Source organism: Burkholderia arboris, from assembly GCF_038723655.1.
GTDB lineage: Bacteria > Pseudomonadota > Gammaproteobacteria > Burkholderiales > Burkholderiaceae > Burkholderia > Burkholderia arboris.
On sequence record NZ_CP109821.1, the window covers coordinates 3,513,138 to 3,568,581 of the forward strand.

The 55,444-nt window shown below is 68.0% G+C and carries 57 protein-coding genes (2 of these 57 only partly in view); 31 read left to right on the forward strand and 26 right to left on the reverse strand.

Annotated features, from left to right (window positions below):
• The 10 genes from OHZ10_RS16470 to OHZ10_RS16515 all read right to left on the reverse strand — a co-directional run.
• Positions 1-1,116 carry the 5' portion of a TraB/GumN family protein gene (locus OHZ10_RS16470; protein WP_174994166.1) on the reverse strand. 30 nt of this gene lie to the left of the window's left edge, so only the first 1,116 of its 1,146 coding nucleotides appear in the window; its start codon is at positions 1,114-1,116; its stop codon lies beyond the left edge, outside the window.
• Positions 1,109-2,125 carry a peptide ABC transporter ATP-binding protein gene (locus OHZ10_RS16475; RefSeq protein WP_059232966.1) on the reverse strand — a complete coding sequence of 339 codons (1,017 nt, stop codon included), beginning with the start codon at positions 2,123-2,125 and terminating at the stop codon, positions 1,109-1,111. The genes OHZ10_RS16470 and OHZ10_RS16475 overlap by 8 nt, the downstream gene beginning before the upstream one ends.
• A complete protein-coding gene (locus tag OHZ10_RS16480) occupies positions 2,122-3,117 on the reverse strand; it encodes an ABC transporter ATP-binding protein (protein WP_174994165.1) in 996 nt (331 codons plus the stop codon). The genes OHZ10_RS16475 and OHZ10_RS16480 overlap by 4 nt, the downstream gene beginning before the upstream one ends.
• Before the next feature lie 2 nt (positions 3,118-3,119).
• Positions 3,120-4,037, reverse strand: a complete 918-nt coding sequence (locus tag OHZ10_RS16485) for an ABC transporter permease subunit (protein ID WP_059232964.1) — start codon at positions 4,035-4,037, stop codon at positions 3,120-3,122.
• A 4-nt stretch (positions 4,038-4,041) separates the two neighbouring features.
• On the reverse strand, positions 4,042-5,052 hold the full coding sequence (locus OHZ10_RS16490; RefSeq protein ID WP_059232963.1) for an ABC transporter permease subunit: 1,011 nt from the start codon (positions 5,050-5,052) through the stop codon (positions 4,042-4,044).
• A gap of 110 nt (positions 5,053-5,162) precedes the next feature.
• Positions 5,163-6,791, reverse strand: coding sequence for an ABC transporter substrate-binding protein (locus tag OHZ10_RS16495; RefSeq protein ID WP_059232962.1), 1,629 nt, complete (start codon positions 6,789-6,791; stop codon positions 5,163-5,165).
• 322 nt (positions 6,792-7,113) lie between these two features.
• Positions 7,114-8,421 carry an MFS transporter gene (locus tag OHZ10_RS16500; RefSeq protein WP_059232961.1) on the reverse strand — a complete coding sequence of 436 codons (1,308 nt, stop codon included), beginning with the start codon at positions 8,419-8,421 and terminating at the stop codon, positions 7,114-7,116.
• A 191-nt stretch (positions 8,422-8,612) separates the two neighbouring features.
• Entirely contained in the window at positions 8,613-8,924 is a 312-nt protein-coding gene (locus OHZ10_RS16505; protein WP_021163765.1) for a high-potential iron-sulfur protein, read from the reverse strand.
• A 137-nt stretch (positions 8,925-9,061) separates the two neighbouring features.
• Positions 9,062-10,171, reverse strand: coding sequence for an NAD(P)/FAD-dependent oxidoreductase (locus OHZ10_RS16510; RefSeq protein WP_059232960.1), 1,110 nt, complete (start codon positions 10,169-10,171; stop codon positions 9,062-9,064).
• Between the two features lie 167 nt (positions 10,172-10,338).
• Positions 10,339-11,319, reverse strand: a complete 981-nt coding sequence (locus OHZ10_RS16515) for an AAA family ATPase (RefSeq protein WP_174994163.1) — start codon at positions 11,317-11,319, stop codon at positions 10,339-10,341.
• A 229-nt stretch (positions 11,320-11,548) separates the two neighbouring features.
• Here OHZ10_RS16515 and OHZ10_RS16520 point away from each other — a divergent pair, with 229 nt between their 5' ends.
• From OHZ10_RS16520 to OHZ10_RS16560, 9 genes are all read left to right on the forward strand, one after another.
• Positions 11,549-12,268 (forward strand): nitroreductase, encoded by a 720-nt coding sequence (locus OHZ10_RS16520; protein WP_059232958.1) that lies wholly within the window; start codon positions 11,549-11,551, stop codon positions 12,266-12,268.
• Between the two features lie 146 nt (positions 12,269-12,414).
• Positions 12,415-12,903, forward strand: a complete 489-nt coding sequence (locus OHZ10_RS16525; RefSeq protein ID WP_256085344.1) for a hypothetical protein — start codon at positions 12,415-12,417, stop codon at positions 12,901-12,903.
• A gap of 5 nt (positions 12,904-12,908) precedes the next feature.
• Positions 12,909-13,724 (forward strand): endonuclease/exonuclease/phosphatase family protein, encoded by an 816-nt coding sequence (locus tag OHZ10_RS16530; RefSeq protein WP_174994161.1) that lies wholly within the window; start codon positions 12,909-12,911, stop codon positions 13,722-13,724.
• A gap of 105 nt (positions 13,725-13,829) precedes the next feature.
• On the forward strand, positions 13,830-14,477 hold the full coding sequence (locus OHZ10_RS16535) for a LysE family translocator (RefSeq protein WP_059232956.1): 648 nt from the start codon (positions 13,830-13,832) through the stop codon (positions 14,475-14,477).
• Positions 14,478-14,704: 227 nt separating this feature from the next.
• Positions 14,705-15,475 carry a ferredoxin--NADP reductase gene (locus tag OHZ10_RS16540; RefSeq protein ID WP_059232955.1) on the forward strand — a complete coding sequence of 257 codons (771 nt, stop codon included), beginning with the start codon at positions 14,705-14,707 and terminating at the stop codon, positions 15,473-15,475.
• A 416-nt stretch (positions 15,476-15,891) separates the two neighbouring features.
• Positions 15,892-16,707: a quorum system sensor histidine kinase RqpS gene (gene rqpS / locus OHZ10_RS16545; RefSeq protein ID WP_059232954.1), complete on the forward strand. Its 816-nt coding sequence runs from the start codon at positions 15,892-15,894 to the stop codon at positions 16,705-16,707.
• Between the two features lie 7 nt (positions 16,708-16,714).
• Positions 16,715-17,371: a response regulator transcription factor RqpR gene (rqpR, locus tag OHZ10_RS16550; protein WP_059232953.1), complete on the forward strand. Its 657-nt coding sequence runs from the start codon at positions 16,715-16,717 to the stop codon at positions 17,369-17,371.
• Between the two features lie 245 nt (positions 17,372-17,616).
• Entirely contained in the window at positions 17,617-19,023 is a 1,407-nt protein-coding gene (locus OHZ10_RS16555) for an amino acid permease (RefSeq protein WP_059232952.1), read from the forward strand.
• Positions 19,024-19,288: 265 nt separating this feature from the next.
• On the forward strand, positions 19,289-20,314 hold the full coding sequence (locus tag OHZ10_RS16560) for an XdhC family protein (protein ID WP_059232951.1): 1,026 nt from the start codon (positions 19,289-19,291) through the stop codon (positions 20,312-20,314).
• Positions 20,315-20,378: 64 nt separating this feature from the next.
• On the opposite strand, the gene OHZ10_RS16565 is transcribed toward OHZ10_RS16560, so the two are convergent.
• The 6 genes from OHZ10_RS16565 to fliE form a co-directional block, all read right to left on the reverse strand.
• Positions 20,379-21,113 (reverse strand): PepSY-associated TM helix domain-containing protein, encoded by a 735-nt coding sequence (locus OHZ10_RS16565; RefSeq protein WP_059232950.1) that lies wholly within the window; start codon positions 21,111-21,113, stop codon positions 20,379-20,381.
• 269 nt (positions 21,114-21,382) lie between these two features.
• Positions 21,383-21,706, reverse strand: a complete 324-nt coding sequence (locus tag OHZ10_RS16570; RefSeq protein WP_059232949.1) for an EscU/YscU/HrcU family type III secretion system export apparatus switch protein — start codon at positions 21,704-21,706, stop codon at positions 21,383-21,385.
• Positions 21,703-23,061, reverse strand: a complete 1,359-nt coding sequence (locus tag OHZ10_RS16575) for a flagellar hook-length control protein FliK (protein WP_342703099.1) — start codon at positions 23,059-23,061, stop codon at positions 21,703-21,705. The genes OHZ10_RS16570 and OHZ10_RS16575 overlap by 4 nt, the downstream gene beginning before the upstream one ends.
• A 408-nt stretch (positions 23,062-23,469) precedes the next feature.
• A complete protein-coding gene (locus OHZ10_RS16580) occupies positions 23,470-23,802 on the reverse strand; it encodes a flagellar protein FliT (protein WP_048252007.1) in 333 nt (110 codons plus the stop codon).
• A complete protein-coding gene (gene fliS, locus OHZ10_RS16585) occupies positions 23,799-24,233 on the reverse strand; it encodes a flagellar export chaperone FliS (protein WP_342703103.1) in 435 nt (144 codons plus the stop codon). The genes OHZ10_RS16580 and fliS overlap by 4 nt, the downstream gene beginning before the upstream one ends.
• Positions 24,234-24,449: 216 nt before the next feature.
• Positions 24,450-24,794: a flagellar hook-basal body complex protein FliE gene (fliE, locus tag OHZ10_RS16590; protein ID WP_059232946.1), complete on the reverse strand. Its 345-nt coding sequence runs from the start codon at positions 24,792-24,794 to the stop codon at positions 24,450-24,452.
• Between the two features lie 248 nt (positions 24,795-25,042).
• On the opposite strand from fliE, the gene fliF reads away from it, so the two are divergent.
• The 6 genes from fliF to OHZ10_RS16620 are packed head-to-tail and all read left to right on the forward strand — an operon-like array spanning position 25,043 to position 31,868.
• Positions 25,043-26,806, forward strand: a complete 1,764-nt coding sequence (gene fliF / locus OHZ10_RS16595) for a flagellar basal-body MS-ring/collar protein FliF (protein WP_342703106.1) — start codon at positions 25,043-25,045, stop codon at positions 26,804-26,806.
• A complete protein-coding gene (gene fliG / locus OHZ10_RS16600) occupies positions 26,796-27,791 on the forward strand; it encodes a flagellar motor switch protein FliG (RefSeq protein ID WP_059232944.1) in 996 nt (331 codons plus the stop codon). Before fliF ends, fliG begins: the two co-directional genes overlap by 11 nt.
• Positions 27,784-28,467 (forward strand): flagellar assembly protein FliH, encoded by a 684-nt coding sequence (gene fliH / locus OHZ10_RS16605; RefSeq protein ID WP_059232943.1) that lies wholly within the window; start codon positions 27,784-27,786, stop codon positions 28,465-28,467. The genes fliG and fliH overlap by 8 nt, the downstream gene beginning before the upstream one ends.
• A 32-nt stretch (positions 28,468-28,499) precedes the next feature.
• The gene (gene fliI / locus OHZ10_RS16610) at positions 28,500-30,014 is read left to right on the forward strand and encodes a flagellar protein export ATPase FliI (RefSeq protein ID WP_264168540.1); all 1,515 of its coding nucleotides are present in this window, start codon (positions 28,500-28,502) and stop codon (positions 30,012-30,014) included.
• A gap of 5 nt (positions 30,015-30,019) precedes the next feature.
• Positions 30,020-30,478 carry a flagellar export protein FliJ gene (gene fliJ / locus OHZ10_RS16615; protein ID WP_059232941.1) on the forward strand — a complete coding sequence of 153 codons (459 nt, stop codon included), beginning with the start codon at positions 30,020-30,022 and terminating at the stop codon, positions 30,476-30,478.
• Between the two features lie 31 nt (positions 30,479-30,509).
• Positions 30,510-31,868, forward strand: a complete 1,359-nt coding sequence (locus OHZ10_RS16620; protein ID WP_174994155.1) for a flagellar hook-length control protein FliK — start codon at positions 30,510-30,512, stop codon at positions 31,866-31,868.
• Between the two features lie 29 nt (positions 31,869-31,897).
• Here the strand turns inward: OHZ10_RS16620 and OHZ10_RS16625 are convergent, their stop codons facing one another.
• Positions 31,898-33,538, reverse strand: a complete 1,641-nt coding sequence (locus OHZ10_RS16625; RefSeq protein WP_059232939.1) for a GMC family oxidoreductase — start codon at positions 33,536-33,538, stop codon at positions 31,898-31,900.
• Between the two features lie 225 nt (positions 33,539-33,763).
• Here OHZ10_RS16625 and OHZ10_RS16630 point away from each other — a divergent pair, with 225 nt between their 5' ends.
• Together OHZ10_RS16630 and OHZ10_RS16635 are read left to right on the forward strand one after the other, a co-directional pair.
• Positions 33,764-34,270, forward strand: a complete 507-nt coding sequence (locus OHZ10_RS16630) for a hypothetical protein (protein ID WP_155627107.1) — start codon at positions 33,764-33,766, stop codon at positions 34,268-34,270.
• Positions 34,267-35,709 carry a coniferyl aldehyde dehydrogenase gene (locus tag OHZ10_RS16635; protein WP_059232938.1) on the forward strand — a complete coding sequence of 481 codons (1,443 nt, stop codon included), beginning with the start codon at positions 34,267-34,269 and terminating at the stop codon, positions 35,707-35,709. The genes OHZ10_RS16630 and OHZ10_RS16635 overlap by 4 nt, the downstream gene beginning before the upstream one ends.
• 81 nt (positions 35,710-35,790) lie before the next feature.
• Here OHZ10_RS16635 and OHZ10_RS16640 read toward each other — a convergent pair whose 3' ends face one another.
• Both OHZ10_RS16640 and OHZ10_RS16645 read right to left on the reverse strand, forming a co-directional pair.
• Positions 35,791-36,813, reverse strand: a complete 1,023-nt coding sequence (locus tag OHZ10_RS16640; RefSeq protein ID WP_404823620.1) for a serine/threonine protein kinase — start codon at positions 36,811-36,813, stop codon at positions 35,791-35,793.
• A gap of 58 nt (positions 36,814-36,871) precedes the next feature.
• Positions 36,872-37,084 (reverse strand): hypothetical protein, encoded by a 213-nt coding sequence (locus tag OHZ10_RS16645; RefSeq protein ID WP_004198969.1) that lies wholly within the window; start codon positions 37,082-37,084, stop codon positions 36,872-36,874.
• An 807-nt stretch (positions 37,085-37,891) separates the two neighbouring features.
• On the opposite strand from OHZ10_RS16645, the gene OHZ10_RS16650 reads away from it, so the two are divergent.
• Both OHZ10_RS16650 and OHZ10_RS16655 read left to right on the forward strand, forming a co-directional pair.
• Positions 37,892-38,779 (forward strand): DMT family transporter, encoded by an 888-nt coding sequence (locus OHZ10_RS16650; protein WP_059236578.1) that lies wholly within the window; start codon positions 37,892-37,894, stop codon positions 38,777-38,779.
• Between the two features lie 302 nt (positions 38,780-39,081).
• Positions 39,082-39,267 carry a hypothetical protein gene (locus tag OHZ10_RS16655; RefSeq protein ID WP_011353526.1) on the forward strand — a complete coding sequence of 62 codons (186 nt, stop codon included), beginning with the start codon at positions 39,082-39,084 and terminating at the stop codon, positions 39,265-39,267.
• A 111-nt stretch (positions 39,268-39,378) separates the two neighbouring features.
• Here the strand turns inward: OHZ10_RS16655 and mgrA are convergent, their stop codons facing one another.
• Positions 39,379-40,422: an L-glyceraldehyde 3-phosphate reductase gene (mgrA, locus tag OHZ10_RS16660; protein ID WP_059232936.1), complete on the reverse strand. Its 1,044-nt coding sequence runs from the start codon at positions 40,420-40,422 to the stop codon at positions 39,379-39,381.
• Between the two features lie 185 nt (positions 40,423-40,607).
• Between mgrA and OHZ10_RS16665 the strand changes: the two genes are divergently transcribed.
• On the forward strand, positions 40,608-40,814 hold the full coding sequence (locus OHZ10_RS16665) for a DUF3185 family protein (protein ID WP_006477510.1): 207 nt from the start codon (positions 40,608-40,610) through the stop codon (positions 40,812-40,814).
• 150 nt (positions 40,815-40,964) lie between these two features.
• Here OHZ10_RS16665 and OHZ10_RS16670 read toward each other — a convergent pair whose 3' ends face one another.
• Positions 40,965-41,738 carry a phytanoyl-CoA dioxygenase family protein gene (locus tag OHZ10_RS16670; RefSeq protein ID WP_342703221.1) on the reverse strand — a complete coding sequence of 258 codons (774 nt, stop codon included), beginning with the start codon at positions 41,736-41,738 and terminating at the stop codon, positions 40,965-40,967.
• A gap of 352 nt (positions 41,739-42,090) precedes the next feature.
• Between OHZ10_RS16670 and OHZ10_RS16675 the strand changes: the two genes are divergently transcribed.
• Positions 42,091-42,432, forward strand: coding sequence for a hypothetical protein (locus OHZ10_RS16675; protein WP_059232934.1), 342 nt, complete (start codon positions 42,091-42,093; stop codon positions 42,430-42,432).
• Between the two features lie 109 nt (positions 42,433-42,541).
• Here OHZ10_RS16675 and metK read toward each other — a convergent pair whose 3' ends face one another.
• The gene (metK, locus tag OHZ10_RS16680) at positions 42,542-43,729 is read right to left on the reverse strand and encodes a methionine adenosyltransferase (RefSeq protein ID WP_006482984.1); all 1,188 of its coding nucleotides are present in this window, start codon (positions 43,727-43,729) and stop codon (positions 42,542-42,544) included.
• A 265-nt stretch (positions 43,730-43,994) separates the two neighbouring features.
• Here metK and OHZ10_RS16685 point away from each other — a divergent pair, with 265 nt between their 5' ends.
• The gene (locus OHZ10_RS16685; RefSeq protein ID WP_059232933.1) at positions 43,995-44,879 is read left to right on the forward strand and encodes a lipid A biosynthesis lauroyl acyltransferase; all 885 of its coding nucleotides are present in this window, start codon (positions 43,995-43,997) and stop codon (positions 44,877-44,879) included.
• Positions 44,880-44,909: 30 nt separating this feature from the next.
• On the opposite strand, the gene OHZ10_RS16690 is transcribed toward OHZ10_RS16685, so the two are convergent.
• Both OHZ10_RS16690 and OHZ10_RS16695 read right to left on the reverse strand, forming a co-directional pair.
• Positions 44,910-45,212: a HigA family addiction module antitoxin gene (locus tag OHZ10_RS16690; RefSeq protein ID WP_059232932.1), complete on the reverse strand. Its 303-nt coding sequence runs from the start codon at positions 45,210-45,212 to the stop codon at positions 44,910-44,912.
• 13 nt (positions 45,213-45,225) lie between these two features.
• Positions 45,226-45,477: a type II toxin-antitoxin system RelE/ParE family toxin gene (locus tag OHZ10_RS16695; protein WP_342704414.1), complete on the reverse strand. Its 252-nt coding sequence runs from the start codon at positions 45,475-45,477 to the stop codon at positions 45,226-45,228.
• Between the two features lie 445 nt (positions 45,478-45,922).
• On the opposite strand from OHZ10_RS16695, the gene dapF reads away from it, so the two are divergent.
• From dapF to OHZ10_RS16740, 9 genes are all read left to right on the forward strand, one after another.
• Positions 45,923-46,792, forward strand: coding sequence for a diaminopimelate epimerase (dapF, locus tag OHZ10_RS16700; RefSeq protein ID WP_342703224.1), 870 nt, complete (start codon positions 45,923-45,925; stop codon positions 46,790-46,792).
• Positions 46,793-46,829: 37 nt separating this feature from the next.
• Positions 46,830-47,555: a DUF484 family protein gene (locus OHZ10_RS16705; RefSeq protein WP_059232929.1), complete on the forward strand. Its 726-nt coding sequence runs from the start codon at positions 46,830-46,832 to the stop codon at positions 47,553-47,555.
• A 13-nt stretch (positions 47,556-47,568) separates the two neighbouring features.
• On the forward strand, positions 47,569-48,489 hold the full coding sequence (gene xerC / locus OHZ10_RS16710) for a tyrosine recombinase XerC (protein ID WP_059232928.1): 921 nt from the start codon (positions 47,569-47,571) through the stop codon (positions 48,487-48,489).
• A gap of 76 nt (positions 48,490-48,565) precedes the next feature.
• Complete coding sequence (locus OHZ10_RS16715) at positions 48,566-49,780, forward strand: class I SAM-dependent rRNA methyltransferase (protein ID WP_059236576.1); 1,215 nt, start codon at positions 48,566-48,568, stop codon at positions 49,778-49,780.
• A gap of 193 nt (positions 49,781-49,973) precedes the next feature.
• Positions 49,974-51,053, forward strand: coding sequence for a CobW family GTP-binding protein (locus OHZ10_RS16720; protein ID WP_059236574.1), 1,080 nt, complete (start codon positions 49,974-49,976; stop codon positions 51,051-51,053).
• Positions 51,054-51,550: 497 nt separating this feature from the next.
• The gene (gene dksA, locus OHZ10_RS16725; RefSeq protein ID WP_006477498.1) at positions 51,551-51,967 is read left to right on the forward strand and encodes an RNA polymerase-binding protein DksA; all 417 of its coding nucleotides are present in this window, start codon (positions 51,551-51,553) and stop codon (positions 51,965-51,967) included.
• 236 nt (positions 51,968-52,203) lie between these two features.
• Positions 52,204-52,740, forward strand: a complete 537-nt coding sequence (gene hslV / locus OHZ10_RS16730; RefSeq protein WP_006477497.1) for an ATP-dependent protease subunit HslV — start codon at positions 52,204-52,206, stop codon at positions 52,738-52,740.
• A 10-nt stretch (positions 52,741-52,750) separates the two neighbouring features.
• Complete coding sequence (gene hslU / locus OHZ10_RS16735) at positions 52,751-54,094, forward strand: ATP-dependent protease ATPase subunit HslU (RefSeq protein WP_342703227.1); 1,344 nt, start codon at positions 52,751-52,753, stop codon at positions 54,092-54,094.
• Between the two features lie 179 nt (positions 54,095-54,273).
• Positions 54,274-54,636, forward strand: coding sequence for a hypothetical protein (locus OHZ10_RS16740; protein ID WP_342703229.1), 363 nt, complete (start codon positions 54,274-54,276; stop codon positions 54,634-54,636).
• A gap of 11 nt (positions 54,637-54,647) precedes the next feature.
• Here OHZ10_RS16740 and OHZ10_RS16745 read toward each other — a convergent pair whose 3' ends face one another.
• Both OHZ10_RS16745 and OHZ10_RS16750 read right to left on the reverse strand, forming a co-directional pair.
• Positions 54,648-55,190, reverse strand: a complete 543-nt coding sequence (locus OHZ10_RS16745; protein ID WP_043184707.1) for a response regulator transcription factor — start codon at positions 55,188-55,190, stop codon at positions 54,648-54,650.
• Positions 55,191-55,203: 13 nt separating this feature from the next.
• Positions 55,204-55,444 carry the 3' portion of an ATP-binding protein gene (locus OHZ10_RS16750; protein ID WP_342703232.1) on the reverse strand. Its footprint extends 1,190 nt past the window's final position, so 241 of the gene's 1,431 nt are visible here — the last part of the coding sequence; the start codon falls outside the window, past its right edge — the gene reads right to left on this strand; the stop codon is at positions 55,204-55,206.

The window sequence follows — 55,444 nt, forward strand, 5'->3', positions numbered from 1 at the left end:
GCGCAACAATTCGAGCACGCCGCGCGGGCCGCCCAGATGCAGCGCGCCGATCGCGACGAACAGCGGCCGGTTCGGGGCGGCGATTGCGGTCATTCGTGCAACGAAGCGCCGGTTGCGCTCGTACACGATCTTGTTGTCGATCGACGCCGACAACGCCTTCGAACGCGCGAGCCGCTCGCTCTTCGCAACGGCCCACGCCGAGATCGCATCGGCGTCGCCAATTCGCCACAGACGGTGCAGCGCCTTGATGTCGTCGGCATTCTGCGCGGGGGTCTGCACCATGTCCTGCGCGAGCATCTCGCGCTGCTCGGCCAGCGTCAGCCCGGTGAACGCGCGCATCTGTTCGGCGAGCGTCTCGAGCCCGATCACGCGGCCGCCCTTCTTCTTCAGGAACACGTTCTGCAGTTGCGCTTCGGTGCCGTACTCGGTCTGCAGGCCGGCCGACAACGAATCGTAAGTCTCGACGACGAGCGCCGCGAGCCACGGCCGCATCTTGCGGATCTCGGCGAGCGCGGCCGGGTTGCCGCGCAGGCGCGCCGCGAGCCGCTGCCACAGCGGTTCGGGCAGCAGCCGCTGCAGGCACGGGTAGCGGCACACGCCGTACTTCGATACATCGTCCTGCGATTCGAGCAGGTCGTCCGGCGACAGCTCGAGCGCGAGCGTCGGCGACGCGGCGAGCGCCGCGAGGATGCGCGGCCGGAACGGCTGCGCGCTCGGGTAATCGGACGGATCGCCCGTGTGCAGCGTGCCGAGCACGTACAGCGTGACGTTGCCCTTGGTCGCGACGTAGAACGGCATGCGCGCGGGCTGCACGCGCACGGTGCCGCGCGACACGGTGCCGTCCGTTACGGACGGCGCGTGGAAGCCCGGCAGGCTCATGCCGGGCGGCGGGACTTGCGACGGATGGATCGGTGAAGTGGCCGGCGCGCGCCCTTCGGCGCGCGCGGATTCGACGGGAACCACGAGGCTGGCTGCCACGCACGCGCCGGCCAGCGCCGCGCCCGTGACGGTACGCACGCTCCAGCGCCGCGCGTAGCGGTACGCGCGCATCACGCGCGCCCCGCTGGCCCCCGCACGACGCGCGCCGGACACGCGCGCCGCCAACGCTTCAGGCATTCGCCTCCCCTACCTCCTCGGCGCGATGGCATGCCACCTGCCGGCCATCGACCTCGCGCAGCTGCGGCTCCTCCGCGCGGCACCGCTCGACCGCGTACGGGCAGCGCTGGTGGAACGCGCAGCCCGACGGCGGATTGAGCGGCGACGGCAGTTCGCCCTGCAGCTTGATCTGCACGCGGCGGTCTTCCTCGAAGATCGCCGGCGTCGCCGACATCAGCGCGCGCGTGTACGGATGGCGCGGCCGCGCGTAGATGGTCGCCTTGTCGCCGAGCTCGGCGACGCTGCCGAAGTACATCACCATCACGTCGTCCGCGACGTGCTCGACCACCGACAGGTTGTGCGAGATGAACACGTAGCTCGTCTTGAACTGCTCCTGCAGATCCATGAACAGGTTCAGGATCTGCGCCTGGATCGACACGTCGAGCGCGGACACCGGCTCGTCGGCGACGACGATGCGCGGATCGAGGATCATCGCGCGCGCGATCGCGACCCGCTGGCGCTGGCCGCCCGAGAACATGTGCGGATAGCGCTTCGCGTGCTCGGGCCGCAGGCCGACCGTGCGCATGATCTGCGCGATGCGCTGCGCGCGCTCGGCAGCCGTCAGGTTCGCGTTGATCTCGAGCGGCTCGGCGAGCGTCTGCTCGACGGTCTTGCGCGGGTTCAGCGACGCGAACGGGTTCTGGAACACCATCTGCACGCGGCGGCGCAGGTCGGCGACCGTCTCGCGGCTCGCGCCGGCCACGTTCTTGCCGTCGATCGTCAGGCTGCCCGACGTGGGCGTCTCGATCATCGTGAGCTGGCGCGCGAGCGTCGATTTCCCGCAGCCCGACTCGCCGACGACGGCGAGCGTCTTGCCGCGCTTCAGCGAGAACGACACGCCGTTCAGCGCCTTCACGGTGCCCTGGCCGAACATCCCGCGCTTCACCGAATAGTGCTTCGCGAGGCCGTCGGCCACCAGGACGGCTTCATCGTCGTGCGACGCGCGAGGCGTTTGATTGACTGCATTCATCGTGCGCCTCCCGTCAGGTCGAGGTTGGAAACATTGAGCGGCTTGATGCAGCGTGCGCGCATCGCATCGTTGCCGGACACCAGCGTGTCGAGCGCCGGCCGCGCCTTGCTGCAATCGTCGACGACGTACTTGCAGCGCGGCGCGAACAGGCACCCGGACGGGCGATCATCGCGGCCCGGCACCATGCCGGGCAATGCGGCAAGGCGACGCGCCCCCTTATTGTGCTCGGGAATCGCCGCGAGCAGCGCTTCGGTGTACGGATGATGCGGCGCACGGAAGATATCGGGCACGCTGTTGGTCTCGATGATCTCGCCCGCGTACATCACCGCGACGCGCTGCGCGACCTCCGACACCACGGCCAGGTCGTGCGAGATCAGCACGAGCGCCATCCCGCGTTCCTTCTGCAGCTTCACGAGCAGATCCATGATCTGCGCCTGGATCGTCACGTCGAGCGCGGTGGTCGGCTCGTCGGCGATCAGCAGCTTCGGGTTGCATGCGACGGCCATCGCGATCATCACGCGCTGGTTCATCCCGCCCGACATCTGGTGCGGGAACGACGTGATGCGGTTCTTCGCATCGGGAATGCCGACCTGGTCGAGCAGTTCGAGCGCGCGCCGGTTCAGCGCGTCGCCGCGCAGGCCTTCGTGCAGCTTCAACACCTCCTTGATCTGGTAGCCGACCGTGTAGCTCGGGTTCAGACTCGTCAGCGCGTCCTGGAACACCATCGCGATGTCCTTGCCGACGATCTTGCGGCGCGCCTTCGGCGACGCCTTCAGCAGGTCGACGCCGTTGAACGTGACCTCGTCGGCCGTCACCTTGCCCGGCGCATCGATCAGGCCCATCAGCGCCATCATCGTCACGCTCTTGCCCGAGCCCGATTCGCCGACGACACCGACCACCTCGCCCGGCGCGATCGACATGTTGATCCGGTCGACAGCGGGCAGGCCGTTGAAGTTCACCGCGAGATTGCGGATGGTCAGAAGATTGCTCATGGTCATGCCATCCGTTTCAGTTTGGGATCGAGCGCGTCACGCAGCCCGTCGCCGAGCAGGTTGATCGCGAGCACCGAAATCAGGATCGACAGGCCCGGCATCGTCACGATCCACCACGCGTTGTCGATGTAGTCGCGCGCGGAAGCCAGCATCGCGCCCCACTCGGCGGTCGGCGGTTGCACGCCGAGGCCGAGGAAGCCGAGCGCGGCCGCGTCGAGGATCGCCGACGAGAAGCCGAGCGTTGCCTGCACGATCAGCGGCGCCGTGCAGTTGGGCAGCACCTGCGAGAACATCAGGCGCAGCGTGCCGGCACCGGCCACGCGCGACGCCGTCACGTATTCCTTCTGCAGCTCGCCGAGCGCCGACGCGCGCGTCAAGCGCACATAGGCAGGCAGCGCGACGATCGCGATCGCGAACATCGTGTTGGTGAGGCCCGGGCCGATGATCGCGACGACCGCGACCGCGAGCAGCAGCGACGGCAGCGCGAGCAGCACGTCCATGATGCGCATCACGGGCGTGTCGGCCCACTTCTGGAAGAACGCGGCGACGAGCCCGAGCACGATGCCGGGGATCAGCGCGAGCACGACCGACACGAAGCCGATCCAGAACGACATCCGCGCGCCGAACATCAGCCGCGAAAGAATGTCGCGGCCCGCTTCGTCGGTGCCGAGGATGAACTTCCAGTTGCCGCCGTCGAGCCAGGCGGGCGGGATCTTCACGAAGTCGCGGTATTGCTCGACCGGGCTGTGCGGCGCGAGCAGCGGCGCGAGCAGCGCGACGAAGATCAGCGCGAGCACGACGATGCCGGCGCCGACGGCGCCGCGGTTGCGCGAGAAGTTGGCCCAGAACTCGCGCAGCGCGAGCGCACGGCCGCCGGCCGGCGCGGATTCGGTCGGCAGGGTGTTTTGCAGATTGCTCATGGGATTACCTCGTGTGGCGGATGCGCGGATTCAGCACGCCGTACAGCAGGTCGACGACCAGGTTCACGACGATCACGAGCGTCGCGATCAACAGGATGCCGCCCTGGACGACCGGATAGTCGCGGCGGCCGATCGCATCGATCAGCCACTTGCCGACACCGGGCCACGAAAAGAGCGTCTCGGTCAGCACGGCGCCCGCGAGCAGCGTGCCGATCTGCAGGCCGATCACGGTGACGACCGGGATCAGCGCGTTGCGCAGCGCATGCACGACGACCACGCGCACGGGCGACAGCCCCTTCGCGCGTGCGGTGCGGATGTAGTCCTCGCGCAGCACTTCGAGCATCGACGAGCGCGTCATCCGCGCGATCACCGCGAGCGGGATCGTGCCGAGCACGATCGCGGGCAGGATCAGGTGGCTGACCGCCGACTTGAACGAGCCTTCGTCCGGCGCGAGCAGCGCGTCGATCAGCATGAAGCCCGTCGGGTGCGGGAAGTCGTATTCGACGGCGATGCGCCCCGACACGGGCGTCCAGCCGAGGTACGACGAAAACACCATGATGAGGATCAGCCCCCACCAGAAGATCGGCATCGAGTAGCCGGTGAGCGCGGTGCCCATCACGCCGTGGTCGACGACCGAGCCGCGCCGCAGCGCGGCGATCACGCCGGCCGGCAGCCCGACCGCGAGCGCGAACACGAGCGCGCACAGCGACAGCTCGACGGTCGCAGGGAAGCGCGCGAAGAATTCGCCCGCGACGCTCGTGTTGGTGATGATCGACGTGCCGAGATCGCCGTGCAGCGCACGGCCGATGTAGTGGAGGTACTGCATGGGCAGCGGCTGGTCGAGCCCGAGGCGTTTCATCGCCTCTGCATGCATCGCGGGATCGACGCCGCGCTCGCCCATCATCACTTCGATGGGGTCGCCCGGTATCAGGTGAATCAGCGCAAACGCCAGGATGGTGATGCCGATGAAGGTCGGGATCACCATGCCCACGCGGCGCAACACGAATCTGAACATGATGCGTCTCGTATTTTCTTGTGGGAAATGTGCGACCGGCGACGGGAAGCTTTTGGCCTCCCGCCGCCGGATGAGTTAGCCGGTCTTCGCGACAGCTTACGACAGGCGTGTTACTTCACGCTAACACCGTCGAAGCGGGCATAGCCGAGCGGTTCGATACGCATGTCGACCACGTTCTTGCGCGTCGGCTGGTAGACCGTCGAGTTCGCGACCGGCGAGAACGGCAGCTGTTGCGCGAAGATCTGCTGGGCCTGCATGTAGAGCTTCGTCCGCGCGTCCTGGCCCGTCGTCGTGCGGCCCTTCTGGACCAGCTCGTCGAACGGCTTGTAGCACCAGTGCGAGAAGTTGTTGCCCTTGATCGCTTCGCAGCCGAGCAGCGTGCCGAGCCAGTTGTCCGGATCGCCGTTGTCGCCGGTCCAGCCGATCAGCATCGTGTCCTGCTCGCCCGAGTGCGCGCGCTTGATGTACTCGCCCCACTCGTACGTGACGATCTTCGCCTTCACGCCGATCTTCGCCCAGTCGGCCTGGATCATCTCGGCCATCAGGCGGGCGTTCGGGTTGTACGCGCGCTGCACGGGCATCGCCCACAGCGTGATCTCGAAGCCGTTCGCATAGCCGGCCTTCGCGAGCAGCGCCTTCGCCTTCGCGGTGTCGTAGGCGGCCATCTTCAGGTTCTTGTCGTACGACCATTGGGTCGGCGGCATCGGCGCGGTCGCAGCCTGGCCGGCGCCCTGGTAGACGGACTCGAGGATCGCCTTCTTGTTGATCGCCATGTCGAGCGCCTGACGCACTTCGAGCTTGTCGACCGGCTTGTGCTCGACGTTGTACGCGAGGTAGCCGAGGTTGAAGCCGGCCTGCGACGGCATGTCGACGCCCGAGTCGGCCTTCAGCGTCGCGATGTCGGCCGGACGCGGATAGCTCATCACCTGGCATTCGTTGCGCTTGATCTTCTGCACGCGCACGCCCGGATCCGGCGTGATCGAGAAGATCAGCTTCGACAGCTTCACTTCGCCCTTCTTCCAGTAATCAGGATTGCCGTCGAAACGGATCGTCGCGTCCTTCGTGTAGCTGCGGAAGATGAACGGGCCCGTGCCGACCGGCTTCTGGTTGATGTCGGCGGCCTTGCCGGCCTTCATCAGCTGGTCGCCGTATTCGGCCGACAGGATCGACGCGAATTCCATCGCCATGTTCTGGATGAACGGCGCGTTCGGCTCGGCCAGCGTGAACTTCACGGTGTACGGATCGACCTTCTCGACCTTCGTGATCAGCTTGTCGAGGCCCATGTCGGTGAAGTACGGGAACGACACCGGGTATGCCTTGCGGAACGCCTGGTTCGGGTCGAGCATGCGCTGGAACGTGAACAGCACGTCGTCCGCGTTGAATTCACGCGTCGGCTTGAAGAAGTCGGTCGTGTGGAACTTCACGCCGTGGCGCAGGTGGAACGTGTACACCTTGCCGTCGGGCGACACGTCCCACTTCTCGGCGAGGCCCGGCTCGACCTTCGTGCCGCCGCGCTCGAATTCGACGAGACGGTTGTAGACGGTGAATGTGGCGGCGGTGAAATCGACGCCAGTCGTAAATTGCGCGGAATCAAAACCCGCCGGGCTGCCTTCTGAGCAGTAGACGAGCGTTTTGTTCGGGATCTGTGCGAATGCAGAGCCCGCGACGCCGAGCGATGCCGCTGCCACGCCTGCAATGGCGGTAACACGCAGGGTGTGCAACAGACGGTTGTATTCCATGTTTCCTCCAGGTCTCCAGATCGGAACCGATCCCCGCCAGGGGCCGGCGTACGCGGATATTACTTGAGCTAACGATGTGGCAACAAGCTGGAGAAAAAACTCTTCTAGATGTCCCGCGCGGGTTTTTGCCGATGTTTAGTGTGGGTAAAAAATGCGACAACGCGCGCGAGCGACAATTTCGTTCATCTCGCGCAAGTTTCGTTCGACGACTAAACAATTCGGGCGCGAACGCAACGGTTCGACGCACCGTTTTCCCGTGTTCTGCAGCACATCATTGCGTTTTGCGAAACGATCCGACGATCGTCTTCAAATCGTCATGTCGTCACGCCGGCGCATCGAGGTCGGCACTGCGCGCGGGCACGAACGCGACCGCGACGATCGACAGCGCGATCCCCGCCATCACGTAGTAGGTCGGCGCGAGCGGCGTGCCCGTGACCTTGATCAGCCACGTGACGATGAACTGCCCGAAGCCGCCGAACAGCATCACCGCGACGTTGTACGCGATCGACAGCCCGGTCGAGCGCACGTTGGCCGGGAACAGCTCGGCGATCATCGCGCCGAACGGCCCGTAGTAGCCCGCGAGCGTCACCGACAGCACGGCCTGCACCGCGATCAGCCGTCCGATGCTCGGCGCCGCGTCGAGCCACGCGAACAGCGGATACATCAGCGCGAGCGTCAGCACCAGCGACCACAGCGACAGCCCCTTGCGGCCGATGCGGTCCGACCATGCGCCCGCGACCGGCGACAGCACCATCAGCAGCAGGTTGCCGACGATCACCGCGTAGAACGATTCCGCGTACGGCAGCTTCAGCTGTTTCACCGCGAAGGTCGGCAGATAGCTGATCAGCACGTAGATCGTCACCGTCAGCGCGATCACCGAGCCAAGCCCGCACAGCACCTCGCGCGGGTGGCGCGTGAACACTTCGCCGAGCGTCGCACGGCGCGCGCTTTGCTGCGCATGCAGGAACGCCTCGGAATCGGCGAGATGGCGGCGGATGTAGAAGCCGATCGGGCCGATCACGAGCCCGAGGATGAACGGCACGCGCCAGCCCCAGCTGCGCAGCGCGTCGTGCGACAGCCCGCGCGTGATGGCCGCGCCGACGAGCGCGCCGATCAGCAGCGCGGCCGCCTGGCTCGCCATCTGCCAGCTGCCGTAGAAGCCGCGTTTCGAGAACGGCGCGGCTTCGATCAGCAGCGCCGTCGCGCTGCCGAATTCGCCGCCCGCGGAAAAGCCCTGCAGCAGCCGGCCGAGCACGATCAGGATCGGGCCGCCGATGCCGATCGCCGCATAGGGCGGCGCGATCGCGAGCAGGAAGATGCCGGCCGTCATCAGCAGGATCACGAGCGACAGCGCGGCCTTGCGGCCCGCGCGGTCCGCATACAGCCCGAACACGATGCCGCCGATCGGGCGCATGAAGAACGCGACGCCGAACGTCGCGGTGGTCAGGAGCAGCGACGAGTATTCGCTGGTGGTCGGGAAGAACAGCTCGGCGATCACGACCGTCATGAAGCCGAACACCGTGAAGTCGTACCACTCGAGCGCGTTGCCGATCACGGCGGCCGCCACCGCGCGCCGGTTCAGCGCACGCTCGGGCCGGACCGTTTTCGTTGAATTCGCAATCGTCGCCATGCGTGCCTCGTCCTCGTGAATTCACCGTGTCGGGCGGCGCGGCGCGCGGGTGGGCCGCGGCGCGCAGGTTTGCAGCGAGTGTAGAAAGCGACGGAACCGTTTTCAAGCAATAAAAAACGCCCGCCATCTTTCGACGGCGGGCGTTTTGGGGTTTTCGCCACAATGCGGCATCGCACGATGCCGCACGGGACTCAACCCATCTTCGAGAAGGCGCTGCACCAGCCCTTCGCCGACACCTGCTTGCCGGGGAAGGCGCCGCACGGGCCCGAAGCCGAGCCCTTCTTGCCCTGGTACAGCATGCAGGCCGCACAATCCTGGCCCGCTGCATACTTCGGGTACTTCGTCTTGTCGACCTTCGTGGCATCGGCCTTGTAGCCAAGCGCCACGGCGGTCGGATCCGTTTCCGACAGCATCGGCGCATCGGCCAGCGCTTCGCGCGACAGCGCCAGCGCGGACACGGCACCAATGCTCGTAATCAGGAAACTCCGACGGGATGTTTTCATGGGGGACTCGCTCCAACGTTATCGGTTTGAAAGCTGTTCTGGCGACAGCCGTTCGACAGAATAACGCTCAAGCGAATAAATGTGCGCGCCGAAATTCCAGAGATAAGGAATTTCACACGGCCGTCACGCGCGCCGCGTCAGCGGTATGCGGTCATCTCGCCCACGCGCTGCGCGAGCGCGAGCGACGCGGTGAGCCCCGGCGACTCGATGCCGAACAGGTTCACGAGCCCGCGCACGCCATGCTGCGCGGCGCCCTGCACGATGAAATCGGCCGGCGGCTCGCCGGGCCCCGCGAGCTTCGGCCGGATGCCCGCGTACGCCGGCTGCAGCGCATCGTCGGGCAGGCCCGGCCAGAACGCGCGGATCGACGCGTAGAACGCGCCCGCGCGCGCCGGATCGACTTCGTAGCGCAGCGAGTCGCACCACTCGACGTCCGGGCCGAAGCGCGCCTGCCCGCCGAGATCGAGCGTCAGGTGCACGCCGAGCCCCGCGCGATCGGGCATCGGGTAGATCAGGTGCGAGAACGGCGCACGGCCCGACAGGCTGAAGTAATTGCCGCGCGCGAGATAGAGCGGCGGCACCCAGCGCGGATCGAGGCCGCGCGTGCGGCGCGCGAGCGCCTGCGCACCGAGGCCCGCGCTGTTGATCACGCACGCGGCGTCGATCTCGGCCGGCGCGTCGCCGCCCGTACGCACGATGAAGCGCCCGCCGCGCAGCACGTCGATCGATTCGACCGGGGATTTCAGCGCGCATACGGCGCCGTCGCGTTCCGCGTCGCCGAGCAGCGCGAGCATCAGCTGGTGGCTGTCGACGATGCCCGTGGACGGCGAGAACAGCGCCTCCACGCATTCGAGCTGGGGCTCGAGCGTCTGCGCTTCGGCGCGCGTGAGCGGCATCAGGTCGAGCACGCCGTTTTCGGCCGCGCGCGCGGCGATCGCCTTCAACTGCTTCACCTGCGCGGCGCTCGTCGCGACGAGCAGCTTGCCTGCGCGCCGGTGCGGCACGTGATGGGTCTCGCAGAATTCGTACAGCAGGTCGCGCCCGTGCACGCACGAGGTCGCCTTCAGCGACCCGCGCGGATAGTAGAGCCCCGCGTGGATGACTTCGCTGTTGCGCGAACTCGTGCCCGTGCCGATCGCATCGGTCGCCTCGAGCACGATCGTTTCACGCCCGCGCGCGGCCAGTTCGCGCGCAATCGCCAGACCGACGACGCCTGCGCCGATCACGACACAATCCATCTGCTCCATGACTGTTCGCGCTGCTCGCGCGTCGAAGGGAGAGAAAGGAATTGTACGTCCCGGTTCACCCGTTTGCCGAACGCATGCGCATCGCGTCGCGACGACGCGGCCGGCGGCGCCACGCACGCCACGCTCAACCACGCGCGCACGCCGCAGCCGTGCGCGCGCGGGCCGCGTCAGAAGCCGATCGGCCGCCGCTTCGCGGCCCCCTCGTCGGCGCGAATGTCCTGCGGGCCGATCGCATCGCGGCCGTCGAGCCGCGCGGCGCCGAACGCGTGCAGCAGCGCACGGCGCATCGTGCGCGGCGGCGTCGCGGCCAGCACGTCGAGCGCATCGTCGCCGAGCGTATCGGGGAAGCGCCGCCCCCACGCATGCGACGTGCGGATCTCGTCGTAGATCGTCTGCGCGATCCGGCGCGCGCCGGCCGCATCGGGCGGCGCGATCTCGTACACGTTCATCCGGTTGAGCAGCGGCTCCGGAATCGCCTGCGCGTCATTCGCGGTCGCGATCCAGATCACGTTGCCCGCATCGATCGGCACTTCCGCGAATTCGTCGACGAACGCGCGCGCGGTGTCGTGCTCGAGCAACGCATACAGCGCACCGAGCGGATCGTATTGCGCATCGCTGCCGGCCTTGTCGATCTCGTCGACCGCGATCACCGGGTTCGCGTAGCTGCCGTTCACGAGCGCCTCGAACACCTTGCCGGGCTTCGCGTTCTTCCATTGCGACGACGCGCCCGACAGGATCCAGCCGGCCGTCAGCGAACTCATCGGCACGTAGTGATACGCGGTGCCGAGCAGTTGCGCGAGCGCCTTCGCGAAATGCGTCTTGCCGATCCCGGGCGGCCCGAGCAGCAGGATCGGCATCAGCTCGAGCCGGTCGTCCGTCTCGAGGCACAGCGCGACCTGCTTGCGCACGTCGTCGAGCGGCTCGCCGAAATTCGGCAACGCTTCGCCGAGTTCATCGAACGACGGCATCCGGTTCGGCTTCACGCAGAAGCGCAGATTCCCCGTCTTGAGCATCCGCTCGTAGGTCGCGCGCAGTGCGTCGCTCGCGCTCTCGTTCAGGTCGCTCAGCGCGGTCTCGACCTGCTCGAGGTCGTACACCGTGCTGAAGGACGCCACCGCCAGTTCCTGTTTCACCATCGCCGTCGTCATACCAACCTCGCTGCACTTGCCGTCACACATCCATCAGACCCTTACGATTTCAGTGTAGCGGTCCCGCATCCCCGTGCAAGCAAGCAGCCGTGCGAGTCTGCTGCTAACACTCCGCGCGCGCTGCACGGCTGCGCGCCGCAGCGTATGATCGTTGGTTCCTCCACCCGCCGCGCCGGCCCTGACGACGGCGCCCGCGCGGCGCACGGCACGCCGCCCCGAAGGTACGCAGATGTCCGTCCCCACTGCTTCTCCGCGCGTCGATGCCGACGCGATCGGCGCCGTCGACGCGGCGCTCACGTCGCGCCGCGCAGTCCGCGCATTCCTGCCGACGCCCGTGCCGCGCGACACGCTCGAGGCGATCCTCGAAGCCGCGAGCCGCGCACCGTCGGGCACCAACATCCAGCCGTGGCGCGTGTACGTCGCGACGGGCGCGACGCGCGATGCGCTCGCCGCCGCGCTCACCGCGGCCCACGACGACCCTGCGCGCGACGAGAAATACGTCGCCGAATACGACTACTACCCGCGCGAATGGGTGTCGCCGTATATCGACCGGCGCCGCAAGGTCGGCTGGGACCTGTACGGGCTGTTGAACATCGGCCGCGACGAGAAGGCGCGCATGCACGCGCAGCACGCGCGCAACTTCCGTTTCTTCGACGCGCCGGTCGCGCTGTTCTTCACGCTCGACCGCATCATGACGCACGGGGCCTGGCTCGATTGCGGGATGTTCCTGCAAGGCGTGATGACGGCCGCGCGCGCCCGCGGGCTCGACACCTGCCCGCAGGCCGCGTTCGTGCCGTTTCACCGGATCGTCGCCGACCACCTCGGCATTCCGCCCCACGAACAATTCGTCTGCGGCATGTCGCTCGGCCATGCCGACCCGGACGCGATCGAGAACCGCCTCGTCACCGAGCGCGCGCCGGTGGCCGAGTTCGCGCGCTTTTTCGCTTGAAAACGCACGGCGCGGCCCTACCTTTCGAACAGGAACGCATCGTGCGGCGAACCTGTCGTGCCGCGTCCTGTCACATCGCGATCGAAATCGATCGGGCGTAAGATGTGCGTCCGTTCCCCGCTATCCCGCGTTTCCGGAGACGTTTCATGCTGAAACACGGCCTGGCCGTCCTGCTTGCGAGCGTCGCGCTCGCCGCTCATGCGCAGAGCCCCGCGCCGGCCGTCGTCGCGTGGGAAATCCAGGTGGTGCGCGACGGTCAGACGATCGACACGTTCCAGCAAAACACCACCGTGGGTCAGACCCGCACCGATACCCATCGCTATCCGTCCGCCGTGCCGGTCGGCTGCGGCAATGCCGCGCGCGTCGTGCCGACCGAGCGCTCGCGCTCGGTGACGGTCGCGCCGCTCACCGTCGATGCGAACGCGAACACCGTGTCGCTCGCGCTCGACGTGCAGGAAACGCTCGACGACGAAAACGCGACGCGCAGCGATCCGTGCGTGCCCGCGTCGCCGCGGCAGATCGTCGCGAGCCACCCCGGCCTGTCGGTCGGGGGCGACGCCTGGACCGACTGGACGCTCGTCGAGCAGCATCCGCATCTCGTGTACCGCGTGCGTGCGCACGTCGCGAAGGACTGAGCGTCATGTCCGCCGACGCCCTGTCCCTGCCGTTCGCCGAACCGCACGCCGCGCCCGACGAAATCACCGCCGTCAGCTGGAACCTGCACAAGGGCCGCTCGCCGCTCGGCTTCACCGCGTGGAACGCGATGCGCAACTGGATGCAGTCGACGCACGCCGACGTGTATTTCCTGCAGGAAGCGATGGCGCGCCGCATGCCGCGCCCCGTGCTCGCACCCGGCTTCGGTGCGCAGATGGACGACGCGGTCGACGACGTGTGGCATTGCCAGGCCACCGAGATCGCGCATGCGCTCGACTGGCAGATCGCGCTCGGGCCGAACGTCTTCAAGCCGTCGTGGCGGCACGGCAACGCGATCCTGTCGCCGCATCCGCTCGACCTCGGCGGCCGCTGGGACATCTCCGCACACCGCTTCGAGCGGCGCGGGCTGCTCGTCGCGCGTGCAACGCTCGCGGGCGCGCGCCCGGTCACGCTGCTGTGCGCGCACCTCGCGCTCACGCGCGCCGCGCGGCTGCGCCAGATGCACTGGATCGCGCACTGGATCGTGCGCAACGCGGGCGACGGCCCGCTGATGCTCGCCGGCGACTTCAACGACTGGCGCAACGATTCGGTCGCGCTGTTCGGCGAGATCGGGATGTCCGAAGTCGCGACGCTGCTCGGCGAATCGGGCCGCACGTTCCCCGCGTTCTCGCCGGCGCTCGCGCTCGACAAGATGTTCGTGCGCGGCCTGACACCGCTCGAATGGCGCGCGCCGACCGGCGAAGCCGCGTGGCTGTCGGACCACCTGCCCTACATCGCGCGGCTGCGCCTCGATCCGCAGTAACGCCCCGGGAATCCGGTCGCGCGCCACGGGAGCACGGTTGCGCGGCGCGCGCTACAGTAACGGCTTGCCCATTCCGCCAGCGCCCCGTCGCCGGGCCGCGCCACCATGACCTACCTGCCGATCCTGCTGCAAATCGCCGTCGTCTACCTCGTCGCGGCAATCACGCCTGGCCCGAATTTCTTCATGATTTCGCAACTGTCGCTCGCCGGCCGGCGCAGCCTGGGCGCCGCATCGGCGCTCGGTGTCGGTACCGCGTCGGTCGCGTGGGCGACGCTCGCGATGCTCGGCCTCGCGGCCGTGCTGCACCAGGTCGAATGGCTGTACGAGGCGATCCGGATCGGCGGCGCCGTGTATCTCGTGTATTTCGGCTTCAAGCTGCTGCGCTCGGGCGTGCGCCGCGACGCGGCGCCGGCCGACGCGCCGGACACCACCGCGCCGCTGGCCGCGCCGCACGCGCGCGACTACCTGCGCGCCTATCGCAGCGGCCTCTTCACGTGCCTGACGAACCCGAAATCGTGCGCGTTCTGGACCAGCGTGTTCGCGGCGATGCTGCCCGCGCACGTGCCGCTGTGGTTCAACGGCGCGGTGCTGGTGACGATCGGCGTGCTGTCGGCCGGCTGGTATTCGTGTGTCGCGTATCTGTTCGCGAGCCCGCGCGCGCAGCGCGGCTACCGTCGCGTGCGACGCCCGCTCGACGCGCTGTGCGGCGTCGCGCTCGTCGGTCTCGGCGCGAAACTCGCGGCCGATCGCTGAAAGCTCGTCGAAAGAATTTGTTGCGCCAAATCCGCGCAGCCGCGGGGGTCAAGCCCGCGATCCGCGTCAACAGGGTAAAATAACGAGTTCCTCAAACGTCTGTCATCGAGAAGGCGCGTGTCCGACGCGCCGGCCGGCCGATCCGTGATCGGGCCGTCGCACTCGGTTTTTTTGCCCGTTTTTGGGCCCGATACACGCGTTCGCTACGCGCGTCCGTTTTCAAAGCCATGAGCAAATACGACACCGCCACCGTCCAATCCGTCCATCACTGGACCGACACGCTGTTCAGCTTCACCTGCACCCGTGAGGCGAGCCTGCGCTTCAACAACGGCGAATTCACGATGGTCGGCCTCGAGGTCGACGGCAAGCCGCTCGCGCGCGCCTACTCGATCGTCAGCCCGAACTACGAAGAGCATCTCGAATTCTTCAGCATCAAGGTCCAGAACGGCCCGCTGACGTCGCGCCTGCAGCACCTGAAGGTCGGCGACACCGTGCTGATCGGCAAGAAGCCGACGGGCACGCTGGTCGCCGACAACCTGCTGCCGGGCAAGACGCTGTGGATGCTGTCGACGGGCACGGGCCTCGCGCCGTTCATGTCGATCATCCGCGATCCGGAGATCTACGACCGCTTCGACAAGGTGATCCTGACGCACACGTGCCGCCTGAAGGGCGAGCTCGCGTACATGGACTTCATCAAGCACGACCTGCCGGGCCACGAGTACCTGGGCGACATCATCAAGGAAAAGCTCGTCTACTACCCGACGGTCACGCGCGAAGCGTTCGACAACGAAGGCCGGATCACCGACCTGATCGCGACGGGCAAGCTGTTCACGGATCTCGACGTCCCGCCGTTCTCGCCGGAAAACGACCGCGTGATGCTGTGCGGCAGCACCGCGATGCTGAAGGACACGACCGACCTGCTGAAGCAGGCCGGCCTCGTCGAAGGCAAGAACAGCGCACCGGGCCACTACGTGATCGAGCGCGCCTTCGTGGACTGATCCGCCCCCGAAATTTGTGCCGCATCAAGAACCGGAGCAAAAGCTCCGGTTTTTTTTCATCCCTACTTGGCGAATTCGTAACAAACTGGGACCATCCCATCTCAAATAGTTACATTTGGATACGGCATCGTCCGGTGTTCGGGTGTCAGTGTTTTTCCTACAACAGGTTCATTCCGATTATTCACATTTACCCTTAAATGTCCGCCCGACATGACCTTTTCGGAAATTTTGAGATATTATTCGCCGCGCGTGGTTGCCGTTTGAATGAGAGTGGAAGGGTCGGATGCAAGTGTTACAAGACGTAACTTTTGTTACCTCGGCATGGAGCGATTCTCTGGCGGCAACCGTCGTCAAAACGGCAGCCGATCCACGCAGCCAGCCGGTGTCTGAACCGCTTTCTGACAGCAGGGAGAGTCATGGATACGTCGCTTAACGCGCCCTCGAGCGCCCACGCCCCGTTCCCGCCGCGGCAGCTCGTGCACAGCGGCGCCGTTACTCCGCCCATCGCCGGCGCAGCGTCGAAACGCGACGCCTCCGCCGCGCGGATCGCGGCACTTTCCGCCCAACTGCTCGCCGCCGACGAAGCGGCCCGCCGCCACCTGGCCGGCGAGCTGCACGACGGACTCGGCGCCGAATTGACCGCTGCGCGTTTCGCGCTCGCAAACGTTCAAACGTGGCTGCCGGCCGATGCGCCGGACGGCTGCCTGCGCGCGCTGGAGCTGGCGCAGCAGGCGCTCGACGCCGCCACCGACGCGAATCGCCGGCTCATCGACGAACGCGACACGCCGGCGCTCGACGCAGGCGTGATCGGCGCGCTGTCGTCGTGGATCGACACCCATGCGGCCCGCACGGGCCTGCGCACGAGCTTCGTGTGCGCAGCCGACGCGCGCCTGACGCAGATCGCCGGCGCCAGCGCGCTCGCGGTGTTCCGTGTCGCGCAGGAAGCGCTGTCGAACGTCGCGAAGCACGCACGCGCAACGTCGGTCGACGTACGGATCGTCACCGACGGCACGCATCTGTCACTGATTGTCGCCGACGATGGGACCGGTTTCTCCCGGAACCGCCGCAGCGGCTATGGCCTCGCGGGCATGCGCGCCCGCTGCGAGGCGTTCGGCGGCAGCTTCGACACGGCCACGCCGGATGCCGGCCACGGCACGCGCGTCACCGCGCGCTTCGCGTGGGATTCGCTGCTCGCGGTGCCCGTCGCGGCCCGCCGCGCGTCGCTTTCGTGAGGTCGCCATGAGCCTGAACATCCTGCTCGTGGACGATCACGCGATCGTCCGGCAAGGGATCCGCCAGTTGCTGATCGACCGCGGCGTCGCACGCGACGTGACCGAGGCCGAAACCGGCGGCGACGCAATGGCCGCCGTCGACAAGCAGGAATTCGACGTGATCCTGCTCGACATCTCGCTGCCCGACACGAACGGCATCGAGGTGCTCAAGCGCCTCAAGCGCAAGCTGTCGCGCACGCCGGTGCTGATGTTCTCGATGTACCGCGAGGACCAGTACGCGGTGCGCGCGCTGAAGGCCGGCGCGGCCGGCTACCTGTCGAAGACGGTCAACGCCGCGCAGATGATCGGCGCGATCCAGCAGGTCGCGGCCGGCCGCAAGTACGTGAGCCCCGCGATGGCCGAGGCGCTCGCCGAATACGTGTCGTTCGAGAACGAGCCGCTGCCGCACGAGAAGCTGTCCGACCGCGAATACCAGACGCTCTGCATGCTCGCGTCGGGCAAGCGGCTCACCGACATCGCGAACACGCTGTCGCTGTCCGTGAAGACGGTGAGCGTGTACCGGTCGCGGCTGCTCGAGAAGATGCGGCTGTCGAACAACGCGGAACTCACGTTCTACGTGATGAGCAACCGGCTCGTCGACATGGCGCCCACCGCCGGCGCCTGATCCGCCCGATCCGCCTGTTCCGCCGGATTCACCTGCTCCATCGGATTCGTCCGATTCCATGACGCGGCACACGCCGCGTCGCCTTCAACCGCCGCCCGTTTTTTGCGCGCAAGCGCTTGTTTTATCGGACGATTCCGCGGCGCGCCGCTGCGCCGCAGCGGGTCTTGTTCGTCAAATCGGCTAAAATTACGGGTTTTCACTCAGTCAGCGCCCCCGCGCCTGCGCGCGCTGGCGATTCATCCGCAATGTCTCTCTTCCGCAAGAAAAACGTCGATCGCATGATCGCCGGCGCGCACGCCGCCGGGCTCAAGAAAGCGCTCGGCGCGATCGACCTCACCTTCCTCGGCATCGGCGCGATCATCGGCACCGGCATCTTCGTGCTGACCGGCACCGGCGCCGTGCAAGCCGGCCCCGCCCTGATGCTGTCGTTCGTGATCGCCGCGATCGCATGCGGCCTCGCGGCGCTGTCGTACGCGGAATTCGCGTCGACGATCCCCGTTGCCGGCTCGATCTACACGTATTCGTACGCAACGCTCGGCGAGCTCGTCGCGTGGATCATCGGCTGGGACCTGATGCTCGAGTACGGCCTCGCGTCGTCGGCCGTGTCGGTCGGCTGGTCGGGCTACCTGCAGTCGCTGCTGCAGGGCTTCGGGCTGTCGTTGCCGACCGTGCTGACGGCCGCGCCCGGCGCGGTGCCGGGCGTCGTCACGTGGTTCAACCTGCCCGCGTTCCTCGTGATGATCGTGATCACGACGCTGCTGTCGATCGGCATCCGCGAATCGACCCGCATCAACAACATCATGGTGTTCATCAAGGTGTCGGTCGTGCTGCTCGTGATCGCGGTCGGCCTGTTCCACGTGACGCCCGCGAACTGGAAGCCGTTCATGCCGCACGGCTGGAACGGCGTGTTCGGCGCGGCGGCCGTGATGTTCTTCGCGTTCATCGGCTTCGACGCGGTGTCGTCGGCGGCCGAGGAAGTGAAGAACCCGAAACGCGATTTGCCGATCGGCATCATCGCGTCGCTCGCGGTGTGCGCGGTGCTGTACGTGACGGTCGCCGCAGTCGCGACCGGCATCGTGCCGGCAGCCCAGTACGCGAACATCTCGCACCCGATCTCGTACGCGCTGCAGGTGGCCGGCGAGAAGTGGGTCGCCGGCTTCATCGATCTCGGCGCCGTGCTCGGCATGCTGACCGTGATCCTCGTGATGAGCTACGGCCAGACCCGCGTGATCTTCGCGATGTCGCGCGACGGGCTGCTGCCGTCGATGCTGTCGCGCGTGCACCCGCGCTACGCGACGCCGTTCCTGACGACCTGGCTCGTCGGCCTGTTCTTCGGGCTGATCGCCGCGCTCGTGCCGCTCAACGTGCTCGCCGAGCTGATCAACATCGGCACGCTCGCGGCGTTCTCGATGGTGTCGATCGCGGTACTCGTGCTGCGCCGCACGCACCCCGATCTGCCGCGCGCGTTCCGCTGCCCGGGCGTGCCCGTGGTGCCGATCCTCGCGGTCGCGGCGTGCCTGTTCCTGATGCTGAACCTGCAGCCCGTCACGTGGGCCGCATTCGGCATCTGGCTCGTGATCGGTCTCGTGATCTACTTCCTGTACTCGCGTCACCACTCGAAGCTCGCGCACGGTCACCACGACGCGCACTGAGCGCCGTCGCGGCGCGCGCAGGCCGCGCGTCGCGACGCCCACCGCACGGGGCCGCCACCGGCCCCGTGCGGCCCCCCTCCCCCGAACCGGCCGCTGCGCCGCTCCCGCGAGCGATCGCTATCCGATCGTCGCGATGTCTTGCCCGATCCTCCGGATTTGCCCGCACGCGCCACCGCACTGCCTGCACGCAAGCGCCGCGCGGTTCATAATCCCGCCATCGAACGACGGTCCCGGGCAGCGGGCCGTCCGGCAACAGGAAAAGATGATGGAAAGCGTCGATCTCGATGTACTGAAATCCAGCGCGCGCTGGCTCGAAGAAGGACGCCGCGTCCTGCTCGTGACGGTCGTGAAGACGTGGGGCTCGTCGCCGCGCCCCGAAGGCGCGATGCTCGCGGTGCGCGAGGACGGCCTGGTGGTCGGCTCCGTGTCCGGCGGCTGCATCGAGGACGACCTGATCGCCCGCGTGCACGCGAGCGGCATCGCGGCCGACGCGCGCCCGGAAGCGCTCAAGTACGGCGTGACGGCCGAGGAAGCGCACCGCTTCGGGCTGCCTTGCGGCGGCACGATCCAGCTCGTGCTCGAGCCGCTCACGCGCGACAGCGGGATTGCCGGGCTGTGCGCGGAAGTCGAGGCCGGCCGCCTCGTCACGCGCACGATGACGCTCGCGACCGGCCGTGCGTCGCTGTCGCCCGCGCAGGCGACCGACGGGCTCGCCTTCGACGGCGAACGGCTCGTGTCGATCCACGGGCCGCGCTACCGGATGCTCGTGATCGGCGCCGGCCAGCTGTCGCGCTATCTGTGCCAGATCGCGGTCGGGCTCGACTACCAGGTGACGGTGTGCGATCCGCGCGAGGAATACACGGATGCGTGGGACGTGCCGGGCACGCGCGTCGTGCGCACGATGCCCGACGATACGGTGCTCGACATGAAGCTCGACGCGCGTTCGGCGGTGATCGCGCTGACGCACGATCCGAAGCTCGACGATCTCGCGCTGATGGAGGCGCTGAAGACGCCCGCGTTCTACGTGGGCGCGCTCGGCTCGCGGCGCAACAACGCGGCGCGGCGCGAGCGGCTGCGCGAATTCGACCTGAACGAAGCGGAACTGGGCCGGCTGCACGGGCCGGCCGGCATCTACATCGGCAGCCGGACGCCACCGGAAATCGCGATCTCGATCCTTGCCGAGATCACCGCCGCGAAGAACCACGTGTCGCTGCCGACGATCCTGCAGGTCGAAGGCGCGAAGGCCGCGCGCGAAATCGCGGCAAACAGCGGCGCGGCCTGCGGACTCTGAGCCACGGCGGCGCGCCGCCGATACGGTGCGCGCCGGTGACAGCCCGGCGCGATCGCCGATCCGGTCAGGTCAGGCCGGCAGCGAGCGCAGCGGCAACCGAACCGACCACCAGCACGACGCCAACCGTACGGCGCTTGTTCAGCTCGGTCCACAGCAGCACGCCCGTCAGCGACAGCAGGATCAGCGAGCCTGCGATCGTGTCCATCAGCAGCACCCAGCCGAGGTTCATCCCGACACCGCGATGCAGGTTGTTCAGCGTCGTCAGGAACGTGTTGCCCGTGCGCTTCACCGACACGTAGCCGTTGCCGACCCAGTACTCGGCCTGCAGGTTCTGGTGCGGGCCGAATACGCCGAATTGCCAGTGCTCCGGCTGCATCACGCGTTGGTCGCCCCACGCGACGGCCTGCGCGGGCTCCTTGCGCATGCGCCCCGGCTTGCCGTCGAAGTGCAGCGCCTGCTGCAGCCACTTCGTCATCGCGGCGGGCGTCTTCGGCACCGGGCTCGGCAGCGCGATCTGCAGTTCCTCGACCTGCGGCTCGCCGGTCGAAATCTTCAGCGGCGGCGCGCGGTGGTTCAGCAGCACGCCCGTCACGCCGAACAACAGCCCGAGCACCGCGCCCCACAGCCCGACCCAGCCGTGCACCTTGCGCAGCCACTTGATGAAGGTTGCGCGGCGCGAGCGCTGGCGGCGCGCAGCCAGCTCGCCGTCGCTCAGCGGGCGGCCCGCCGGGTGCAGCACGGTGACGCCGGCGAGCGGCATGCCCGCCTTGGGCGGGTCGATCGTTTCGGGCGCGTTCACGCGAAAGTATCCATTCGTTCAAAACAACGGGCGGCGCGCAAGGCATGCGCGCCGCCCGATCAACATGAAAATGAGAATGGATATCATTACATAAATCTATTGCCGGCTCAATCCTGGCGGGTACGCGGCGCCAGGTTCGATGAGCAAAAAATCGCGGGAGAAGCGCCTGCGTTGCGGCACGATGCCGAACGATAGCCGGCAGATGCCAGCGAAATCATCCCGAAAGATCGAGACAGCATTTCGCAAGCAGCCGCGCGGCAGCAGGCCGTTCAGCGCAACGGCGGCAGCGGGAAACGCGGCGCGGCGTCGCCCGGCTCGGGCTCGGGCTCGGTGCGATCGAGCGCGTACAACCACGCGAGCAGGTCCGCGACGGCCTGGTAGAGCTGCGGCGGAATCCGGTCGTCGAGATCGACCTGCATCAGCAGCGACACCATCTCCGGTGCCGTATGCACGTACAGCCCGGCGTCGTGCGCACGCGCGACGATCATCTCCGCGAGCACGCCGTACCCCTTCGCGACCACGCGCGGCGCCGCATCGCCGCCTTTCGGGTCGTAGACGAGCGCGGCCGCGCGCTTGCGGGACGTCATGCTCATGGCAGCACCTCGTCATCGACGCCCGGCACTCGCGCATCCGGTCCGCCGGCCGCGCCGCGCGCATACGCGGCGGCCGCCGCCTGCGCGGCAAACAGGTCGAAGCCGTCCGGCCCGTCGTCGACCGCGCGGATCGACAGCCCGCCCACCTTGAGCCCCGACCCTTCGAGCCGCTGCCGCAGCGCGGCCTCGTTTCGCGTGAGGCGGTCCGCGCCCGCGTGGTTCGCACGCAGCCGCGCGACGAGCTGCGCGCCGTTCAGCACCAGCTCGGCATCGACCGTGCCGAGCGACGGCAGTGTCAACGTGAGGCGCGTGCGCCACGCGATGCCGTCGCCGGCGTCGTCACCGCCGCCGCGCGGCCCCCGATTGCCCGGCTCGTCCGGCTCGATCGTCCAGTCGAGCCGCGCGCCGGGCCATGCCTCGCCGGCCCAGCGAAACTGGTCGGTCGCGAGCGCATCGAGCTGCTGCCGGACGAGCGGCACCGCGGCCGGATGCACGGTCGCGAGCGTCTGCGCCTGCGGATCGGACGACGCCGCCGCGAGTCCGGCACGCGCGGGCGTCCAGCGCGTATCGGCGTGCGTCCCCAGCGGATCGGCGCCGTCGGGCGGCATCGACGCGCCCTGCCGCGCGGCCGCCGGCATTGCCTGCGCGGGATCGCGTGCCGGCGCGCCGGCCTGGGCCGGCGTGCCCGGTTGCGCGGTGGTCCGCGCGGACGCCGGCAGCGGCGGGCGTTGTGCGAGCAGTTCGTCGAGCACGTCGGTCGAATCGTGCGACGCGGCATCCGGGTCGGCCGGCGCGAGTGCGGCCGCCAGACGCGCCTGCGGTTCGCGCATCAGCGCGGCGAGCGGACGCTGGCCGGCCAGCCACTGCGCGAGATGGGATTCATAGAAGAGGCCGCTTTCGCTCACGGCCTGCGCAAGCGCCGCACGCAACGCCATAACCGGCGGCGGCGCGGCCGCATCGCGCGCAGCCGCGGCAGACGACGCCTCGGCGGAAGCCGGTGTGGACGGCGCCGCCGGACCGGAGGCGGCCGGCATGCGCGCCGGCACGGCCGTATCGGTCAGCAGCACGGTCGGATCGGCCAGCAACGGCACACGACCGGCGAGCGCCGGCGTCGCGTCGCCGCCCGAGCGCGAGATCGCGTCGAGCACGCGCCCGACATCGGACAGTGCGGTCTGCGTGGAAGCGGGTGGCGCGGCGGGCGGACTGCCGGCCGGCGGCGCGGACGACGCGCCGGCGCCCGGCGTGCCGACCTGCGAGGTCGCGCCGCCGCCGGCGGGCGCCGACACGGTGCCGGTCAGCAGGCTGTCGAGGCGGCTCGCCAGCAGCGCAGCCGCAACGGAGTCGATACCGGTCATGATCGGAGCCTGCTCACCTTAGGGTCTGTTTGCAGATGGAACGCACATGCGTTGCCACGAGAACGGCCGTGCGCGACGCCGCGACTACCGGCGTATTCGCCAGGAGCGCAACGTGGCGAGCGGCCGTTCTCGTGGCAACCCCAAATCAGGAAATCATTCCACGGGAATGCCCGAAATCGCCCGCATGGCGGCGTCGTTCGTCCCTTGTTCGGCTCGGCCAAACGGCGCTCATCACTCCTTGCCCTGCGAGCGGTTTCGGGCATTCGCATGTGCGCTCCATCTGCAAACAGACCCGACCCATCGTTGCGAATCCGGGCGCGGCACGCCGGTGCCGCCCGCGGGAACAGTGCGCGCCGCGTGCGGCAACGGGCCCGGGCCGCGTCGCGCCCGTCTCCCCGGAAAACGGCCCTACCCGCGCGCGCGGTAGAGATCGGTCAATACCTTGGTCGAACGCCGTGCCTCGAACAGCGCGGACAGCCGCGCGACGTCCGGGCTCGCGAGATCGCGGATCGCGGCGTCGTCGGCCAGGATGCGGCGGATCAGGTCGAGCTTGCGGCCGAGATCCGATTCGTCGAGTGCGACGCCCGGATCGGCCTCCTTGAGCCCGTCGACGAGCTGCATGAATTCGGCCTGCAACCCCGGCAACGCGCTCCAGTCCGCGCCGCGCGCGGCGCACAGCATGCGGCCCGACACGGCGGCGAGCGCCTCGTAACGTGCGAAGTATTCGGCCTTGCGATTCATCGTGACGCTTCCACTGCCTGTTGCGCGGCCATCCGCGCGACTTCCGGGGCGATGCCCGTCCATGCTTCCTCGAGCGTGGCGAGCAGCCCGTCGACCTCGACCAGCATCGCGTCGTTCGCCTGCGCGTTCGCTTCCAGCAGACGCCGGCCGATATACGCATACAGCGCATCGAGCCGGTCCGCGATCTCGCCGCCCGCGTCGCGGTTCAGCGATGCCTGCAGCCCGCTCTCGACGATCCGGATCGCCTTGCCGATCGCTTCGCCGCGCCCGGACACGTTGTCCTGCTGCAAATGCATGCGGGCCAGCGCAATCGCCTGCCGCGCGCCCTGGTACAGCATCGCGATCAGCCGGTGCGGGGAGGCGCCCATCACCCCCGTCTCGACGCCGACACGCGCGTATGCATTGGCTCCAGCGTGTCCTGGGGAAAACATGCGCATCTCCTTGTTATGCCTTGGCTATACGGGAGCCGCCGCCGTGCATCGCACGACGCGGCCTTCACACCGGAGTTATCGGAAGGGAATTGAAAAGCTTTAGGTGCGCGGCGCGTGCCGCCGGGCAAGCGATACCGGCCTGCCGCCCCTGTCCGGGAGGCGGTCGACCGCCCCTATGAACCGCCGCCGGATAGCCTTCCCCGGATGCCCGTCGCGTCACACCGACATCTGCATGATGTCGTTGTAAGCGCTCACTAGCTTGTTGCGGACCTGAAGCCCGAACTGGAAGCCGATGTTGGCTTTCTGCATGTCGACCATCACGTCGTTCAGCGACACGTTCGGCGCGCCGACTTCGAACGCCTTCGCCTCGCCGAGCGCGTGCTGCTGGTCGCCGCTGATCTTGTCGAGCGACGCCTTCATCGCGCTCGCGAACGTGCCGGCCGTCGCCGCGCCCGAACCGGCAAGCGCTGCCGTCGGGCTCGCGACGCCGCCGGACGCCTGCGCGGCCATCGACTGCATCTGTTGCAACACCGAACCGATTCCGCTGACGTTCGCAGTCATGCTGTCCCCAGACTTAGAGAAGAGACCCGGACGGGCCGGGCGATCCGCCGGCGCCGCACCACGCGCACCATGCCGGATCGCGAAAAAGGATAGCAGCGCGCCGCGCGTCAAAGCCGAGAAAGTACGGGGGAAACCCCGCTCTTTTCGGTCGATCGGAGTACGGCCCGAATCACGATAATCGCATCGTGTCATTGTCCGCCCGCTCGTCCGAGCGAGCTCAGTCGTCCCGCTCCGGAGAAACTCGACGCATGGATTCGCAGGCCAACTCGCTGATCAACCCAGACGCCCGCGCGGGCCTCGCCAGCCCGGCGCCCGGCGCCGCCGCGGCCGCCGCGTTGCCGGGCGCGGGTGGCGCAGGCGCAGACTTCGGGCTGGGCGGCTTCGCGGAACGCATTCCCGGCATCTCGCGGATGAAGGGCAACCCGAAGCTGCCGTTCGTGATCGCCGTCGCGCTCGCGATCGCCGCGATCACCGCCCTCGTGCTGTGGAGCCGGGCGCCCGACTACCGCGTGCTGTACAGCAACCTGTCGGACCGCGACGGCGGCGCGATCATTGCCGCGCTCCAGCAGGCAAACGTTCCCTACAAGTTCGCCGATGCTGGCGGCGCGATCCTCGTGCCGTCGAACCAGGTGCATGAAACGCGCCTGAAGCTCGCCGCGATGGGGCTGCCGAAGGGCGGCTCGGTCGGCTTCGAGCTGATGGACAACCAGAAATTCGGCATCAGCCAGTTCGCCGAGCAGATCAATTACCAGCGTGCGCTCGAAGGCGAGCTGCAGCGCACCATCGAATCGATCAATGCCGTGCGCGGCGCGCGCGTGCATCTCGCGATCCCGAAGCCGTCGGTCTTCGTGCGCGACAAGGAAGCGCCGAGCGCGTCGGTGTTCGTCGACCTCTATCCGGGCCGCGTGCTCGACGAGGGCCAGGTCCAGGCGATCACGCGGATGGTGTCGTCCGGCGTGCCCGACATGCCCGCGAAGAACGTGACGATCGTCGACCAGGACGGCAACCTGCTGACCCAGACCGCGTCCGCCTCCGGCCTCGACGCGAGCCAGCTCAAATATGTGCAGCAGGTCGAGCACAACACGCAAAAGCGCATCGACGCGATCCTCGCGCCGATCTTCGGCACCGGCAACGCACGCTCGCAGGTCAGCGCGGACCTCGATTTCTCGAAGATCGAGCAGACCTCGGAAAGCTACGGCCCGAACGGCAATCCGCAGCAATCCGCGATCCGCAGCCAGCAGACCAGCAGCGCGACCGAACTCGCGCAGGGCGGCGCGTCGGGCGTGCCGGGCGCGCTGTCGAACACGCCGCCGCAGCCGGCGTCCGCGCCGGTCGTCGCCGGCAACGGCCAGAACGGGCCGCAGACGACGCCGGTCAGCGACCGCAAGGACCAGACGACCAACTACGAAGTCGACAAGACGATCCGCCACCTCGAACAGCCGATGGGCAGCGTGAAGCGGCTGTCGGTCGCGGTCGTCGTCAACTACCAGCCGGTCGCCGACGCGAAGGGCCACGTGACGATGCAGCCGCTGCCGCCCGCCAAGCTCGCGCAGGTCGAACAGCTCGTGAAGGACGCGATGGGCTACGACGAGAAGCGCGGCGACTCGGTGAACGTCGTGAACAGCGCGTTCTCGACCGTGAGCGACCCGTACGCCGACCTGCCGTGGTGGCGCCAGCCCGACATGATCGCGATGGCGAAGGAAGCCGCGAAGTGGCTCGGCATCGCGGCAGCCGCGGCAGCGCTCTACTTCATGTTCGTGCGCCCGGCGATGCGCCGCGCGTTCCCGCCGCCCGAGCCGGCCGCGCCGGCGCTCGCGGCGCCGGAAGATCCGGTCGCGCTCGACGGCCTGCCCGCGCCGGTCAGGACGGAGGAGCCCGACCCGATGCTGCTCGGCTTCGAAACCGAGAAGAACCGCTACGAACGCAACCTCGACTACGCACGCACGATCGCCCGCCAGGATCCGAAGATCGTCGCTACCGTCGTGAAGAACTGGGTGTCCGATGAACGCTGAAGGCTTGACCAAGAGCGCGCTGCTGCTGATGTCGATCGGCGAGGAAGAAGCCGCGCAGGTATTCAAGTTCCTCGCGCCGCGCGAGGTCCAGAAGATCGGCGCCGCGATGGCCGCGTTGAAGAACGTCACGCGCGAGCAGGTCGAGGACGTGCTGCAGGAGTTCGCGAAGGAAGCCGAGCAGCACACCGCGCTGTCGCTCGATTCGAGCGACTACATCCGCTCGGTGCTGACGAAGGCGCTCGGCGAGGACAAGGCCGGCGTGCTGATCGACCGCATCCTGCAGGGCAGCGACACGAGCGGCATCGAGGGCCTGAAGTGGATGGACTCGGGCGCCGTGGCCGAGCTGATCAAGAACGAGCATCCGCAGATCATCGCGACGATCCTCGTGCACCTCGACCGCGACCAGGCGTCGGAAATCGCCTCGTGCTTCACCGAACGGCTGCGTAACGACGTGATGCTGCGGATCGCGACGCTCGACGGCATCCAGCCGGCCGCGCTGCGCGAACTCGACGACGTGCTGACGGGCCTGCTGTCCGGCAGCGACAACCTGAAGCGCAGCCCGATGGGCGGCATCCGCACCGCGGCCGAGATCCTGAACTTCATGACGAGCGTGCACGAGGAAGGCGTGCTCGAAAGCGTGCGCCAGTACGACGCCGATCTCGCGCAGAAGATCGTCGACCAGATGTTCGTGTTCGAGAACCTGCTCGACCTCGAGGATCGCGCGATCCAGATGGTGCTCAAGGAAGTCGAGTCGGAAACGCTGATCATCGCGCTGAAGGGCGCGCCGCCCGCGCTGCGCCAGAAGTTCCTCGCGAACATGTCGCAACGCGCGGCCGAACTGCTCGCCGAGGATCTCGACGCGCGCGGCCCGGTGCGCGTGTCCGAAGTCGAGACGCAGCAGCGCCGCATCCTGCAGATCGTGCGCAACCTCGCCGAGAGCGGCCAGATCGCGATCGGCGGCAAGGCGGAAGACGCGTATGTCTGATTCGGCGAGCGATCGCGTGGGCACCCTCACCGCATACCAGCGGTGGGAGATGGCGTCGTTCGACCCGCCGCCGCCCCCGCCGCCGCCCGACGACGCGGCGGCCGCTGCCGCCGCGCTCGCCGAGGAACTGCAGCGCGTGCGCGATGCCGCGCACGCCGAAGGCCATGCGGCCGGCCACGTCGAAGGCCAGGCGCTCGGCTACCAGGCCGGTTTCGAGCAGGGCCGCGAACAGGGTTTCGAGGCCGGCCAGGCCGACGCGCGCGAACAGGCTGCGCAGCTCGCGGCGCTCGCCGCGTCGTTCCGCGAAGCCGTATCGACCGTCGAACACGATCTCGCGTCCGACATCGCGCAACTCGCGCTCGACATCGCACAGCAGGTCGTGCGCCAGCACGTGAAGCATGACCCGGCCGCGCTGGTCGCGGCCGTGCGCGACGTGCTCGCGGCCGAGCCCGCACTGTCCGGCGCACCGCATCTCGCGGTGAATCCGGCCGACCTGCCCGTCGTCGAAGCCTATCTGCAGGACGATCTCGATACGCTCGGCTGGAACGTGCGCACCGATGCGTCGATCGAGCGCGGCGGCTGCCGCGCGCACGCCGCGACCGGCGAGGTCGATGCGACGCTGTCCACGCGCTGGCAGCGCGTCGCCGCCGCGATCGGCAAGGTGAGCACGTGGTGACGCGGCCGCCCGAGGCGCTGGCGCACGACGGCATGACGCCGCTCGAACGTGAACTCGCGCTCGCGTCGTTCGGGCCGGCTGCCGCGCACGACGCCGCACACGACGCCACGCCGCACGCTGCGGTTGCGGCCGCCGATACCGCCGGCGCCACGCCGCGCGCACCGCACAACCCCCATCTCGCGCACTGGCGTTCGCACCTGAACGGGCTCGCCGCGCGCAGCCACCGCGCGCTGCCGCTGCGGCCGTGCGGGCGCCTCACGCGCGCAGCCGGCCTCGTGCTCGAGGCGATCGGGCTGCGCCTGTCGGTCGGTGCCGAATGCACGATCGAACTGCCGCCCGGCAGCACGCTGCCGCATGCGGAAGCCGAAGTCGTCGGCTTCGCCGGCGACCGCCTGTTCCTGATGCCGACCACCGATGTCGCGGGCGTGCTGCCCGGTGCGCGCGTGTGGCCGCTCGAAAGCGCGCCCATCACCGATCCGCTCGCGGGCGCGAAGCGGCTGCCGGTCGGCTGGGAGATGCTCGGGCGCGTCGTCGACGCGTCGGGCCGCCCGCTCGACGGCCTCGGCCCGCTGGCATCCAGGGTCGATGCACCGCTGTCGGCGCCGTCGATCAATCCGCTCGAGCGCGAACCGATCCACCACGTGCTCGATGTCGGCGTGCGCGCGATCAACGCGCTGCTCACCGTCGGCCGCGGGCAGCGGATGGGCCTGTTCGCGGGCTCCGGCGTCGGCAAGTCGGTGCTGCTCGGCACGATGGCGCGCTATACGAGCGCGGAAGTGATCGTGATCGGGCTGATCGGCGAACGCGGCCGCGAAGTGAAGGAATTCATCGAACAGATCCTCGGCGAGGACGGCCTCGCGCGCTCGGTCGTCGTCGCGGCGCCGGCCGACGTGTCGCCGCTGCTGCGGATGCAGGGCGCCGCCTACGCGACGTCGCTCGCCGAGTATTTCCGCGACCAGGGCAAGCATGTGCTGCTGCTGATGGATTCGCTGACGCGCTATGCGATGGCGCAGCGCGAGATCGCGCTGGCGATCGGCGAGCCGCCCGCGACGAAAGGCTATCCGCCGTCGGTGTTCGCGAAGCTGCCCGCGCTCGTCGAGCGCACCGGCAACGGGCCCGAAGGCGGCGGCTCGATCACCGCGTTCTACACGGTGCTGACCGAAGGCGACGACCAGCAGGACCCGATCGCCGATTCGGCGCGCGCGATCCTCGACGGCCACATCGTGCTGTCGCGCTCGCTCGCCGAGGCCGGCCACTACCCGGCGATCGACATCGAGGCATCGATCAGTCGCGCGATGACCGCGCTGATCGACGAAACGCATCTCGACCACGTGCGGCAGTTCAAGCAGATGCTGTCACGCTACCAGCGCAACCGCGACCTGATCGCGGTCGGCGCGTACGCCCCCGGCCGCGACGCGCAGCTCGACCGCGCGATCGCGCTCTACCCGCGCATCGAGGCCTTCCTGCAGCAGGGCTTCCGCGAATGCGCGCCGTTCGCACCGAGCCTGACCGCGCTCGATGCGCTGTTCGACGCTTACGGAGGCTGATCCCGATGGCACACGGCTTTCCCCTTCAGTTGCTGCTCGACCGTGCGCAGGAAGACCTCGACTCGGCCACGAAGCAGCTCGGCACCGCGCAGCGCGACCGCACCGCCGCGGCCGAACAGCTCGACGCGCTGCTGCACTACCGCGACGAATATCACGCCCGCTTCGCGCAATCCGCACAAGGCGGGATGCCGGCCGGCAACTGGCGTAATTTCCAGGCGTTCATCGACACGCTCGACGCCGCGATCACACAGCAGCGCAACGTGCTCGCCGCGGCGGAGGTCCGCATCGACGAAGCCCGCCCGAACTGGCAGCAGAAGAAGCGCACCGTCGGCTCGTACGAAATCCTGCAGGCGCGCGGCGTCGCGCAGGAAGCGACGCGCGAGGCCCGGCGCGAACAGCGCGATGCCGACGAACACGCCGCGAAGATCCTGCGCATGCGGGCCGACGCGGCCCGCTCGTCGTAACCGACCACCGCATTCGAACGAGAGAACCGTCATGCCACCCCTGCCCCTGCTCGGCGCGCTGATCGACACCGCCGGCGCCGCACTCAAGGCCGCCCGCGGCTCGGGTTCGTCCGCCGCCGGCAACGATGCGCCGGCGACCACGGCCGCCGTGCCGTTCGCGCAGACGCTGAAGCAAAGCGTCGTCACGCGTCGCGACGCGTCGAATCCCGCTACGCCCGATGCATCGACGACGCAGGCTGCGTCGAAACCGGCCGCCGGCACGAAGCCGTCCGGCACGGACGACGACAAGTCGACCGACGACGCGAACGCGACGACCAATCCCGACGCCGCCGCACTCGCCGCCGCTGCCGCCGTGCAGGCGCAGCTGCAGGCGCGCACGGACAACGCGACGCCTGCCGGCGCCCCCGCTGCCGCTGTTGCGGCCGCGGCGCAAAAGACGGCCGTGTCCGGCCAGCCCGATGCCACGGCGACGCTGACTGGCCAGGCGGCCAAGGATGCGGCCGCCGAGCCCACCGGCCCGGCGTCGAGCCGCGACGCGTTGCAAGCCGCACTCGCCAAGCTGACGGGTGGCGCTGGCGCGATCGCGATGCCGGCGACCGGTACGTCCGCCGCTGCCCCGACCTCGGCGCCGGCAGCAACCGCATCGACCGCCGCCGCCGCCGCGCCGCTGACGCCGAAGGTGCCGACGTTCGACCGTACGCTCGCCGATGCGAAAGGCGCGCTCGCCTCCCAGCAGACGCCGACGCAGGCCACCGCGCAGGCGCTGCAGGCCGACGCGACCGCCCAGTCGGGTACGCAGCACGCACTCGCGGCAGCCAGCAATGCGACGGATCCGGCCGCCAGCGCGACGCTCGCGGCCGGCGCGACGGCCGCCGCCGCGGCGCAGGCGAACCTGCAGCTGTCGCCGGCCGCCGGTGCGATCGCCGCCGCCAACGCGCACGTGCTCGCCCCGCACGTCGGCACCGCCGACTGGACGGACGCGCTGAGCCAGAAGGTCGTGTTCCTGTCGAATGCACACCAGCAGAGCGCCGAGCTGACGCTCAATCCGCCCGATCTCGGGCCGCTGCAGGTCGTGCTGCGCGTCGCGGACAACCACGCGCACGCGCTGTTCGTGTCACAGCACGCGCAGGTGCGCGACGCGGTCGAAGCCGCGCTGCCGAAGCTGCGCGAAGCGATGGAAGCGGGCGGGCTCGGGCTCGGCAGCGCGACCGTCAGCGACGGCGGTTTCGCTTCGCAGCAGCAGAACCCGCAGCAGACCTTCGCCGGCGGCCAGTCGTCGCGGCGCGGGAACGGCGGATCGTCAGCCGTCGATGCACCGGCCGACGCTGCGCAATCCGCACCGGCCGCCGCGAGCGTGAGCCGCGCCGGCCTCGTCGATACGTTTGCCTGAGCATGGCCGCTGCCGTGCGCGCGCCGCGTTCAGCGGCCGTGCACCGCGGCAGCCGCCTCGCCGCGCGGCACACCGCCCTTGCGCGCCGCGACGATGAAATCCGCCGCGCGCTCGCCGATCATCACCGACGGCGCATTCGTGTTTCCGCCAACCAGCGTCGGCATCACCGACGCATCCACCACGCGCAGCCCTTCGACGCCGCGCACGCGCAGTTGCGGATCCACGACCGCACGCGCATCCGAGCCCATCCGGCAGGTGCCGACCGGGTGATAGATCGTGTCGGCATGCGCGACGATCGTCGCGCGCAGCTCTGCTTCGCTCTGGTCCGCCCGCGTGTACAGCTCGCGCCCGCCCTGCGACGCGAGCGGCGCCTGCGACAGGATCCGGCGCATCGCCTGCGTGCCGCGCACGAGCAGGTCGAGATCGCGTGAATCGCTGAAGAAGCGCGGATCGATCAGCGGCGCGTCGCGCGCATCGCCGGTCGCGAGCGCGACCGTGCCGCGGCTGAACGGCCGCAGCGCGCACACGTGCAGCGAGTAGCCGAACCCCCAGTGCATCTTGCGGTTGTGGTCGTCGACGAGCGCCGTGCAAAAGTGCAGTTGCAGGTCGGGACGCTCGAGCGACGGATCGCTCTTGATGAAGCCGCCGGCCTCCGCGACGTTGCTCGTCATCATCCCCGTGCGGCTCGAGAAATAGCGCGCGAGCGCGGGCGTCATCTTCGCGATTCCGCGCAGGCACACGCCGACCAGCTCCGACGAATTCACGCGCGTGTTGATGATGAAGTCGATGTGGTCGATCAGGTTCGTGCCGACGTCCGGCGCATCCTGCACGACCGCGATCCCGTGCCGGCGCAGTTGTTCCGCCGGGCCGATCCCCGAACACATCAGCAGTTGCGGCGAATTGAACGCGCCGGCCGACAGGATCACTTCCGCGCGCGCGCCGAGCGTCTCGACGCGGCCGTTGCGCGATACCGCGACGCCGACCGCGCGCTTGCCGTCGAAGCCGACGCGCAGCACCGTCGCGTCGGTGATCACGTGCAGGTTCGGACGGTTGCGGCCGTAGATGTATGCGCGCGCCACGCTGCAGCGCGACCCGTCGCGGTGCGTGACCTGATAGAAGCCGACGCCTTCCTGCGTCGCGCCGTTGAAGTCGTCGTTCAGCGGATAGCCGGCTGCGTGCGCGGCCTGGATGAATCGTTCGGAGAACGGATTGCGAAAGCGCAGATCCGACACCGACAGCGGACCGTCCGCGCCGTGCCACGCGTCGGCGCCGCGTTGGTTGCCTTCCGCGCGGCGGAAATACGGCAGCACGTCCTGCCAGCCCCAGCCCGTCGCGCCGAGCTGCGCCCACTCGTCGTAGTCGCCCGGGTGGCCGCGCGTGTAGATCATCGCGTTGATCGCACTCGAGCCGCCCATCCCGCGCCCGCGCGGCTGGTAGCCGCGCCGCCCGCCGAGGCCCGGCTGCGGCACCGTCTCGTAGCCGTAGTTCGTGCCGAGCTTGTACGGCACCAGCGCCGCGATGCCGACCGGCATGTTGACCAGCAGGTTGCGCTCCGTATGCGAGCCGGCCTCGATCAGCGCGATCGTCGCATCGGGGCAGGCATCGGCGAGACGGCCTGCCAGGCTCGACCCGCCCGAACCGCCGCCGACGATGATATAGTCGTATTGCATGTCACGTCTCCGTCGTGTCATGGAAGGCGCCCGGCACCGCCGCGCGACCGCGTCCCCTCTTGTAATGTTCGGGCATTGTAGGAATGGCCGCCGCGCACGCGGCGCGCGGATTCAAGAGCGATTCCTCTAAACGCCCGCGTGAACTAAATTTAAGATGTATCGATTCGCTTCGCACGATGCGTCGGCCGCGAGAAGCCGATCCGTCGCGAAACGGGACCGACGACGATGCAGCGCCAGGTTCTGCAGGCCGCGTGCCGACCGGGTAATCCGGATGCCATGCGCGCGGCCCGCATTTCATTTCAAACGGCTGCGTGCCCGGCGATGCTCGGCATCATGCGCGCAGTCGATCGAAATCGAACGGCACGCCTTGTCGCCGACCGTTTGGACGGTCGGTCGCCGCAGCGGCTCGACGCGCTGCGGCACGGATTGGCGAACCCGTCGCGCCGCCCTGCTTCGGTGCACCGGCGCGCGATCGCGCAACCGTGTCGCGCGCCCGGTCGTCGTCGCATGAAGGCGTGCGCCCATGCCGTGCGGCACGACCTTCGGACGCGGGCACCGTCGCGCGGATGCGACGCCTGCCGCGCGCGGCAACCGGTTTTCGAGCACACGTCGCATCCGGCCCCGCGCCGCGCGACCCGCATCACCCGATCCGCGTCGCCGCGCTCGCCGAGCGTGCGCGTGCGGCGTGACGGCCGGCCGACCAGCCAGGCCCAACTGGAGGAGACGACATGAAGAACGACCTGCCCGAACTGGCCCCGCAAGCACCGCCGTCGGTCGATGCGCTGACGTCGCTGCTGCACGACCAGCGCGCGGCGTATCTGCGCGCGCCGTACCCTGCGTGGGAGACCCGCGTGCAGCACCTGCGCGCGCTGCGCACGATGCTGATCGACCACTCGGATGCGCTCGCCGAAGCGATCAGCGCCGATTTCGGCCATCGCGCGAAGCAGGAAGTGCTGCTGTCGGAAATCTGGATGGCGAAGGAAGAGATCGACGACGCGCTGAAGCACGGCAAGCGCTGGATGAAGCCGATCCGCAAGCCGATGAACAAGTGGCTGCGACCGGCGCGCGCGAAGGTGATTCCGCAGCCGCTCGGCGTGGTCGGCATCGTCGTGCCGTGGAACTACCCGATACTGCTCGCGGCCGGCCCGCTGATCTGCGCGCTCGCGGCCGGCAACCGCGCGATCATCAAGATGTCCGAACTGACGCCGCGCACGTCGGCGCTGTTCGAGCAGCTCATCGGCAAGACCTTCACGCGCGACCACGTCGCGGTCGTGAACGGCGATGCGGAAGTCGGCGCTGCATTCAGCGGGCTGCCGTTCGATCATCTGCTGTTCACCGGCTCGACGCACGTCGGCCGCCACGTGATGCGTGCGGCCGCCGACAACCTCACGCCCGTCACGCTCGAGCTCGGCGGCAAGTCGCCGGCGATCGTCGGCCCGAATGCGCGCTTCGACGCGGCCGTCGATGCCATCGTCGCCGGCAAGACGCTGAACGCCGGCCAGACCTGCATCGCGCCCGACTACGTGCTGCTGCCGCGCGGGATGGAAGCCGCCTTCATCGAGCGCGCGCGGGCACGCTTCGCGAAGATGTATCCGGACCTGTCTGCAAACGGCGACTACACGACGATCGTGTCGCCGCGTCACTACGCGCGGCTGCAGCAACTCGCGAGCGATGCGCAGGCGGCCGGCGCGCAACTGCATCCGCTGTCCGACGCGCAGTCGGATCCCGCGTCGCGCCGCTTCGTGCCGTGCGCGGTCACGCAGGTGCCGGCCGCATCGCAACTGATGCAGGAGGAAATCTTCGGGCCGCTGCTGCCGCTCGTGCCGTACGAGCGGCTCGACGAAGCGATCGCGTACGTCAATGCGCGCCCGCGTCCGCTCGCGCTGTACCTGTTCGACGAGGACAGCGGCACGGTCGACCGCGTCATGCGCGAAACGATCTCGGGCGGCGTATCGATCAACGAAACGCTGATGCACATCGCGTGCGGCAGCTTGCCGTTCGGCGGTGTCGGTGCGAGCGGCATGGGCGCGTACCACGGCTACGACGGCTTCGTGACGTTCTCGAAGATGAAGCCCGTGCTCACGCAGGCGCGCCTGAACGCGCGCAACCTGCTCGCGCCGCCGTACGGCAAGCGCTTCGCCGCGCTGATCAAGCTGATGCTGAAGTTCTGAGGTAGCCGCACCCGACGGGCCGCGCGCATCGCGCCGCGGCCCTTGCAAGCCTGCCGCGCGGCGTGGCTGCCGCGCATGCCGTCACACGGGCCAGAGCGGCCCTTCCTGCATCGCGCCGATCTGCTCGCGCAACTCGAGCACGCGCGCTTCCCAGTAACGATGCGTGTTGAACCACGGGAAGGCGGCCGGAAACGCGGGGTCGTCCCAACGCCGCGCGAGCCATGCCGCGTAGTGGATCAGCCGCAGCGTGCGCAGCGCTTCGACCAGATGCAGCTCGCGCGGCTCGAATTCGCAGAAATCCTCGTAGCCGGCGAGCAGGTCCGCCAGCGCGCGCGACGCCCCTTCGCGATCGCCCGGCAGCAGCAGCCACAGATCCTGGATCGCCGGCGCCATCCGGCTGTCGTCGAAGTCGACGAAATGCGGGCCTGCATCGGTCCACAGCACGTTGCTCGGATGACAGTCGCCGTGCGTGCGCAGCAGGCGGATGTCGCCCGCGCGCTCGAATGCGGCCTCGACGCCTTCGAGCGCGAGCGCGGCCGCCGTCTCGTAGGCCGGCCGTACGTCATCCGGAATGAAATCGTGCGCGAGCAGGAAGTCGCGCGGCTCGTAGCCGAACGTGTTGAGGTCGAGCACGGGACGCGCGGCATACGGCTCGGTCGCGCCGACCGCATGGATCCGGCCGATGAAGCGGCCGAGCCATTCGAGCGTGTCGCTGCGGTCGAGATCGGGGGCACGTCCGCCGCGCCGCTCGAAGATCGAGAAGCGGAAGCCGTCGAACGCGTGCAGCGTGCGGCCGTCGAACGCGCGCGCGGGCACCGCCGGGATCTCGCGCGCGGCGAGTTCGGCGACGAACGCATGCTCTTCGAGAATCGCGTCGTCCGACCAGCGCGCCGGGCGATAGAACTTCGCGACGACCGGCGGGCCGTCTTCGATACCGGCCTGGTAGACGCGGTTTTCGTAGCTGTTGAGGGCGAGCAGGCGCCCGTCGGTGCGCAGGCCGGCCGGCATCAGCACGCTGTCGAGCGCATCGAGTACGCACTCGGGCGTGAGGCCGGCGAACGGCGGGCCGGCGGGAGAAGCGGGAGCGGAAGTGACGTCTTTCATGCCCCGCATTGTGCCGTCAGCGGAGCCGAAAGACGAGCATCCGGCACCGCGCGTACGCTCAGTGAAGCGCCGCGCCGGCCGGCAGCACGGATTCGCCGGTGTCGATCAGGTCCTCGAGAAAGAACGGCTCGGTGTTGAGTTCTTTCGACTCACCCGGCACGCCCGCGTACCAGGTCACCATGGCCATGTCGCCCAGGATGCGCTGGACGATGCCGCGCGCGCCCTTCGGCACCGCGATATGGGTAGTGCAGACAATCGACCCGACATGCATGATGGTTCCCCACTCTTGAATCTTGAAACCCGGCCCGCTGGCGAGCCGGCAAATGCGCGATCCGCGCCGCCCTCGACGGAGCGTTGCGCGTAATCCCATTGTTCACGGTTTATCGAAGCGCGAAAAGAAGAAGAAGCAGGCGAAGCGCCGCGAATTCGTCGAATGTCTCCAATCAACCACTGCACCGGGCACGTACTTGCCCACCCGGTTACCCCCATCATACCCTGTCGAATGTGACTGCCCGCCGAAACCGCCCGGCACCGTCTCGCCCGCGCGATCGACGCAACGCACGCATCGCGGGTCCGGTGTCCGGTCGCCCGGCGATTTCGTCTGACAGGGCCGCCGCCGAAACCCGGTCACGCGCCTCGCCTGCCCCCTGGATCGAACGCTTGCGCGCGCAGCGATCGGCGCGCCCGCGCCGCCGGCATCGCTGCAACACGTCGCACGCGATGCAAAGCGGCCGACAGTTGTTGCGCTCGATCCCTGCCTTGCGGTACCTTTTGCTTTCATTCGCGTTCAACCGCATTCCGACACGATGCATCCGCTCACGTCCGCCCTCGCAAAATCCCGGCCGCAGTTCGACTCGCGGCCGCAGGCGTGCGCGCATCCGTCGGTCCTTCCTCCTCCTGTCGCACCGCCGCTCGTCTGCGCCGCGCCGCCGCCTCCGGCGGCACGCGCCGGCTGACCAGCCGGCATCCGTTTCGTCTTTCATTCGCCCCCGTTGGCTGCCGTTCGTGCGTCGTGACGCACGGCGTGTCGCTGCGCGTGCGGATGGAACGCTCCGATCCGTTCGACAGGTGGATTCACATGATTTCGTTCAAACGCGCGCTTGCCGCGCATGGCGCAACGTCGCTCTTCGTGCTGCTGTGGAGCAGCGGCGCGATCTTCTCTGAACTCGGTCTGCGTCACGCGTCCGCGTTCGCCTTTCTCACCGCACGTTTCGCACTCGCGTCGCTCGTGCTGCTCGCGCTGGCCGTGATGCGCAAACGCTGGCTGCCGCCGCGCGGCGAGCGGCGCATGGCCGCGCTGACCGGCCTGCTGATGATGGGCGGCTACTCGATCTTCTACCTGCTCGCACTCGAGCGCGGCATCGCGCCCGGCGTGCTCGCAACGATCCTCGGCGTGCAGCCGATCCTCACGCTCGCAATCGTCGAGCGGCGCTGGCAGCCCATGCGCGTCGCGGGGCTTGCGCTGTCGCTGGCCGGGCTCGCGCTCGTCGTGTGCCGTGGCGCGAGCGGCGGTGCGGGCGGCCTGTCGGCGGCCGGCATCGCGTGTGCGCTCACCGCACTCGTCGCGCTGACTGCCGGCTCGCTGCTGCAAAAGCGCGTACGCGCGGCGCCCGCGGACGTGCTGCCGCTGCAGAATGCGATCGGCCTCGCGCTGTGCGTGGCGATCGTGCCGTTCCGGCCGGTGTCGTTCGAGACCAGTTGGGCGTTCGTCGTGCCGCTGCTGTGGCTCGGCATCGTGATTTCGGTGATCGCGCAGTTGCTGTTCTACCGCTTGATGCAGCGCGGCGATCTCGTCAACGTGACGAGCCTGTTCTATCTCGTGCCCGTCGTCACCACGCTGATGGATGCCGTGTGGCTCGGCAACCGGCCGGAGCCGCTCGCGCTTGCCGGCATGGGCGCGATCATCGCGGGACTCGCGCTCGTGTTCCGCGTGTCGGCCGCCCGCGCGCAACCCGGACGCGCATAAGCAGACGGGCCGCCGCGCCTGCGGGTGCGGCGCCCGGCATCGACACATGCGACCCTTCCGCGCAAATCGAAAGGAACGGGAAAGATGCGCGCAAGGCGTTCGTCTAACTTGCGGGAAAAATGCGCGATTCCCGCGGCTTTCCGCTGATTTTTAATGGTTCGGATAGCGAAAAGCGCCGCCGGTTGCCTATACTCGAATTGACCGCCCCGCTCGCAAACGGGTCGGACCAACACTAGAAACACCCGGCATGGGGCCGGAGTCGGCGCGGGCGCGCCGACTCCGGTCAACACCTGGAGACACGCATGACGACCTATTTCACGATCGGCGACTTCATCCTGTTGATTCCGATGGCGCTGGCCGGAGCGCTATTTCTCGGCGCGGTACCGTGCGCAACCGAATTCCGTCACAACCTGCTACGCGTGCTCGGCGTCATCCTTGGCGTCGGCGTCGCGGTGCTGCTCGTTGAAGGCCTGCCTGCGCTGATCTAGCGCGACTGCCCGCGTATCGCGCGCATCGCTGCACCGCAGCGATGCGATGTGTTGCGCGCAAGCCCGTGATACGGCACGCGATGTTGTTTCGCATGCCGTATCGACTATCGATCAGATCGCCTGATCGGTGGACGGCTTTTCCCACAGATTGATGCCGCCTTCGGTCGCGTAACGATCGATCTCCGCGAGTTCCTCCGCCGAGAATTCGAGGTTCTTCAGCGCGCCGACGTTTTCGCGCACCTGCTCCGCGCGGCTTGCGCCGATCAGCGCGGACGTCACGCGGCCATTGCGCAGCACCCACGCCAGCGCCATCTGCGCGAGGCTCTGCCCGCGCCGTTCGGCGATCGCGTTGAGCTTGCGCACGTGCTCGAGGTTGTCCGTGCTCAGGTGATCCTGCTTCAGCGAGCCGCCGCCCGGCTTGTTCACGCGCGCATCGGCCGGCACGCCGTTCAGGTACTTCGACGTGAGCAGGCCCTGCGCGAGCGGCGTGAACGCAATGCTGCCCGCGCCGACGTCGTCGAGCGTGCCGAGCAGCTCGCTCTCGATCCAGCGGTTCAGCATGTTGTACGACGGCTGGTGGATCAGCAGCGGCACGCGGTACTGCGCGAGCAGCTCGGCCATCTCGCGCGTCTTCGCGGCCGAATACGACGAGATGCCGATGTAGAGCGCCTTGCCCTGCTGCACGGCCGATGCGAGCGCGCCCGCCGTTTCCTCGAGCGGCGTGTGCGCATCGAAGCGGTGCGAGTAGAAGATGTCGACGTAGTCGAGCCCCATCCGCTGCAGGCTCTGGTCGAGGCTCGCGAGCACGTACTTGCGCGACCCGCCGCCGCTGCCGTACGGCCCCGGCCACATGTCCCAGCCGGCCTTCGACGAGATCAGCAGCTCGTCGCGATACGGCCGGAAATCTTCCTTCAGCAGCCGGCCGAAGTTGGTTTCGGCGCTGCCGTACGGCGGCCCGTAGTTGTTCGCGAGGTCGAAGTGGTTGATGCCGAGGTCGAACGCGGTGCGCAGGATCTCGCGCTGCGTCGAGATCGGCGTCGAGTCGCCGAAGTTGTGCCACAGGCCGAGCGACAGGGCGGGCAGTTTGAGCCCGGATTTGCCGCAGGTGCGGTATTGCATGTCGGCATAACGTTCGGAAGCTGCTTCGTAGGCCATGAGTATTTCCCGTCGGGACGTCGGAGGGAGGGGCGCGCACCGGCCGCGCGGATCACGCGGCGGCGGCGAAGAAAACGCACGACGGCTATGGTAACGAAGGCGACCGATGCGCGCACGGCGATGGACGCAACCGCGGTCGTCGCCTACACTGCGGCGTCTCGAATCACCGTTTCAGCGAGGTTGGTATGTCCCGGGTCATCTCGGTTGCACTGCTCGTCGGCGGCGTCGTGCTGCTGTACTTCGGCGGCCAGTCGTTCCATTCGATCAACGACAACGTGTCGCGCTTCTTCACCGGTTCGCCCGCGACGAAGACGATCCTGCTGATCGTCGGCGGCGCCGTCGCGTCGTTCGTCGGCCTGATCGGCCTCGCGATGCCGGGCGGCAAGCGCTGATCGCGCCTTCGCGCGACGCACGCACGGCCCGCGTCACGCGCGCGGGCCGCACCAAACGAAACGGGCGGCCAGGCCGCCCGTTGCTTCATTCGCCGACGATGCGCCGCATCGCCCGAGCCTCGCGGCGTCACCGCGCCGCCCGATCCGAACCTAGAACTGCACTTCCGGCTTCGACGCCGAGCGCGTGCCGGGCACCGGCCGGTTGCTCGCGCCGTGATACGTGTACACGAGCGAGAACTTCACCTGGTCGGAGCGGTTCTGCCCAGCCGAATGCAGCGTGTTGCTGTGGAAGAACACGACGTCGCCCGTCTGCAGCGACGGGCACGTGGCCGCGTCGATCATCTTGCGGTTCTCCGGCAGGTCGCCGCGGAAGAACTTCGCGTCGTCGAATGCTTCCGGCCCGAATTCGGCCGTATGCGAACCCGGCACGAGCCACAAAGCGCCGTTCTCGTTCGTTTCCGGCCCGAGCGCGAGCCACACCGACACCATGTCGGGACGCGCGAACGACCAGTAGCGAAAATCGCGATGCCAGCCGGTCAGGCTGCCGTAGGCGGGGTGCTTCGTCATCATGCAGTTGTGATGCGCGCGCGACAGCACGGGCTCTTCACCGAAATACTCGTGCATCCACGCGCCGATTTCGGGCGCGATCGCGCGTTCGGCGAACGCCGGATCGCGCGAGTACGCATCGAGCAGCCGCCGCACCGTGTGCCCGCCCGGCGCATGCTTCGACTCGGGTGCGCCCGGGTAGCGCAGGTCCGCCTCGAATTCGATCGGCTCGGCAGCCTCCCGCAACTGGCGCTCCGCGATCTGCCTGAGCGCCGCGCACTGCTGCTCGCCGACCAGGCCACGCGCGACGACAAAGCCGCGCTCGCGCAATTCCGCGACTTGCGCGCGGATCGATTCCGACTGCAATGGAGACGACATGGGATGCCAGACGTTTATTGTGTGAATGTGACGATTGTAAATCGGCGCCGGATGCCGCGAACAGCACCATTGTCGTGCGCAGGGGCATGCCAATCGCGGATTTGATCCGGCTCAAGGGAACTGTGCGTCGCGGCACCTGCCTCACCGACAGGCGGTATGCGGCACACGCCTTGTGGCACAAGGGTTTATCGCGACTTTTGCCCGTCATGAATCCCCTGTAGCCTGTCGCGGCCTGTCAAATCTGGCGGGCGCGGCGCGCAACGAGTTTCGGTAAGATCCGTTGCGCCATCCGAGGCCGTTCATACCAGTGCGCTCTCAAGGGCGCCATCCATACAAGCGAAGCATCGTTCACATGCCATTCCGTCTGACTTCCCGTCTCAGCCGCGCTGCGAAGCGCGTCGTGCCGTCGGCCCCTGCCCGCTCGCTGCGCCATCACCGCGCCCGCACGCAGGCACTGGCCGAGCGTACGCACGCACACAGCCGGCTGGACGGTATCCGTGCGTGGTTCCACGCGTTTTTCTCGATGATGAGCGCGCAGGCGTTCGCACGCCGCGCCGGCCTGCGCTCGCTGCTGCAGAAGCCGTCGTCGCTGCGCGCGCTCGCGCTGCGGCGCACGCTCGGCCCGCAGCGCCGCGTCAACCGCCCGCGCCGGCTTGCCGCCAGCAACGGCTGGTTCGGGTTCGGCGCACGCTGAACGCGCATCGGCGGGCCCGGCCCGCGACGATCGCCGCCGCTGCGCCGGCAATCGAAACCCATAAAAAAACCCCGGCTAGCCGGGGTTTTTCATTTGGCGCGAACGACGCTTACGCGACGCGTGCCGTCGGCTCGACGCCGGCCGCTTCGGCCAGGGCGAGCGCCTTGTCGGTCGCTTCCCACGAGAATTCCGGCTCTTCGCGGCCGAAGTGGCCGTAGGCGGCGGTCTTCTCGTAGATCGGACGCAGCAGGTCGAGCATCTTGATGATGCCCTTCGGACGCAGGTCGAAATGCTCGCGCACGAGCTTCGTGATCACCGCGTCCGACACGCGGCCCGTGCCGAACGTGTTGACCATCACCGAGGTCGGCTCGGCGACGCCGATCGCGTACGACACCTGGATCAGCGCGCGCGACGCGAGGCCGGCGGCGACGATGTTCTTCGCGACGTAGCGGCCTGCGTACGCAGCCGAACGGTCGACCTTCGACGGATCCTTGCCCGAGAACGCGCCGCCGCCGTGCGGTGCGGCGCCGCCGTACGTGTCGACGATGATCTTGCGGCCGGTCAGGCCGCAATCGCCCTGCGGGCCGCCGATCACGAACCGGCCGGTCGGGTTCACGAGGAACTTGATGTCGCCCTTGATCAGGTCGGCCGGCAGCGTCGGCTTGATGATTTCCTCGATCACGGCTTCGCGCAGCGCCGGCAGTTCGATGTCCGGTGCGTGCTGCGTCGACAGCACGACGGTGTCGATCGAATCGGGCTTGCCGTCGACGTAGCGGACCGTCACCTGCGATTTCGCGTCCGGACGCAGCCATTGCAGGCGGCCGTCGCGGCGCAGGCTGGCCTGGCGCTCGACGAGGCGGTGCGACAGGTAGATCGGCAGCGGCATCAGTTCCGGCGTTTCGTCGCACGCATAGCCGAACATCAGGCCCTGGTCGCCCGCGCCCTGGTCGAGGTTGTCGTCGTGTGCACGATCGACCCCCTGCGCGATGTCCGGCGACTGCTTGTCGTACGCGACGAGCACCGCGCAGCCCTTGTAGTCGATGCCGTAGTCGGTGTTGTCGTAGCCGATGCGCTTGATGGTGTCGCGCGCGATCTGGATGTAATCGATGTTGGCCGTCGTGGTGATTTCACCGGCCAGAACGACGAGACCCGTGTTGCACAGCGTTTCGGCCGCAACGCGGGAATATTTGTCCTGCTCGAGGATGGCGTCGAGAATCGCGTCCGAGATTTGGTCCGCGACTTTGTCCGGATGGCCTTCGGAGACGGATTCGGACGTGAAGAGATAATCGTTTGCCACTTTTTCAGGCTCCTGTGTGGTTACGGGTGGTTTCACGTAGCCAGCTTCGTTGGGCCTGAAGCGGCGACGCTTTAGCGGAATACCAGGACCGGGCAGTGCGTGTGGCACCAACCGGCTTCGCCCCGCAAGTTGTCAGTTAACTCGGCGAAGCCCGTATTATAGCGGCTTTCCTGAATTGTCACAGAGCGCCGCCCGTGCTGCATCTTCCGCTGTTTTACCACCCTGTTCTCGACATGCCGGCCAGCCGGTCCCATGGAGGTTTCGCATGCTAGGTCGTCTAGCCACGCACCTCGCCATCGGCTTGCTGAAACTGCTCGCCCTGCTGCCGTACGGCCTGACCGCACGGTTCGGCGATGGTCTCGGCTGGCTGCTGTACCAGATCCCCAGCCGGCGAAAACGCATCGTACACACCAATCTGAAACTCTGCTTCCCGGACTGGAGCGACGCGCGGCGCGAGGAAGTGGCGGGGAAACATTTCCGCCATGCGATCCGCAGCTACGTCGAACGCAGCTACCAGTGGTTCGCGTCGGAAGCGGCCTATCGCAAGCTGTTTACGGTCGAGAGCGAGATCGACCTCACCGATCCGGACATGCCGCCGACGCTGCTGCTCGGTTTCCATTTCGTCGGCATCGAGGCCGGTTCGATGGCGATCAATCTCGCGCTCGACCGGCCGTGCGGCTCGCTCTACACGCCGATGAAGAGCCCGGAAATCGAAGCCGCCGCCAAAGCCGGCCGCAGCCGTTTCGGCGCGGAACTCGCGAGCCGGGCCGACAACGCGCGTACCGTGCTGCGCTGGCTGCGCGACCGCAAGCCGGTGATGCTCGGCGCCGACATGGACTACGGGTTGCGCAACTCGACGTTCGTGCCCTTCTTCGGCGTGCCGGCCTGCACGCTGACGGCCGTCGGCCGGTTCGCCAAGACGGGCCACGCGCAGGTCGTGCCGTTCATCGGCGAGGTGCTGCCGAACTACAAGGGCTACCGTCTGAAGGTATTCAAGCCGTGGGATAACTACCCGACCGGCGACGACGATCTCGACGCGCGGCGGATGAACGCATTCCTCGAGGAACAGATCCCGCTGATACCCGAGCAGTACTACTGGGTTCACAAGCGCTTCAAGACGCGCCCGCCCGGCGAGCCGAGCCTGTACTGACCCTGCCGCGAGACGTTCGCAGGTGCGCCGTCAGGTGCGCGCCTGCGCTCTCGCCACCTTCGGCGCGCCTTTCGCGCGCGCCCGCCACAGATCGTGGGCCGACTGCTGCGCGAGCCACAGATCGGCCCGTCCCCCGTTTTCCTCGCCGAGCCACGCTTCGAGGCGCAGCGCCATTTCCGGCGAAATGCCGGCATGGCCGTGCAGGATCCGCGACAGCGCGGCGCGTGTCACGCCGAGCTGCGATGCGGCCTCGGTGACAGTCAGGCCAAGCGCCGGCAGCACGTCGTCGCGCAGCGTTTCGCCCGGATGGGGCGGATTGAAGATGCGGGTCATGGCTTGAATCACCTCAGTGGCAGTCCTGGTAATCGACCAGAACGACGTCGGGGCCCTCGAACCGGAATGTCAGCCGCCAGTTGCCGTTGACGCCGACTGCGTCATATCCGTCCAACCCGCCCGCGAGACCGTGAAAACGCCAGCCGGGCACGTTCATGTCGTGCGGCATGCCGGCGGCATCGAGACGCGCCAGCATGCGCCGCAGCCTGGGCGCGTGATCGGGCCGAATGCCCGCCTGGCTCCCGGTGACGAAAAACGCTTCCAGTCCCTTGTGTACCCATGTACTTGATCATGGGCCTCCCACACTCGAGCGCGATGTCGACAGCATGGCCCGAATGTGTATAGCCAGACGATACGAATCGCCGGATTTCCTTGTCAATTTGACCGGTACGAAAACACACGTCCGGGTCGCCCAACCCTGCGTCGTGCATCGGGCACGCATCGCCAGCCCCGCCTCCGCTGCGGCTGCGCCCGCTGCACCACGCCAATTTGTCCGCTCGCCACGTCCCCGACCAGTCGGCCGATCGACAGATGCCGCCCGCCCGGCCTGCCGGGGCAACCCGAAGCATCGCCCCCCCGCGCAGGACGCTCCTGTCGGCTGCATGTATCATTTGCGGTTGAGATCTGCACGACGAACGAAGCCGCCCGGCATGGCCGCCGGCCGTTCACGCCGTGCCGACCGCCTTGTTCGTCATGGAATTCCGGACCCAGTGAAACTCTCGTTCACCAAGATGCACGGCGCGGGCAACGACTTCGTCGTGCTCGACGGCTATTCGCGCGCGTTGCCGCCGCTCACCGCAGCGCAGGTGCGCGCACTCGCCAACCGCCACTTCGGCATCGGCGCCGACCAGCTGCTGCTCGTCGAAAAACCGACCGTCGACGGTGCGGATTTCAAGTACCGGATCTTCAATTGCGACGGCGGCGAGGTCGAGCATTGCGGCAACGGCGCGCGCTGCTTCGTGAAATTCGTCAGCGACCGCGGCCTGACCGACAAGCGCAGCGTGCGCGTGCAGGTCATGAAGGGCCTGATCACACTGACGCTGCAGGACAACGGCGAAGTCGTCGTCGACATGGGTGCGCCCGTGTTCGCGCCGGCGCAGGTGCCGTTCGACGCGTCGGGCCTCGACGCCCGCACGGAGGGCCGCGACACGCTGTGGCCGCTCGACGTCGGCGGCGCGACGCGCTGGATCTCGACGGTGTCGATGGGCAATCCGCACGCGGTGCAGGTCGTCGACGATGCCGAAGCGTATCCGGTGCTGGAAGAAGGCCCGCGGATCGAACGCCATGCCCGCTTCCCGCAGCGCGTGAACGCCGGCTTCATGCAGATCGTGTCGCGCAACGAAGTGAGGCTGCGCGTGTACGAACGCGGCGCGGGCGAAACGCTCGCGTGCGGCACCGGTGCATGCGCGGCGGTCGCCGCCGGCATCCGGCGCGGCCTGCTCGATTCGCCCGTGACCGTGCACACGCACGGCGGCACGCTGACGATCGGCTGGGACGGCGCGCGCGACGAAGCCGCCGCGCTGATGATGGCCGGCCCCGCCGCGACCGTGTTCGAAGGCGAGATCGACCTGAACGCCTGACCCTGCAACGTCCTTGATAACTGAACGCGCCAGCCACATGAACGATCGCGAAGTCGCCGACTACCTGCTCGCCAATCCCGAATTCTTCGCGCAGCACGCCGAACTGCTCGCGACGATCCGTCTCGCGAACCCGCACGGCAAGGCCGCGATCTCGCTGCAGGAGCGGCAGATGGAGATGCTGCGCGACAAGAACAAGCATCTCGAGCGCCGGCTCGCCGAGCTCGTGCGCTACGGCCACGAGAACGACAGCCTGTCCGCGAAGTTCAGCCGCTGGACCGCACGCGTGATCGCGGAGCGCGATCCGTACGCGCTGCCGCGCACGATCGCCGACGGCATCGCCGACGTGTTCGACGTGCCGCAGACTGCGCTGCGCGTGTGGGACGTCGCCGACACCTACGCGCAAGCCGACTTCGCCCGCCAGGTCGGCGAGGAAGTGCGCCTGTTCACGAACGGGCTGTCGACGCCGTATTGCGGCGCGAACACGGGCTTCGAAGCCGCGCAGTGGCTCGCGCCCGCGGTTGCCGCACCGGCCGCGAATGCGGCGGAAGGCGCCGAAGCCGCACCGGCCGGCGACGGCTCGGCCACGTCGGTCGCGCTGCTCGCGCTGCGTGCGCCGCTCGCCGGCACCGATGCGCCGGCGTTCGGCCTGCTGGTACTCGGCTCGCCCGATCCGCGCCGCTTCCACGACGGGATGGCCACCGACTTCCTCGCGCAGATCGCGACGCTCGCGAGCGCCGCGCTCACGCGCCTGCTGCCGCACTGATCCGCCGCACGCGATGACAGACGATCCGATCGCCGCCTACCTGTCGAACCTGAAGCACATCAGGCAGCTGTCGGAACACACGCTGCGCGCGTACACGCACGAACTCGACGAGCTGAAGAAGCTCGCGGCCGGCCGGCCGCTCGACACGCTGACCGCAGCCGACATGCGCGGCGCGGTCGCGCGCGCGCATGCGGGCGGACTGTCCGCGCGGTCGATCTCGCACCGGCTGTCCGCGTGGCGCGCGTTCTACCGCTGGCTCGCGCAGCGCATCGAAATGCCCGCGAACCCGGTGGCCGCGGTGCGCGCACCGAAACGCCCGAAGACCTTGCCGAAGGCGCTGTCGGTCGACGATGCGTCCGCGCTGATGGACGCGCCGCTCGCCGGCACGACCGAAAGCCTCCGCGATCACGCGATCCTCGAGCTGTTCTATTCCTCGGGGCTGCGCCTCGCCGAGCTGATCGGCCTCGACGTGATGTACACGCAGGCCGACGGCTACCGGTCGGCCGGCTGGCTCGATCTCGCCGAAGCCGAAGTCACCGTGCGCGGCAAGGGCAACAAGGAGCGCAAGGTGCCGGTCGGCCGCAAGGCGATCGACGCGTTGAACGCGTGGCTCGCGGTGCGCGGCGAATTCGTGAAGCACGACCCGCATCCGTTGTTCGTGTCGGTGCGCGGCAACCGGATGTCGCCGGGCGTCGTACGCGAGCGCGTGAAGCGCGCGGCGCTCGCCGCGGGCATTCCCGCCAACGTCCATCCGCACGTGCTGCGCCACTCGTTCGCAACGCACGTGCTGCAGTCGAGCGGCGACCTGCGCGCGGTGCAGGAACTGCTCGGCCACGCGAGCGTCGCCGCGACGCAGGTCTATACGTCGCTCGACTTCCAGCATCTCGCGAAGATTTACGACAGCGCGCATCCGCGCGCGAAGAAGCGCGACTGACGCGCCTCCCGTGTTACCCGCCGCGTGCGGCGGCCGGCAACGGCCGGCGTCGCGCACGGCCCATTTCGATCTCATCATGCAAACCGTCACCCTCAAGCCGTCCAAGGAAAAATCGCTGCTGCGCCGCCACCCGTGGGTCTATGCGAACGCGATCGACCGTGTCGACGGCAAGCCCGCGCCCGGCGCGACCGTGCTCGTGCGCGCGCACGACGGCCGCTTCCTCGCGCGCGGCGCGTACAGCCCGCAGTCGCAGATCCGCGTGCGCGTGTGGAGCTTCGACGAGAACGAGCCGATCGATCACGCGTTCTTCAAGCGCCGCGTGCAGCGCGCGGTCGCGCACCGCACGACGATGGTGTCGGGCACGGGCGCGGTGCGGCTCGTGTTCGGCGAAGCCGACGGGCTGCCGGGCCTGATCGTCGACTACTACGTCGCCGATACCGCCGAAGCCGGCGCCGCGCCGCGCGGCCAGCTCGTCTGCCAGTTCATGGCCGCGGGCGTCGAAGCGTGGAAAGACGCGATCGTCGCGGCGCTCACCGGCGCGACCGGCTGCCCGAACGTGTACGAGCGCTCGGACGTGTCGATCCGCGACAAGGAAGGGCTCGAACAGACGACCGGCGTGCTGGCCGGCGATGCGCCGCCCGCGACGCTGATCTCGAACGAAAACGGCGTGCGCTATCACGTCGACGTGCCGAACGGCCACAAGACGGGCTTCTACGTCGACCAGCGCGACAACCGCGCGCTCGTCGCGCAGTACGCGGCCGACCGCGACGTGCTGAACTGCTTCTGCTACACGGGCGGCTTCTCGCTCGCGGCGCTCAAGGGCGGCGCAAAACGCGTCGTGTCGATCGACTCGTCGGGCGATGCGCTCGCGCTCGCGCAGCAGAACGTCGTCGCCAACGGCTTCGACGCCGAACGCGCGACCTGGCTCGACGCCGATGCGTTCAAGACGCTGCGCCGACTCGTCGACGAAGGCGAGCGTTTCGACCTGATCGTGCTCGATCCGCCGAAGTTCGCGCCGACCCGCGACAGCGTCGATCGCGCGGCGCGCGCGTACAAGGACATCAACCTGAGCGGCTTCAAGCTGCTGCGTCCGGGCGGCCTGCTGTTCACGTACTCGTGTTCGGGCGCGATCGACATGGACCTGTTCCAGAAGATCGTCGCGGGCGCGGCCGCCGACGCGAAAGTCGACGCGCGCATCCTGAAGCGGCTCGGCGCGGGCGTCGATCACCCGCTGCTCGCCGCGTTCCCGGAAGGCGAATATCTGAAGGGCCTGCTGTTGCAAATCGTCTGATCGCCCCGATCTTGGCGGACACCCCTGTCCGCCGGCCCCGCCTGTCGGGCCCGCGCTTTCGCCTGTCGTTCGGACGACGGGCGGGGGCTTGACAGGTATGTTTCAATGAATGGTTGTGCGCCCCGGCTCGCAGCGCGAGGGCGCGACGCACATCCTGGTTTTGACCCCGATTCACGAACCACAGGCGACCGACATGGCCACTCCCGTCACCATCCTTACCGGCTTCCTCGGCAGCGGCAAGACGACGCTGCTCAAGCGCATCCTGAACGAACAGCACGGCATGAAGATCGCCGTGATCGAGAACGAGTTCGGCGAAGAGAACATCGACAACGAAATCCTCGTGCAGGATTCGAACGAGCAGATCATCCAGATGAGCAACGGCTGCATCTGCTGCACGATCCGCGGCGATCTGGCCCGCGCGCTCGGCGATCTCGCCGCGAAGAAGCGCGAAGGCAAGCTCGACTTCGACCGCATCGTGATCGAGACGACCGGCCTCGCGAACCCGGGTCCCGTCGCGCAAACCTTCTTCATCGACAGCGAAATCGCCGACGATTTCCTGCTCGACGCGGTCATCACGCTCGTCGACGCAAAGCACGCGAACGCGCAGCTCGACGAACACGAAGTCGTGCAGCGCCAGGTCGGCTTCGCCGACCGCCTGTTCATCACGAAGTCGGACCTCGTCGACGACCAGACCGTCGCCGGCCTCAAGCACCGCCTGATGCACATGAACCCGAAGGCCGTGATCAAGGTCGTGAACTTCGGTGAAGCCGACATCAAGGAAATCTTCGACCTGCGCGGCTTCAACCTGAACGCGAAGCTCGAGATCGACCCCGACTTCCTCGCCGAAGACGACCACGCGCACCACCACCACGATCACGACCATGATCACGATCACGCCGATTGCGACCACGATCACGGCCAATGCGCGCACGATCACGACCATGGCCACCACCATCACCACCACGCGCACCACGACGACAAGATCAAGTCGTTCGTGTACCGCAACGACCGCCCGTTCGATCCGAACAAGCTGGAAGACTTCCTCGGCGGCATCCTGCAGATCTACGGCGAGCGGATGCTGCGCTACAAGGGCGTGCTGTACATGAAGGGCGTCGACCGCAAGGTCGTGTTCCAGGGCGTGCACCAGATGATGGGCAGCGACCTCGCCGCGAAGTGGCTGCCGGTCGAAAAGAAGACCAACAAGATGGTGTTCATCGGCGTCGACCTGCCGCAGGACCTGATCACCGACGGCCTCGACGCCTGCCTCGCCTGACGCGCACGGGCACCCGCCGCGCACGGCGTCGCCCGGCCGCCTTTCCCGGCGGCTGAGGCGTCTGCGCGGCGCCCTTTTCGGGCAGGGTTTCGCCGTCATCGCTTTTTCGCGATTTGCGCGTTATATTTTCTAGATATTGGCGCAGCCGACGGGGATCGACCCGATACGGCGCCCGCTTGCGATTCAGTTACAATACGTGCCCGCTGGAGTACGGCAACAAACAGGCCCGGTTCTTGCTGAACCAGTTTTCCGGGCATCGCAACCGCGCCGGATCGCCAATCCGCCTCCCGGCCGCGGCCGATGCGATGTGCCGCGCAGCACACCGGTTCGCAGCGCGCACAACTCCGCGCCAGGCCTATCCTGGTATTTGAGAACCGGTTTTCCAGAGGCTTTCGGCCCCGCGGCGGCAAATCGCAAATGATTGCAAGCGCGGTTGCGGGTAATCCCAAAGTGCAGGCAATATCTCTCGATTTGCCGCACATTGAAGAAGCAAGCAGATGACGAAGAAACTCTTGACCGAAGCCGAAATCCTGAAGATGAGCGACAAGGATTACATGAATGAGGATCAGCTCGCCTTCTTCAAAAATCGGCTCGAACAGTTGCAGGCGGACATCCTCAAGAATGCAGGCCAGACGACCGAGAACCTGCGCGAGACGGTGATCGTGCCCGATCCCGCCGATCGCGCGACGATCGAGGAAGAGCACGCGCTCGAGCTGCGTACGCGCGACCGCGAACGCAAGCTCCTCAAGAAGGTTCAGCAGTCGCTCGCCCGCATCGACTCCGGCGATTACGGCTGGTGCGAGGAAACCGGCGAGCCGATCGGCATTCCGCGGCTGCTCGCCCGTCCGACCGCCACGCTGTCGCTCGAAGCGCAGGAGCGCCGCGAGTTGCGCCAGAAGCTGTTCGGCGACTGATCGAGCGGCGTTCCGCTCAGACACGCTGCTTCCCGAAAGCGCGCGGCCTGCCGCGCGCTTTTTGTTTTTCCGGCACCGGTTCCCGGCGTGCCGATTTGCCCCCCCGCCTCTTGATATCCCGGCGCCCGCCCTAAAATGAAACGGACGCGCGCCGGGCCGCTCCCCGGCGCACTGCGGATTCACGCGGCGGCGCCTCGCGCCGCCCGACTCTTCCCCGTTTTTCTCAAGGAACGCAGATGGAGCAATTTCACGGCACGACCATCGTTTCGGTCCGGCGCGGCGACAAGGTCGCGCTCGGCGGCGACGGCCAGGTAACCCTCGGCAACATCGTCATGAAGGGTGGCGCGCGGAAAGTGCGGCGGATCTACAACAACCAGGTTCTGGTCGGATTCGCGGGCGGCACCGCCGATGCGTTCTCGCTGCTCGACCGCTTCGAGGCGAAACTCGAGAAGCACCAGGGCAACCTGACCCGTGCGGCCGTCGAGCTCGCGAAGGACTGGCGCACCGACCGGATGCTGCGCCGCCTCGAGGCGATGCTGATCACGGCCGATGCCACCACCACGCTCGTGATCACCGGCAACGGCGACGTGCTCGACCCCGAAGGCGGCATCTGCGCGATCGGCTCGGGCGGCGCCTACGCGCAGGCTGCGGCCCGCGCGCTCGTCGAGAACACCGAGCTGTCGCCGCGCGAGATCGTCGAGAAGTCGCTCGGGATCGCCGGCGACATGTGCATCTACACGAACCACAATCGCATCATCGAAACGATCGAGTAAGGACCGCACCATGAGCACCATGACCCCTGCCGAGATCGTCTCGGAACTCGACAAGCACATCATCGGCCAGGCGAAGGCGAAGAAGGCCGTCGCCGTCGCACTGCGCAACCGCTGGCGCCGCCAGCAGGTCGCCGACCCGCTGCGCCAGGAAATCACGCCGAAGAACATCCTGATGATCGGGCCGACGGGCGTCGGCAAGACCGAAATCGCGCGCCGCCTCGCGAAGCTCGCCGATGCGCCGTTCATCAAGATCGAAGCGACCAAGTTCACCGAAGTCGGCTACGTCGGCCGCGACGTCGACAGCATCGTGCGCGACCTGATCGAGATTTCGGTCAAGCAGACCCGTGAAACCGAGATGCGCAAGGTGCGCAGCAAGGCGACCGACCAGGCCGAAGACCGCATCCTCGACATCCTGCTGCCGCAACCGCGCGCGGTGGGCTTCGGCAGCGATGCCGAACACGCGAACGACGACAACAACGCGACGCGCCAGACGTTCCGCAAGCGCCTGCGCGAAGGCCAGCTCGACGACAAGGAAATCGAGCTCGACCTCGAGCAGCCGTCGGCCGGCATGGACATCATGGCGCCGCCGGGGATGGAAGAGATGACCGAGCAGATCCGCTCGATGTTCTCGAACCTCGGCAGCGGCAAGAAGCAGCGCCGCAAGGTGAAGATCAAGGAAGCGCTGAAGCTGCTGACCGACGAGGAAGCGGCGAAGATGCTGAACGAAGAGGAAGTGAAGACGAAGGCCGTGCAGAACGTCGAGCAGAACGGCATCGTGTTCCTCGACGAGATCGACAAGATCACGTCGCGCAACAACGAAGGCAGCGGCGGCGAAGTGTCGCGCCAGGGCGTGCAGCGCGACCTGCTGCCGCTCGTCGAAGGCACGACGGTCAACACGAAGTACGGGATGGTGAAGACCGATCACATCCTGTTCATCGCGAGCGGCGCATTCCACCTCGCGAAGCCGAGCGACCTGATCCCCGAACTGCAGGGCCGCTTCCCGATCCGCGTCGAGCTCGATTCGCTGTCCGTGAACGATTTCGAAGCGATCCTCGTCGCGACCGACGCAAGCCTCGTCAAGCAGTACCAGGCGCTGCTCGCGACCGAAGACGTGCAGCTCGAATTCGCCGAAGACGGCATCCGCCGCCTCGCGGAAATCGCGTTCGCGGTCAACGAGAAGACCGAGAACATCGGCGCGCGCCGACTGTACACGGTGATCGAGAAGCTGCTCGAGGAAGTGTCGTTCTCGGCCGGCAACCACACCGGCGAGCGCGTGACGATCAACGCGAAGTATGTCGATCGCGCACTCGGCGAAGTGTCGCAGGACGAAGACCTGTCGCGCTACGTGCTGTAACGCGCGCGGCGCCGGACGAAAAACGGGCGGCCCCTTTCCGGGGTCGCCCGTTTTTTCATGGCGATGCGATGTGGCGCACGTGCCTGCCCCTGGAACGCGGCTGATGGCCGGCGCGCTCGTGCGTCCCTATAATCGGGATTCCTCAGACCACGAACAGACGCATTCGTCACCGCATTCGAATGACCATCTACCCGTCCATCGCCGGCCGGTTCGTGCCGGCCCTGCTCGCGCTCACGCGCGCCGACATCCTGTCGCTCATGCGCCGGATCAGGCGAGATTCGCTGCGGCGCTACAACGTCGCGCTCGTACTCGCGTGGCTGGGCACGCTGGCGGGTATCGCACTCGCCAGCGTCGCGATCAGCATCGGCATCCAGCGCCTCGCGAGTGGCGTATCGACAACGCCGTGGCCGATGGCCATTCCGATCGTGATCGGCGGGTTCGCGCCGTTTCTCGCGAATATCGTCTACTCGGCGCTGATCACGCTCCTGCTGAAACGCGAGATCCTCGCCTGCCTGCCGCGAACGTCAGGCTTGCCCGGCTGACGCGCCCCCGCTTACTGCCGCACCGGCTTCTTCGCCAGCTTGCGCTGCAGCGTACGGCGGTGCATGTTCAACGCGCGGGCGGTTGCCGAGATGTTGTTGTTGTTCTCGGCCAGCACGCGCTGGATGTGCTCCCATTCGAGCCGGTCGACCGACAGCACGACCGGGTTCTCGAGCGCCTCGTCGGCCTGCACTTCGGTCGCGTTGGTCTGCAGCGCGGCCAGGATCGACTCGACGTTCGCCGGCTTCGCGAGATAGTTGTCCGCGCCTTCCTTCACGGCCTGCACGGCTGTCGCGATGCTCGCGTAGCCGGTCAGCACCAGGATCCGCGCGTCGGGCTGCAGGTCGCACAGCGGCGCGATCAGGCTCAGGCCCGAATCCTCGCCGAGATGCAGGTCGACGGTGATGAACTGGAACTTGCTGCCGGCGGCGAGCCGGAGCGCCGCCTCCTTGTCGTGCGCCTGCTGGACCGCGTAACCGCGGCGCTCGAGGCCGCGCGCGAGCGTGCCCGCGAACACCTCGTTGTCGTCGATCACCAGGAAATTGTTCTCGCTCATGTGGTTTCTCCGTCTACGTGTTGGTTGAGGCGGCCGGCGCCGCGACGCGCACGACCGGCAGGCGCAGCACGGCCCGCGTGCCGCGCGCGGCGGTCGCACCGGCCGGGCGGCTGTCCGGCATGCCGGCCGTCCGTTCGGCCGCACGTTCACCCGTGCGCTGGCCCACGCGGGGGCCCGATACGGCTGCGGCGTGGCCATTTGCCGCACCGCCGGCCCGCCCGTTGCCGCCCGCCGCGCGCGGCACGACATCGGAC

Bases quoted from the DNA above. Each gene is read 5' to 3' on its own strand.
- OHZ10_RS16685 (WP_059232933.1), top strand. From the start codon at position 43,995: ATGCTAGGTCGTCTAGCCACGCACCTCGCCATCGGCTTGCTGAAACTG.
- fliE (WP_059232946.1), bottom strand. From the start codon at position 24,794: ATGACTGCGAACGTCAGCGGAATCGGTTCGGTGTTGCAACAGATGCAG.
- OHZ10_RS16575 (WP_342703099.1), bottom strand. From the start codon at position 23,061: ATGACCGGTATCGACTCCGTTGCGGCTGCGCTGCTGGCGAGCCGCCTC.
- fliS (WP_342703103.1), bottom strand. From the start codon at position 24,233: ATGTTTTCCCCAGGACACGCTGGAGCCAATGCATACGCGCGTGTCGGC.
- rqpS (WP_059232954.1), top strand. From the start codon at position 15,892: ATGGATACGTCGCTTAACGCGCCCTCGAGCGCCCACGCCCCGTTCCCG.
- fliI (WP_264168540.1), top strand. From the start codon at position 28,500: ATGACGCCGCTCGAACGTGAACTCGCGCTCGCGTCGTTCGGGCCGGCT.
- OHZ10_RS16485 (WP_059232964.1), bottom strand. From the start codon at position 4,037: ATGAGCAATCTGCAAAACACCCTGCCGACCGAATCCGCGCCGGCCGGC.
- OHZ10_RS16640 (WP_404823620.1), bottom strand. From the start codon at position 36,813: ATGAAAGACGTCACTTCCGCTCCCGCTTCTCCCGCCGGCCCGCCGTTC.
- OHZ10_RS16715 (WP_059236576.1), top strand. From the start codon at position 48,566: ATGCAAACCGTCACCCTCAAGCCGTCCAAGGAAAAATCGCTGCTGCGC.
- OHZ10_RS16675 (WP_059232934.1), top strand. From the start codon at position 42,091: ATGCCATTCCGTCTGACTTCCCGTCTCAGCCGCGCTGCGAAGCGCGTC.
- OHZ10_RS16720 (WP_059236574.1), top strand. From the start codon at position 49,974: ATGGCCACTCCCGTCACCATCCTTACCGGCTTCCTCGGCAGCGGCAAG.
- OHZ10_RS16740 (WP_342703229.1), top strand. From the start codon at position 54,274: ATGACCATCTACCCGTCCATCGCCGGCCGGTTCGTGCCGGCCCTGCTC.
- rqpR (WP_059232953.1), top strand. From the start codon at position 16,715: ATGAGCCTGAACATCCTGCTCGTGGACGATCACGCGATCGTCCGGCAA.
- OHZ10_RS16560 (WP_059232951.1), top strand. From the start codon at position 19,289: ATGGAAAGCGTCGATCTCGATGTACTGAAATCCAGCGCGCGCTGGCTC.
- OHZ10_RS16500 (WP_059232961.1), bottom strand. From the start codon at position 8,421: ATGGCGACGATTGCGAATTCAACGAAAACGGTCCGGCCCGAGCGTGCG.
- OHZ10_RS16475 (WP_059232966.1), bottom strand. From the start codon at position 2,125: ATGAATGCAGTCAATCAAACGCCTCGCGCGTCGCACGACGATGAAGCC.
- fliJ (WP_059232941.1), top strand. From the start codon at position 30,020: ATGGCACACGGCTTTCCCCTTCAGTTGCTGCTCGACCGTGCGCAGGAA.
- OHZ10_RS16480 (WP_174994165.1), bottom strand. From the start codon at position 3,117: ATGAGCAATCTTCTGACCATCCGCAATCTCGCGGTGAACTTCAACGGC.
- OHZ10_RS16505 (WP_021163765.1), bottom strand. From the start codon at position 8,924: ATGAAAACATCCCGTCGGAGTTTCCTGATTACGAGCATTGGTGCCGTG.
- OHZ10_RS16495 (WP_059232962.1), bottom strand. From the start codon at position 6,791: ATGGAATACAACCGTCTGTTGCACACCCTGCGTGTTACCGCCATTGCA.
- OHZ10_RS16515 (WP_174994163.1), bottom strand. From the start codon at position 11,319: ATGACGACGGCGATGGTGAAACAGGAACTGGCGGTGGCGTCCTTCAGC.
- OHZ10_RS16620 (WP_174994155.1), top strand. From the start codon at position 30,510: ATGCCACCCCTGCCCCTGCTCGGCGCGCTGATCGACACCGCCGGCGCC.
- OHZ10_RS16535 (WP_059232956.1), top strand. From the start codon at position 13,830: ATGACCTACCTGCCGATCCTGCTGCAAATCGCCGTCGTCTACCTCGTC.
- OHZ10_RS16525 (WP_256085344.1), top strand. From the start codon at position 12,415: ATGCTGAAACACGGCCTGGCCGTCCTGCTTGCGAGCGTCGCGCTCGCC.
- dksA (WP_006477498.1), top strand. From the start codon at position 51,551: ATGACGAAGAAACTCTTGACCGAAGCCGAAATCCTGAAGATGAGCGAC.
- OHZ10_RS16630 (WP_155627107.1), top strand. From the start codon at position 33,764: ATGCAGCGCCAGGTTCTGCAGGCCGCGTGCCGACCGGGTAATCCGGAT.
- OHZ10_RS16705 (WP_059232929.1), top strand. From the start codon at position 46,830: ATGAACGATCGCGAAGTCGCCGACTACCTGCTCGCCAATCCCGAATTC.
- OHZ10_RS16530 (WP_174994161.1), top strand. From the start codon at position 12,909: ATGTCCGCCGACGCCCTGTCCCTGCCGTTCGCCGAACCGCACGCCGCG.
- OHZ10_RS16490 (WP_059232963.1), bottom strand. From the start codon at position 5,052: ATGTTCAGATTCGTGTTGCGCCGCGTGGGCATGGTGATCCCGACCTTC.
- fliH (WP_059232943.1), top strand. From the start codon at position 27,784: ATGTCTGATTCGGCGAGCGATCGCGTGGGCACCCTCACCGCATACCAG.
- OHZ10_RS16745 (WP_043184707.1), bottom strand. From the start codon at position 55,190: ATGAGCGAGAACAATTTCCTGGTGATCGACGACAACGAGGTGTTCGCG.
- OHZ10_RS16520 (WP_059232958.1), top strand. From the start codon at position 11,549: ATGTCCGTCCCCACTGCTTCTCCGCGCGTCGATGCCGACGCGATCGGC.
- OHZ10_RS16540 (WP_059232955.1), top strand. From the start codon at position 14,705: ATGAGCAAATACGACACCGCCACCGTCCAATCCGTCCATCACTGGACC.
- OHZ10_RS16665 (WP_006477510.1), top strand. From the start codon at position 40,608: ATGTCCCGGGTCATCTCGGTTGCACTGCTCGTCGGCGGCGTCGTGCTG.
- fliG (WP_059232944.1), top strand. From the start codon at position 26,796: ATGAACGCTGAAGGCTTGACCAAGAGCGCGCTGCTGCTGATGTCGATC.
- OHZ10_RS16635 (WP_059232938.1), top strand. From the start codon at position 34,267: ATGAAGAACGACCTGCCCGAACTGGCCCCGCAAGCACCGCCGTCGGTC.
- hslU (WP_342703227.1), top strand. From the start codon at position 52,751: ATGAGCACCATGACCCCTGCCGAGATCGTCTCGGAACTCGACAAGCAC.
- mgrA (WP_059232936.1), bottom strand. From the start codon at position 40,422: ATGGCCTACGAAGCAGCTTCCGAACGTTATGCCGACATGCAATACCGC.
- hslV (WP_006477497.1), top strand. From the start codon at position 52,204: ATGGAGCAATTTCACGGCACGACCATCGTTTCGGTCCGGCGCGGCGAC.
- OHZ10_RS16510 (WP_059232960.1), bottom strand. From the start codon at position 10,171: ATGGAGCAGATGGATTGTGTCGTGATCGGCGCAGGCGTCGTCGGTCTG.
- xerC (WP_059232928.1), top strand. From the start codon at position 47,569: ATGACAGACGATCCGATCGCCGCCTACCTGTCGAACCTGAAGCACATC.
- OHZ10_RS16645 (WP_004198969.1), bottom strand. From the start codon at position 37,084: ATGCATGTCGGGTCGATTGTCTGCACTACCCATATCGCGGTGCCGAAG.
- OHZ10_RS16625 (WP_059232939.1), bottom strand. From the start codon at position 33,538: ATGCAATACGACTATATCATCGTCGGCGGCGGTTCGGGCGGGTCGAGC.
- OHZ10_RS16555 (WP_059232952.1), top strand. From the start codon at position 17,617: ATGTCTCTCTTCCGCAAGAAAAACGTCGATCGCATGATCGCCGGCGCG.
- OHZ10_RS16670 (WP_342703221.1), bottom strand. From the start codon at position 41,738: ATGTCGTCTCCATTGCAGTCGGAATCGATCCGCGCGCAAGTCGCGGAA.
- OHZ10_RS16570 (WP_059232949.1), bottom strand. From the start codon at position 21,706: ATGAGCATGACGTCCCGCAAGCGCGCGGCCGCGCTCGTCTACGACCCG.
- OHZ10_RS16650 (WP_059236578.1), top strand. From the start codon at position 37,892: ATGATTTCGTTCAAACGCGCGCTTGCCGCGCATGGCGCAACGTCGCTC.
- OHZ10_RS16655 (WP_011353526.1), top strand. From the start codon at position 39,082: ATGACGACCTATTTCACGATCGGCGACTTCATCCTGTTGATTCCGATG.
- fliF (WP_342703106.1), top strand. From the start codon at position 25,043: ATGGATTCGCAGGCCAACTCGCTGATCAACCCAGACGCCCGCGCGGGC.
- OHZ10_RS16690 (WP_059232932.1), bottom strand. From the start codon at position 45,212: ATGACCCGCATCTTCAATCCGCCCCATCCGGGCGAAACGCTGCGCGAC.
- OHZ10_RS16580 (WP_048252007.1), bottom strand. From the start codon at position 23,802: ATGAATCGCAAGGCCGAATACTTCGCACGTTACGAGGCGCTCGCCGCC.